The sequence below is a fragment of the Salmonella sp. SAL04202 genome, from assembly GCF_046550775.1.
In the GTDB taxonomy this organism is placed as follows: domain Bacteria; phylum Pseudomonadota; class Gammaproteobacteria; order Enterobacterales; family Enterobacteriaceae; genus Salmonella; species Salmonella enterica.
Map to the genome: position 1 here is coordinate 56,382 of NZ_JBGDXK010000003.1, position 55,627 is coordinate 112,008.

Genomic DNA, 55,627 nt, shown 5'->3' on the forward strand with positions numbered 1-55,627 from the left:
CGACCATTGGCGGCATCAAATATAACGCCTCTTTCCCTTGCCTGACGGACTTCGGCTAAGACAGCGCCTTCATCAGTAAGAATGGTGCTACCTTTGCCGTGAAACGCATGAGCGATAATATCGCCGCGGCGTAGCAAGGAGACAAGTTCTTTCATGGGAACGACGGGATGAGTCGAGTGTATTGCCACGGGGCACCTTAAATCGTTGGCAATACGAAGGGATTCAGTCAGCGGTTTTAAGCCATATTCAGCAATGTCCTCAGTCTGAACCTTGAGTTTTAATCCCTGAAGAACGTTGCGATACTGGCGAAACAGCGCGTGGATCTTATTTTCATCAATATTGTCAGGATCATAATTTTCTTGTGACCAGGTTTGGCCCGGCGGCGACACGGTCAGAAACGCTTTGATTCGAACTTTGCTGGCGCAAATCACCGTTCGGTAGAAGGCATCAAAGTTTGCCGTACCGGCAGAACCTGCATCCACGACGGTGGTGACGCCATTCGGCGGCATGTACATATCAGGCCTGACGCCGCCTTCCGTCGCGTCATAAAAAACATGCGCGTGATAATCGATAAGACCGGGAGTGACGATCATGCCGTCGGCATGGATAATCCGGGTCTCCGAAGTTACAGGATATTTATCGGCATCAACGATAATATCGTTAATGATGCGTAAATTGTTAATCTCATTAATATTACGAGCGGGATCGATGATATGTCCACCGGTAATTAATATATCATTTTTCATCATAATCTCTTAAAGTAGTAAATAATTATGGCAGCCCTTAAAAATATATTAAAAAGTGTGTTTTGAGCGGATGTTATGTTGGATTAAAAATACGGTTATTGGTAGGGAGAGCTTAGGATACCTTATTAAAAAGGTAATCGGGCCTATGCACTAAATAAGAATTTGGCGCTTGCTAATATTTAGGGCGTAAGTCCAGAGGAGTCTGCGGGCATTCACAAAACAATTATTATCTTAAGCTTTTTAGAGAAAATGTGAGCGTATTCAACCCTTTTTAATAAAAAATAAGGTAAAGTCTTATTCATTCCGTGAATGTTAAACTAATAATGATAAAAATTGTGTTCTATTCATTAGCCAATAAAAAGGCCCTCATTACTATGAGAGCCTTTATCTTGACGCTTATGTAAAAGCGAACTTATTTCTTCGCTGCGCGCTCGAAGGAGGCAACGATTTCCGCTTTAGCCGCTTCGGCGTTGTCCCAACCGTCAACTTTCACCCATTTGCCTTTTTCGAGATCTTTATAATGCTCGAAGAAATGAGTGATCTGCGCTTTCAGCAGTTCCGGCAGATCGTTCACATCTTTAATGTGATCGTACTCTTTGCTCAGTTTGGTGTGCGGTACGGCAACCAGTTTCGCATCTTCACCGGATTCGTCGGTCATTTTCAGTACGCCAACCGGACGGCAACGGATGACGGCGCCTGGCTGCAGCGGGTACGGCGTCGGGACCAGAACGTCTACCGGGTCGCCGTCCAGAGACAGGGTATGGTTGATGTAACCGTAGTTGCACGGATAGAACATCGCGGTGGACATGAAGCGGTCAACGAACAGCGCGCCGCTCTCTTTGTCAACTTCGTATTTGATCGGATCTGCGTTAGCCGGGATCTCGATAACGACGTAGATATCTTCCGGCAGTTCTTTACCCGCCGGGACGTTGAGTAAGCTCATGTCTGTTTCCTTTGAATTTATGACAAACAAGTGGCGAGTATTATAGCCAACTCACGCCGAAAGTCTTCGCTTGTTTTCGTTTCCGCCTCATCTGGCGCGTCGTTGCGGAGCATAAACGACAAAGGTTAAGAACCGGAAAAATCACGGGCCTGATAAGGCAACGCCGCCATCGGACATGTTATTGCCCAATGGCGGCTTCATGCGTTATTCCGCATGGTGGTAAAGATTACGCGTCCGGGTATTCGCGGATAAAGCGTTCCACATCGTCAACCATATGGCGGTTGCCAACGAAGAACGAGCGGCGCTGGTGCAGGCTTTCCGGAATGATATCCAGAATACGTTCTTTACCATCGCTTGCTTTGCCGCCGGCCTGTTCCGCGAGAAACGCCATCGGGTTGCACTCATACAGCAGACGCAGTTTTCCCTGCGGATGGCTGGCGGTGCTGGGGTAGAGATAGATGCCGCCTTTCAGCAGGTTGCGGTGGAAATCGGCCACCAGAGAGCCAATGTAACGTGAGGTATAAGGGCGACTTGTTGAACTATCCTCTTCCTGGCAGAATTTGATGTACTTCTTCACGCCATTCGGGAATTTAATGTAGTTGCCTTCGTTAATGGAGTAGGTTTTACCCTTTTCCGGGAAACGCATACGTTCCTGGCACAGACAGAACACGCCTAACGACGGATCGTAGGTGAAAGCGTGTACGCCGCAGCCGGTGGTGTAAACCAGCATGGTGGACGAGCCATACACGACATATCCCGCAGCGACCTGTTTGTTGCCGGGTTGCAGGAAATCTTCTTCGGTGACCGGCGTGCCGACGGGCGTCACGCGGCGATAAATCGAGAAAATCGTACCGACAGAGACGTTAACGTCGATGTTAGAAGAGCCATCCAGAGGGTCCATCAGCACCACATATTTCGCGTGTTCACAGCCTTCAAAGACGACGATTTCGTCCTCTTCTTCCGATGCGATGCCCGCTACAATATCGCGCGCTTTTAGTGCAGCTTTCAGTTTCTCGTTCGCGAACAGATCGAGTTTCTGCTGAACCTCGCCCTGTACGTTCTCAGCACCGCTGGCACCCAGGATATCGACCAGACCGGCCTTGTTGATATCGCGGTGGATGATCTTGGCGCCCAATTTTATTGCCGACAGCAAAGCAGTGAGCTCACCGGTAGCCTGAGAGAACTCGTGCTGCTTTTCGACAATAAATTCACCTAACGTTTTCATAACACTTTCCCTGCAATTGATTGGAGTAAAGCGACCGTAACAATCTTAACAAACATTTCAGATGATGCGCTCAGGTGAATCGCGCCAGCAAAGTACAGATTTACCTGAAATGCGTTTCTCACTTGCCAGACATGTGCGTAAAATGGCTCGCAGATAAAAAAAGGATAGTGACGTATGCGCATTCATATTTTGGGAATTTGTGGCACTTTCATGGGGGGGCTGGCGATGCTGGCTCGCTCGCTTGGTCATGAAGTAACGGGTTCGGACGCCAATGTGTATCCGCCGATGAGTACCTTACTTGAGAAGCAAGGCATTGATCTGATCCAGGGTTATGACGCCAGCCAGCTCGATCCGCAGCCGGATCTGGTGATTATCGGCAATGCGATGACGCGCGGGAATCCGTGCGTGGAAGCGGTGCTGGAAAAAAACATTCCCTTTATGTCTGGTCCACAGTGGCTGCATGACTTTGTGTTGCGCGATCGCTGGGTACTGGCGGTCGCCGGTACCCACGGCAAAACCACGACCGCAGGCATGGCGACCTGGATACTGGAAGCGTGCGGGTACAAACCGGGCTTCGTGATCGGCGGCGTACCGGGCAACTTTGAGGTTTCCGCGCGCCTGGGCGAGAGCCCGTTCTTTGTTATCGAAGCGGATGAGTACGACTGCGCGTTCTTTGATAAACGTTCTAAATTTGTGCATTACTGCCCGCGGACGCTGATCCTCAACAACCTTGAGTTTGATCATGCCGACATCTTCGACGATCTGAAAGCGATCCAGAAGCAGTTCCACCATCTGGTGCGCATCGTGCCGGGGCAGGGGCGCATCATCTGGCCGGAAAACGACATCAACCTGAAACAGACCATGGCGCTGGGCTGCTGGAGCGAGCAAGAGCTGGTGGGCGAGCAGGGACACTGGCAGGCGAAGAAGCTGACTACGGATGCTTCCGAGTGGGAAGTGTGGCTGGACGGCGAAAAAGTCGGCGATGTGAAATGGGGCCTGGTCGGCGAACATAACATGCACAACGGTCTGATGGCGATTGCCGCCGCGCGCCACGTGGGCGTCGCGCCCGCAGAAGCTGCCAGTGCGCTGGGGTCATTTATTAACGCCCGCCGCCGTCTGGAGCTACGCGGTGAAGCGAACGGCGTGACGGTGTATGACGATTTTGCTCACCATCCGACGGCAATTCTGGCCACGCTGGCGGCGCTGCGCGGTAAAGTGGGCGGCACCGCGCGCATTATCGCAGTGCTGGAGCCGCGCTCTAACACGATGAAGATGGGGTTATGCAAGGATGACCTGGCGCCGTCGTTAGGGCGTGCGGATGAAGTGTTCCTGCTGCAGCCGCCGCATATTCCGTGGCAAGTGGCGGAAGTCGCCGAAGCCTGCGTACAGCCTGCTCACTGGAGTGGCGATGTCGATACGCTGGCGGAAATGGTGGTGAAAACCGCACAGCCTGGCGATCACATCCTGGTGATGAGCAACGGCGGTTTCGGCGGCATCCATCAGAAATTGCTGGATGGGCTGACGAAAAAAGCACTGGTTGTGGAGTAAAAAATGCCCGGTGGCGCTGCGCTTACCGGGCCTACAATACGTACCTTCCTGTAGGCCGGATAAGGCGCCAGCGCCGCCATCCGGCAGACGCTACCAACGTGTAAAATTACCCTTCGTTTTCCGCCAGCTCGCGCAGATACTGGAAGATCTGACGCGCTGATTTCGGCGGTTTGTTGCCTTCTTTCTCTTTCTTCGCATTGCGGATCAATGAACGAAGCTGTTGACGATCGGCGTGCGGCCACAGGGTCAGTACTTCGGCTACCGCGTCATCGCCTTCGACGATCAGACGATCGCGCAGATGCTCAAGTTTGTGAAACAGCACCACCTGCTGATTATGGCGGTTCTTCAGCTTGTCCAGCGCCTGGCGAATAGGTTCAACGTCGCGTTGGCGCAGCATTTTTCCGATAAGCTGCAACTGGCGGCGGCGTCCTTCCATTTTGATACGCTGGGCCAGTTCAATGGCGTCGCGCAGATCGGCGTCCAGCGGGATCTTATCCAGCGCGTTTTTCCCCAGATCCACCAGTTCCGCGCCCAGGCGTTTTAATTCCTCGGCATCGCGTTTAATTTCACTTTTACTGACCCAGATAATTTCATCGTCTTCGTCTTCGATGTCATCACCGGGAACGTCGTCGAGCCAGTCTTCGGGCTGCTTTGTCATGTCAGGCTCCTTAAAAAAAGAGGCTAATGTTACCAGTTAAGATGCGCACTGAAAAACGGTTCTCTGTTAGACTTCAGAGAAACTCTCTCTACATTATGGCATTTGCAATGAAAGTAATCTCACAAGTTGAAGCGCAGCGTAAGATTCTGGAAGAAGCAGTTTCGACAGCGCTGGAGTTAGCCTCAGGCAAATCGGATGGGGCGGAAGTCGCCGTCAGCAAGACCACCGGCATTAGCGTCAGCACCCGTTATGGTGAAGTAGAGAATGTCGAATTTAATAGCGACGGCGCGCTGGGCATTACGGTGTATCACCAGAACCGCAAAGGCAGCGCCTCTTCGACGGATTTAAGCCCGCAGGCGATTGCCCGTACCGTGCAGGCCGCGCTGGATATCGCGCGTTACACGTCGCCGGACCCGTGCGCAGGCGTGGCGGACAAAGAACTGCTGGCGTTTGACGCGCCGGATCTGGACTTGTTCCACCCGGCAGAGGTTACGCCAGACGAAGCCATTGAACTGGCCGCGCGTGCGGAACAGGCTTCTCTAAAGGCGGATAAACGCATCACCAATACCGAAGGCGGTAGTTTTAACAGCCATTACGGCATTAAAGTGTTCGGCAACAGCCACGGCATGTTGCAGGGATATTGCTCCACGCGCCATTCGCTCTCAAGCTGCGTCATCGCCGAAGAGAATGGCGATATGGAGCGCGATTACGCTTACACCATCGGTCGGGCAATGGCGGATCTGCAAGCGCCGGAATGGGTCGGGGCCGAGTGCGCGCGCCGTACCTTATCCCGCCTGTCGCCGCGCAAGCTCTCCACCATGAAAGCGCCGGTCATTTTCGCCAATGAAGTGGCGACAGGGCTATTTGGTCATCTGGTCGGGGCGATTGCCGGCGGCGCGGTATACCGTAAATCCACTTTTCTGCTCGACTCGCTGGGCAAACAAATTCTGCCGGAATGGTTAACCATCGAAGAACACCCGCATCTGCTAAAAGGGCTGGCGTCTTCACCGTTCGACAGCGAAGGCGTGCGTACGGAGCGCCGGGATATTGTGAAGGATGGCGTACTGACGCAATGGTTGCTGACCAACTATTCCGCCCGCAAACTGGGGCTGAAAAGTACCGGTCATGCCGGCGGCATTCATAACTGGCGTATCGCCGGGCAGGGGCTGAACTTTGAGCAATTGCTAAAAGAGATGGGCACCGGCCTGGTGGTGACGGAATTGATGGGCCAGGGCGTCAGCGGTATTACCGGCGACTACTCCCGCGGCGCTGCGGGATTCTGGGTTGAAAATGGTGAAATCCAGTACCCGGTAAGTGAAATTACCATTGCCGGTAATTTAAAAGAGATGTGGCGTAATATTGTCACCGTGGGTGATGATATTGAAACGCGCAGTAATATACAGTGTGGTTCGGTATTGTTACCGGAGATGAAAATCGCTGGACAATAATACCCGTCATACTTCAGGCTGCAGGCGCGTTGGCTGCCTGCAACTCGAATTATTCAGGGTATTACACTTATCGTTAATAATAAAAAAGGAAGTGAGCAATGCGTAAAAGCCTGTTAGCTATTCTTGCTGTGTCATCGCTGGTATTCGGTTCGGCTGTTTTTGCTGCCGATCTTGAAGATAATATGGATATTCTCAATGATAACCTGAAAGTTGTTGAGAAAACGGATAGTGCCCCTGAACTGAAAGCGGCATTAACCAAAATGCGCGCGGCCGCGCTGGATGCTCAAAAAGCTACGCCGCCAAAGCTGGAAGATAAAGCGCCGGATAGCCCGGAAATGAAGGATTTTCGTCACGGTTTTGACATTCTGGTCGGCCAAATTGATGGCGCGCTGAAGCTGGCGAACGAAGGTAACGTTAAAGAAGCGAAAGCGGCGGCGGAAGCGCTAAAAACCACCCGCAATACGTATCATAAGAAGTATCGTTAATTTTTGTGGGATGGCGGCTTCGCTTTATCCGCAGGTCGCCATCCGGCAAAATGTAATACCCATCACACTTTCTCACTTTATACGACAACGTCATTGTTTGTTTCTGCCACGCTATTTCCTCTTTATGCCGCGATAGATCTCACACTTTCCCGGCGATAATTCATTAATGCCGCCTTTTCTGTGGCGCAGATCACCTATCCCACTCGCGTTTCCACTTCGAGGTGGAAAATAACTCGCTACAAACTTTTAACCCTTACCGCTAGTTTTATCTCATTGCCATTAACGGGGGGAGACGCGTGGATAACGGAGCAGTAAAACACGATGCCGGTGAGCGAATTAACGAACTGGCTGAACAGGTGTTAACGCAGGTGGATGGCCTGCTGGGGCGGCATCACATTGTCCCCAATGCGGTACAGACGCAAATGCTGACCTCGCACGTTCGCGCGATGGCGCACCGGTCAATTACCGGCGAGCCTTTACCGGAAGTCGATGCCAGCTTGTTTGATGAAATCTCAGCCGAATCAATGGCGCTCGCCCGCGAAATCGTGGCGGCGTTTGGCAACCTTCCTGACGAAGAAGCCTGGCTATTATCGGTACATTTTGAAGTCGCGAAAGACAACCTCTAAGGAGCAAAAAATGGAACAGATTACCGTCGTGATTGGCGATCGCCTGGGTAAAGGCCAGAAAGTGGCGGCAGGCGTGGAAAAAGCGGGCGGTCGCGCGGTCGTCGTACCGGGCGTCGCGGCAGACATGAAGCTGGGCGATGTGATGAAAGCGGAAAACGCCACCTTCGGCATTTCATTTTGCGGCAGCGGCGGCGCGGGCGCTATCACCGCGCAAAACAAGCATGGCTACAAAGCCAAATATGGAATGCGGTCAGTGGATGAAGGCGTCACCGCTATCAATGAAGGCTGCAACGTGTTGGGTTTCGGCTTTATGGATAAAGAAGAGCTCGGCGAGCGCCTGGTGCAGGCGTGGCAAAAGAAATACGGCGCCTGATGATGAAAGAGCAATTCACCACCACGGTGAGAGTAAAAGGCAAGGGCGACGCCAAAGCACGCGCCTTTGCCGATGCGCTGAACCATGTTCAGTCGGCGGTGATGAGAGAGTCGCCGTATATCTTACTGCGTATTGAGCCACAGGATGTGCGGATTGTTCAGGCGCATGAGTCGGTGCGTAAAGAGGCCTTTCTGTTTTTCTTTTTGCGCCGGGAACGACGCACTTACAGCGTGGAGCTGGATGTGACCGTCAACGTGACCGCCATCAATCTCGACAGGGTGGATTTCGTCGCGAAACGCTGATTTTTATTAAAAAGGCATAGTTATGTTCCTGATAATACTAATTAAATCGCTCATTATCGGCGCGCTGGTCGGCGTAGGGGTGGGCGCTGGGGCTGCACGCATGTTTCACGCGCCAACCACGCAGGGGATGGGCGCGTTCCGTACGTTGGGCGAACTCAACTCTTGTGAAGGCGACCCGGCATCTCACTTCTCCTTTGGGCTGGGTTTCTTCTTTAACGCCTGGGCGTCGTCTGTGGCGGCCGGATCGTTCACCCAGGATGTCGATCACCGCATCATCCCTAACTGGGGCGCGGCGGCGCTAATGATCAAAAACCGTAACGTCGGCGAGACGCTGCACGACCCGAAAAAAATGGCGATCGCCTGCGCCGTCATCGGCATGATCGTCGTGACGTTCCTTAACCTGACCGCCTCATCCGTGCCAGAAGCGCTACAGGTGACAGCGGTTAAGGTGCTGGTACCGGCGGCAAACCTGCTGGTCAACATCGTCATGCCTGTGATCTTCTGGTTAGCGGCGATCGACGCCGGTAAAAAATCGGGCTTCTGGGCCACCGTTTTCGGCGGCGCGGCGCAGCTCATCATGGGGAACGCCGTACCGGGGCTGGTACTGGGTATTTTGATCGGTAAAGGCGTAGAAGAGAGCGGCTGGAACCATGTCACCAAAGTGATGATGGTCGCCATCGTTTTGCTGTTTGTGTTGAGCGGCTTCTTCCGCGGCTTCGACATGAAAATGATCGAGTCTTTCAACATGACGGTACCGAACTGGCTTGAACTGATCCACAACTCGCTCAGCGGCAAATAACGGAGGCCACAATGGAAGAGAATAAAGGTTTTTGGTATGCCGACTGGTCGTTCCCGATCTTTGTTGGCCTGCTCTCCTCCGGCGTTTTCGCCGGGACGCATATGTACTATCTGTACGGTATCGGCGCATTTAACGAAGTCGCTTTTGTGGCGATGTTGAAAGCGGGGATGGATACCGGCGTCTACGGCGCGGTCGCCGCTTTCGGCGCCAGCTTTTTATTTGCCCGCATTATCGAAGGTTCGCTGGTCGGAATTCTGGATATCGGCGGGGCAATTCAGACTGGCGTGGGCTTAGGGGTTCCGGCGTTACTGCTGGGGGCTGGCTTTGTCTTCCCGGTGGCGAACTTTATCGCTTCGCTGATAACCGGTCTGGTGATTGGCCTGGCGATTGGCTACATCATTATTCTGGCGCGTAAGTTCACCATTAATCAGAGCGACTCCACGTACGGGGCGGACGTCATGATGGGGGCCGGTAACACTTCAGGCCGTTTTCTGGGGCCGTTGATTATCCTCAGCGCCATGACGGCATCGATTCCCATTGGTCTGGGCTCTCTGGTGGGCGCGCTGCTGTTTTATATCTGGCAGAAGCCGATTACCGGCGGCGCGATTTTAGGCGCGATGATCCTCGGTTCCATCTTCCCGGTTGCGATTAGCTAATTGTTGATTTGTAGGCCGGATAAGGCGGTTGCGCCGCCATCCGGCAAAGGAGAGAACGATGTTTGATTTACTCCTGCGCCATGCGCGTCTGGTCGATGACACGCTGACTAATATTGCCCTGCAAGATGGCAAAATCGCGGCGTTGGGTGACGTTGATGGTCCGGCGTTGAAAACCATTGACCTGCGCGGCGAGTGTTACGTTAGTGCGGGTTGGATTGATTCTCACGTTCACTGCTACCCGACATCACCGATTTATCACGACGAACCGGACAGCGTGGGTATTGCCACTGGCGTTACCACAGTGGTGGATGCAGGCAGCACTGGCGCAGATGATATTGATGATTTTTACACCCTGACCCGTGATGCGGCCACCGACGTTTATGCGCTATTAAATATTTCACGCGTTGGGCTTATTGCCCAAAACGAGCTGGCTAACATGGCCAATATTGACGCCGATGCGGTCCGGCAGGCGGTAAAACGCCATCCGGATTTTATCGTCGGCCTCAAGGCGCGGATGAGCAGCAGCGTGGTAGGCGTTAACGGCATCACGCCGCTGGAACGCGCTAAAGCCATGCAGCAAGAAAACGGCAACCTGCCGCTGATGGTACATATTGGCAATAACCCGCCGGATCTGGACGAAATAGCGGAGCGTCTGACGGCGGGCGATATCATTACCCACTGTTACAACGGTAAGCCGAACCGTATTCTGACGCCGGAAGGCGAGCTGCGCGCCTCGGTGACACGAGCGCTGGCGCGCGGCGTGCGTCTGGACGTCGGACATGGTACCGCCAGCCTGAGCTTTGCAGTGGCGAAACGCGCTATTAGCCTGGGGATTTTACCGCATACCATCAGTTCCGATATCTACTGCCGTAACCGCATCAATGGCCCGGTGCATTCGCTGGCTAATGTGATGTCGAAATTCCTCGCCATCGGCATGTCGCTGCCGCAGGTCATTGCGTGCGTGACGGCCAATGCCGCCGATAGCCTGAATCTGAAAACCAAAGGTCGTCTTCAGCCTGGTCTGGATGCCGACCTGACCCTCTTTACGCTTAAACGCCAGCCCACCGTGTTGGTAGACGCGGAAAACGACAGCTTACAGGCTGAAGAATTGCTGACGCCGCTTGCCGCGATACGCGCAGGCAAGGGCTATATGACCGAACAAGGGAGCGCGGAACATGCCTTCGATTTTTGAGAAGTATCAATTAAAACAGGTGATTAACGTCTCCGGACGTATGACGGCGCTCGGCGTCTCTACGCCGCGCCCGGAAGTGATAGACGCGGCGATGGCCGGAATGAATCAGTATTTCGAGATGAAAGATCTGGTGAATAAAACCGGTGAGTACATTGCGAAATTGCTGGAGGTGGAAGGGGCGACGGTAGTCTCCTGCGCCAGTGCGGGCCTTGCCCAGTCGGTTGCCGCGGTACTGGTTCAGGACAGCGACTGGCTGCTGGAAAACCTGCACGTTACACCGATTGAAAATAACGAAATCGTCCTGCCAAAGGGCCACAACGTCAACTTTGGCGCGCCGGTGGGAACGATGGTGGCGCTGGGCGGCGGCAAACTGGTGGAAGCCGGTTACGCCAACGAATGTTCCGCCGCGCAGTTGGCGGCGGCCATTACGCCGCGCACGGCGGCTATTCTCTATATCAAATCTCACCACTGCGTACAGAAAAGTATGCTCAGCGTGGAGCAGGCTGCGGTGGTGGCGCGCACGCATAATCTCCCGCTGATTGTGGACGCGGCGGCGGAGGAAGATTTGCAGTGCTACTACCGCGTGGGCGCAGATCTCGTTATCTATAGCGGCGCGAAAGCGATTGAAGGGCCGACCAGCGGGCTGGTGATTGGCAAAACGCAGTATGTTGAGTGGGTAAAACGTCAGTCAGCGGGCATTGGCCGGGCGATGAAGGTCGGCAAAGAGGGAATTGTTGGCCTGACCTGCGCCATTGAATTGTACCTGCGGGCGCAAAAAGAGAGCGGCGCGGAGATGGTAGAAAAAATGGCGCCCTTTATCGACACGTTGAACACGTTTAACGGCGTCAGCGCCCGCGTGGTGTGGGACAGCGCCGGACGCGACATCGCGCGCACGGAAATTAAGTTTGATGAAGCCGTTACCGGCATCGCCACGGGCGACCTGGTCGACGCGCTGAAGCAAGGGGAATACGCGATTTACTTTCGCGGATACAAAGCCAACGAAGGGATTATTGAAGCGGATGTCCGCAGCGTCGATCGCGCGCAGTTAGCGATTGTGGCGCGTCGTATTGGCGAGGTGATTAATCAGGAGAAACAAGCATGAAACTGACCCCTAACTTTTACCGCGATCGCGTTTGCCTGAACGTACTGGCCGGTTCGAAAGATAACGCCCGGGAAATCTACGCGGCGGCGGAAGGTCATGTGCTGGTTGGCGTGCTCTCCAAAAACTATCCGGATGTGGCAAGCGCAGTCGCGGATATGCGTGAATATGCGGCGCTTATCGACAATGCGCTCTCCGTCGGACTGGGGGCAGGCGATCCTAACCAGTCGGCGATGGTGAGCGAAATCTCGCGTCAGGTACAGCCGCAGCATGTCAACCAGGTGTTTACCGGCGTAGGGGCCAGCCGGGCGCTGCTGGGGCAAAACGAGACGGTGGTGAACGGTCTTGTCTCGCCGACCGGCACGCCGGGGCTGGTGAAAATTTCCACCGGCCCGCTAAGCAGCCGCACGCCGGACGGCATCGTACCCATAGAAACGGCGATTGCGCTACTCAAAGACATGGGCGGCAGCTCCGTTAAATACTTTCCGATGGGAGGACTCACCTGTCGCGACGAGTATAAAGCGGTGGCTGACGCCTGCGCCCGCCATGATTTCTGGCTGGAACCGACGGGCGGTATCGATCTGGAAAACTTCGCCGAGATTCTGCACATCGCCCTTGATGCAGGTGTAAGCAAAATCATTCCTCACATTTATAGTTCGATTATTGATAAGGTGAGCGGCAACACCCGTGCGGACGATGTGCGTCAGTTACTCGCTATCGTCCGGTCGCGTGTCGGCTAATCATGAGGAGAGAGACGTGCGATTCCCCAACCAACGTTTAGCGCAGCTATTTGCGATGCTGCAAAACGAGACGCTGCCGCAGGACGAGCTGGCGCAGCGGTTGTCGGTCTCCACGCGTACTGTTCGGGCGGATATCGCCGCGCTGAACATGTTGCTGACGCCGCATGGCGCGCAATTTACTCTCAGCCGCGGCAACGGGTATCAGCTCAAAATTGATGATCCGGCACGTTATCAATCTCTGCAAACGCAGCAATCTCCCGCCCTGGCGCGCGGTCCGCGCACCAGCCAGGAGCGGATACACTATTTGCTGGCGCGTTTTTTAACCTCCGCCTTCTCGCTGAAGCTGGAGGATTTGGCAGATGAATGGTTTGTCAGCCGTGCGACGTTGCAGAACGATATGGCGGACGTGCGCGAGCATTTGCTGCGTTATCATCTGACGCTGGAAACGCGTCCGCGTCATGGCATGAAATTGTTTGGCGGAGAGATGGCGATTCGCGCCTGTCTGACCGACCTTTTATGGACGCTGGCGCAGCAGGAGCCCTCCCATCCGTTAATCGTTAGTACCACGCTGAACACCGAGGTGTCTCAACGGCTGCAGTCTCTTTTGCCGGATATTTTCTCTCATTGTCAAATCCGCCTGACCGATGAGGGCGAGCTGTTTCTGCGTTTGTACTGCGCGGTGGCGGTACGGCGTATTCGCGAGGGGTATCCGTTATCGGAATGCGTGGCAGAGGAGGTCGATGAAAAAGTGCGCCATGCGGCGCATGAGATTGCGGAGCTACTACAACAGCTTGCCGACAAGCCGCTGTCGGAGCCGGAAGTAAGCTGGCTGAAGGTGCATATTGCCGCCCGCCAGGTACAGGAGATTGCCCCCAGCGCCATTAATGCCGATGATGAAGAGGCGCTGGTGCGCTATATCCTCAATTTTATTAATACCCAGTACAACTATAACCTGTTGAATGATAAACAGCTTCACGCGGACTTGCTGACCCACATCAAAACGATGATCACCCGCGTGCGCTACCAGATCATGATCCCCAACCCACTACTGGAAAATATTAAGCAGCACTATCCGATGGCGTGGGATATGACGTTGGCGGCGATATCGAGTTGGGGGAAATACACGCCGTATACCATTAGCGAAAACGAAATCGGTTTTCTGGTGCTGCATATTGGCGTTGGGCTGGAACGTAGTTACAACATTGGCTACCAGCGGCAGCCACAGGTACTGCTGGTGTGCGATGCTGGTAATGCGATGGTGCGGATGATTGAAGCGGTACTGGCGCGGAAATACCCGCAGATTGAGATTGCCCGCACTCTGACGCTACGCGACTATGAGGCGCGGGACAGCATTGTGGAGGATTTTGTGATTTCCACAGCGCGGATCGGCGAAAAAGATAAACCGGTCATTATGATCGCCCCCTTTCCTACCGACTATCAATTGGAGCAGATCGGTAAGCTGGTGCTGGTGGACAGAACCCGTCCGTGGATGCTGGATAAATATTTCGATGCCTCGCATTTTCGCATTGTGGAAGGGGAAATAGATCAACAGACGCTGTTTAAAACGCTGTGCGATCAGTTGCATGAGGAAGGCTTTGTTGATGCGGCGTTTCTCGATTCGGTTATTGAACGTGAAGCTATCGTCAGTACGTTATTAGGCGACGGGATTGCCTTGCCACACGCGCTGGGGCTGCTGGCGAAGAAAACGGTGGTTTATACGGTGCTCGCACCGCAGGGGATTGCCTGGGGTGACGAAACGGCGCACGTTATTTTTTTACTCGCCATCAGCAAAAGTGAATATGAAGAGGCGATGGCCATCTACGATATTTTCGTCACTTTCCTGCGCGAACGCGCCATGACGCGCCTCTGCGCGTGTCAGAATTTTACGCAATTTAAAACGGTCGCGATGGAGTGCGTGAGTCGTTTTTGAGAGGCGTTATCCAGAATTCGATGTAATGCGAATGTAATGCTAAACTGCATTACACATTCGATTTTACTGGAGGCATAATGGCCACGCTGAACGTCCGTCTGGATGACAAACTCAAAAATGAGGCTTATGCCGTGCTGGAAAAACTGAACATTACTCCAACGGAAGCCGTGCGATTACTGTTCCAGTACGTCGCGGAAACGGGGCGCATGCCAGTGAAAACCGTCACTCTTAGCGACAGTGAAGATGCACTGATTCAGACAGTTCGGGAGAGGCTGTCTAGTCCGCAAAAGGGAATCAAGGTTAGTCTGGATGACTTATGAACTGGAATTCGACCCGAGGGCCTTAAAAGAGTGGCATAAGCTGGGCGATACGGTGAAGGCTCAGCTTAAGAAAAAGTTGGCTGATGTGCTATTGAACCCCAGAATCGACTCTGCCCGTTTAAACGGTCTTCCTGACTGCTATAAAATTAAGCTTAAATCGGCCGGTTATCGTCTGGTGTACCAGGTTCGGGATGACGTTGTGATTGTGTTTGTTGTTGCGGTCGGCAAGCGAGAACATTCAGCCGTCTATCACGATGCAAACAAACGGCTTTAGCGATCAACGCAAATGATGCACTACCTGGTTGCTGCTACCGCGCCAGATAAGCGCCGGGTCTTTCAGATCCTGCACAAATTTGCCATCGACCAGCACGTTGATGAGATCGACTACCTGCATCTGTGCGGCGTTGAGTTCATCGAGCTTGTAGCCGGTCCACACCCAGATATCTTTCCCAGGACACTCTGTGTGGATACGTTGTACCAGTGCCAGGATATCCGGTACGTTTTGCGGATGCAGCGGATCGCCGCCCGACAGCGAGATCCCCTGACGGTGAATGCGCGTGTCGTTCAGATCGGCAATGATCTTATCTTCCATCTCTTTGGTAAACGGCTGGCCGGAATTGAGCCGCCAGGTGCTTTTGTTATAGCAGCCAGGGCATTCGTGCACGCACCCTGACACAAACAGGGTGCAGCGGGTGCCGGGGCCGTTAACGATGTCGACGGGGTAGTATTGATGAAAGTTCATGTTTCCTCGTTGCATTTGGCGCTGTAGCGGCGTTGGCCGCTCTCACTTACCCAGGTCACTTACTTATGTAAGCTCCCTGGGATTCGTTCGTTTGCCGCCTTGCTACAACACCAACTGCTTAGAGGAAACTCATGAAATTGGAACTATAGCCAGCGGTTGTAGGCCGGATAAGGTGTTTACACCGCCATCCGGCATTTACGCATTGCAAACGGAGGATTAACCTATCTGCCCGTTGCCTAAATGCTTCACGCGGCGCTTCACTTCTTCCTGCTTGCCGGCGTTAAACGGACGCGCGTCCGGGCTGCCTAAATAACCGCACACGCGACGGGTAACCGAGACGCGTGCGGCGTCGTGGTTGCCGCATTTCGGGCAGGTGAAACCTTTACTGGTACATTCGAACTCGCCGGTAAAGCCGCACTCGTAGCATTCATCGATCGGCGTGTTGGTGCCGTAATACGGTACATGCTGATAGCTGTAATCCCAGACATCTTCCAGCGCTTTCAGGTTGTGCTGAATGTTCGGGTATTCGCCGTAGCAAATGAAACCCCCGTTCGCCAGCGGCGGATACGGTGCTTCGAAATCGATTTTGTCGTACGGGTTGACCTTCTTCTCCACGTCGAGGTGGAAGCTGTTGGTGTAGTAACCTTTATCGGTTACGCCCGGCACCACGCCGAACTCGGCGGTATCCAGACGGCAGAAGCGGTCACAGAGGTTTTCGCTTGGCGTGCTGTACAGGCTAAAGCCGTAGCCGGTCTCTTCTTTCCACTGATCCACGGCCTGGCGCAGACGCTCCACAATCGCGATGCCTTTAGCGCGAAGCTGCTCGCTGTCGTACAGGTGCTCGCCGCCGAACAGCGCGTTAATGGTTTCATGGATACCAATGTAGCCCAGAGAGATGGACGCACGACCATTTTTAAAGATTTCAGACACGTCGTCGTCCGCTTTCAGCCGCACGCCGCAGGCGCCTTCCATATACAGGATAGGCGCGACGCGGGCTTTCACGCCTTCAAGGCGGGCGATACGGGTCATCAGCGCCTTCCGCGCCAGCGCCAGACGTTCATCCAGCAGTTTCCAGAATGCGGTTTCGTCGCCTTTTGCTTCCAGCGCGATGCGCGGCAGGTTAAGGCTAATCACGCCCAGGTTGTTACGCCCGTCGTGGATCTGCTCGCCGTTTTCGTTCTCCCACACGCCGAGGAAGCTGCGGCAGCCCATTGGCGTTTTGAACGAACCGGTGACTTTGACCACCTGATCGTAGTTGAGGATGTCCGGATACATGCGCTTGCTCGCGCACTCCAGCGCCAGTTGTTTAATGTCGTAGTTCGGATCGCCAAACTTGTGGTTCAAACCATCGCGGATAGCGAAGACCAGTTTCGGGAACACGGCGGTTTTGCGATTTTTACCCAGACCGGCGATACGGTTACGCAAAATAGACGCCTGGATCAGACGCGACTCCCAACTGGTGCCGAGGCCAAAACCAAAGGTCACGAAAGGCGTCTGGCCGTTAGCGGTGTGCAGCGTGTTAACTTCGTATTCCAGCGACTGGAAGGCGTCGTAGCACTCTTTTTCGGTGCGAGAACGCGCATACCCTTCGGCATCCGGGATCTGCCACTCATCGGCGGTTTTGCGGTGCTTGTTATAGCTTTCGGTGACAAACGGCGCCAGCACTTCGTCGATACGGTTAATGGTGGTGCCGCCATAAATATGGCTGGCGACCTGCGCGATAATCTGCGCGGTAACGGCAGTGGCGGTAGAGATAGATTTTGGCGGTTCGATCTCGGCGTTACCCATCTTAAAGCCCTGGGTCAACATGCCTTTCAGGTCGATCAGCATACAGTTGAACATCGGGAAGAACGGCGAATAGTCGAGATCGTGATAGTGGATATCGCCGCGCTCATGCGCTTGTACTACGTCACGCGGCAACAGGTGCTGGCGGGCATAGTGTTTGGCGACAATCCCGGCCAGCAAATCGCGCTGGGTGGGAATGACTTTACTGTCTTTGTTGGCGTTTTCATTGAGCAACGCGGAGTTAGTTTGCTCTACCAGGCCGCGAATTTCCTGGTTCAGACGACCACGCTTTTCACGCTGAATGTCGCGATCGTGACGGTATTCGATGTAGGCGCGGGCAAGCTGTTTGTACGGGCCGGACATCAGTTGGTTTTCAACCGCAGTTTGGATCTCGTTAATATCCACCTGACTGCGTGCGTTCATTTGGCTGCTAACGACTTCTGCGACGGTGGCACAGTAATCTGCGTCATCGACTCCCGCTGCTTTAGCTGCACGTAGAATGGCTTCCTTAATGCGCTCTGATTTGAATGGCACTTTACAGCCATCTCGTTTCATCACATGCGGTGTCATGATCACTCCATATTTGTAAGAACAGGTTATCCACAGAGGCCGGGGAAGCCATAACAGGTTTATTCATCTCTTTTCCAACGACTTCCCGCAATCCTGACCCAGGTTATCCACAATTCACCTTGTGTCGAGTGAACAGGTGTTGTAGCAATTGTAGTCAATTAATACAACATATTGGGTCGGCGTGCATTTTAAAGTCTATATGTAGTGATTTGCATCAAGGATGTTTGCAATTTTATTGATGTAGAACAAGGTAAAAATCAGAGCGTACAGATGGCGGGCGCTGTAGCGTTTGTAAAAGATAGCAAGAAAAATCTGATTAATTATTCAACAAAAACAGTCAGTAACCTGGAGCAACGCCACAGCCCGTGTCAATAGGTTTGTGGCGTTTATCCGTATAAGGACGTCGCGTTAGCGTTGTAACCACCAGATGGCTTCAAATGGGCGGAGCGTCATCGCGGCTGGCTGGCTGGCGACCTCGCCATAATTATGCAGTAGCGCCTGCCACTGTCCTTTGATATGCGGCGGATGCCACTCCTGGCACTGGTCGCTCAGATTGGCGACAACCAGCAGGGCTTGCCCCTGCCACTGGCGGCGATAACACCATACTGATGGGCTATCCGGGAGGAGATCCTGATAATCGCCCCAGATCAGTACAGGCTGGGTTTTACGTAGCGCAATCAGCTTTTGATAGGTGTAAAACACCGAGTTTTCATCGCGTAATGCCGCCTCGACGTTAACCTCCGTATAGTTATCGCACAGGCTTATCCACGGCTCGCCCTGGGTGAAACCGGCGTTTTTACCGTTGTCCCACTGCATCGGCGTGCGGCTGTTGTCGCGGGATTTACTGGCCAGAATAGCCAGCAGTTCGTCGGGGTCGCGCCCGACGGCGCGTAGCGCGGCAAACATATTATGACTTTCCACGTCGCGATAATCGGTGATGCGGGTAAAGTGTGGGTTGGTCATGCCGATTTCTTCGCCCTGATAGATATAAGGCGTCCCTTGCATACCGTGCAGCGCCATCGCCAACATTTTCGCGGCTGGAATACGGTATTCACCCTCGTCGCCAAAGCGGGAAACGATGCGCGGCTGATCGTGATTACACCAGAATAACGCGTTCCAGGCGACGTTATGCATCCCCTGTTGCCAGTGGCGGAACAACGCTTTCAGCGCCACATAATCAGGTTTTGCCAGCGTCCACTTTTCGCCATTGGGGTAATCCACCTTCAGATGATGAAAATTGAAGGTCATTGAGAGTTCGTCGCCGCTAAGCGCGGCATATTGCTGGCAGTTTTCCAGCGTGGTAGAGGACATTTCGCCTACCGTCATCAGATTACGCGGCGTAAAAACGTCACGGTTCATTTCGCGTAAAAACGTATGCGCGCGCGGTCCGTCGGTATAAAAGCGGCGTCCGTCGCCCGTCGGATCGTCAGGAAAATCCTGATCTTTGGCGATCAGATTCACCACGTCCAGACGCAGGCCATCCACGCCGCGATCGGCCCAGAATTCGCAGACCTTTTTCAGCTCGGCGCGCACGGCGGGGTTTTCCCAGTTCAGGTCGGCCTGTTCAGGCGCGAAAAGGTGTAAATAGTATTGTTCGCTTTGGCTATGCCAGCGCCAGGCGCTGCCGCCAAATTTGGATTGCCAGTTATTCGGGCAGACATCCGGCGTGCCATCGCGCCAGATATAAAACTGACGGTATGGACTCTCTTTGTTCAGCGCTTCGCGAAACCAGGCGTGCTGGGTAGAAGTATGGTTAAACACCATATCCAGGATGATGCGAATACCGCGTATTTTCGCCTGCGCGACCAGCTCGTCAAAATCATCCAGCGTGCCGTAGGTCGGGTCGATAGCCGTATAATTTGCGACGTCATAACCGTTATCCACCTGCGGCGAGATATAAAACGGCGTGAGCCAGATGGCATCTACGCCGAGTCGCTGTAGATAGTCAAGGCGCTGCGTGACGCCGCGTAAATCGCCGGTGCCGCTGCCGGTCGTGTCCTGAAAACTTTTCGGGTAGATCTGATAAATAACGCCGTTTTGCCACCAGAGGGGAATAGTCATTGTTGTTTCCTGCAAGTGCGTTGGGACGCAACTGCGCCCCGAAGAAGAATTAGACAATTTGTAATGTGCCCTGACGATGCTTACGCTGATAGATAAAGGTGGTCAGAATCACCGGGATAACGATCGCGATAACCATCGCCATGCCGTACACCTGCCAGTAGCGCGGCGGTATAGACAGGATGCCCGGCAGGCCGCCCACGCCGATACCGTTGGCGATGACGCCGTTCAGACCGCAGAGCAGTCCCGCCAGACCAGAGCCGATCATCGCGCATAGCATCGGAAAACGATACTTCAGGTTGATACCGTACATCGCCGGTTCGGTTACCCCAAGGTAAGCGGAAATGGCGGCAGGAACGGAGATCTCGCGTTCATTGTGTTTACGGCTGGAGATGATGATGCCCACCACGGCGGAGGCCTGCGCGATATTCGACAGCGCAATCAGCGGCCAGACTGGCGTACCGCCCATGCTCTGGATCATCTGCATATCGATAGCGAGCGTTGTCTGGTGGACGCCGGTAATGACCAACGGGGCATACAGGAAGCCGAACAGCGCCGCGCCTATCGGGGCGAAACTGCCGGTCATCAGATAACGTACCGCAAAGGCCACGCCGTCGCCGATCATACGACCAAAGGGGCCGATAAAGGTGTGGGCGAGAAAGACGGCCAGTATCAACGAACACACCGGGACGACGACCAGGTAGAGATAATCCGGCACGATGCGTTTCAACCGCGTTTCAATAAACCCAAGCGCCAGCCCTGCCAGTAGCGCCGGGATAACCTGCGCCTGGTAGCCCACTTTCTCAATGCTAAATAAGCCGAAGTTCCAGACGTCTGGCGTTTGCTGGCCCAGCAGATACGCATTCATCAACTGCGGCGACACCAGCGTCACGCCGAGCACGATACCAAGAATCGGCGTGCCGCCCATTTTTTTCACCGCCGACCAGCAGATCCCCACCGGCAGATAGAAAAAGATCGCTTCGCCGATCAACCATAAAAAATCATAAAGCGTTTTTAGCGCTGGATGCATCTGCGCCAGCGTTTGGCCGTTGCTCATCGGCACATCGCCGATCACGTTACGAAAGCCTAAGATCAAACCGCCGCTGATCAACGCCGGTAGTAGCGGAAAGAAGATCTCCGCAAAGTGGGAAATTAACTGCTCATGCCACTTCATGTTCTGGCGAGCGGCTTTTTTGGCCTGCTCTTTATCGGCATACGCTTTGCCGGTGGTCTCCAGCAGCGCGTTATAGTAATCGCCGACTTCGGTGCCGATCACCACCTGAAACTGCCCGGCGTTGGTGAAACAGCCTTTAACCATCGGTAATTGTTCGATCTCTTTTGGCCTGGCGTTCGCGGGCTGGTGGAGCACAAAGCGCAGGCGAGTAATGCAGTGGCTCACCGTGGCGATGTTGTCGCGCCCGCCGACCAGGTCAACCAGCCGGTCGATATCGGCTTGTTTTACTTTGCTCATCGTAAAGCCTCATGGCAGAGGAGGTATGTTATGGGTTGGCGCAAGAGTATCTCTTCAACGTTGATTTAAAAATGGGAACGTTCCCGAAACGCAGCGACGATCACAAATTACTCGTGGTATTCCGTTTAATCAGTCACTCAGGCGAGGGTAGAAGGAATGACGATCCGGCGCGGATCGCAGCGGCCATTGATCTGTTCGATCAGCTGCGAAGCCGCCTGCCGTCCGGCTTCAGCATAGCCAGGATCGACAGTGACGATCTCCGGGTGCAGGAATTTTATCAGCGGCGTGTTCCCGACGCTTGCCAGTTGCAGCGTCTCAATACGTTGCTCCTGTAAATACTTGCTGGCGCCCAACGCCAGCGTATCGGTGGCGCAGACTAACGCGGTGGTATCCGGCATGATAACGCTTGCCGTATGCTCATAACCCTGCTTCATGGCAAGGCCGGGCAGGGCGGCGACGGGATGAAGTTTATGTTTTTTGCAAAACGCCAGGTATGCGTCATGCCGACGTTTGCCGGTAGTAATATCGCTATGGGGAACGCCCAGAAAGCTAATGTTGCGGTGTCCCTGCTCATACAGCCGCTGCATAAGGATATGAATCGCGCCCTCGTCGTCGTAACAGACGGAGGCAAAACCTTGCGCATCTCTTGCCAGCAGCACCAGCGAGGCTTTCCAGGGGGCGATCAACTCTTCTGTGATGCCGGTAAAGCCAAACAGCACCACGCCATCAATGTTACGTCGTCTGAGCATGCCCAGATGTTCCATTACCAGCGTCGGCGAGAACTGACTTTCCATCATAATAGGGTCGTAGCCTTGTTCATAAAACGCAGGCAGCATGGTTTGAACCGCGAGGTTTTCAGACAACGAATCAAGGCGAGTGACGATAATAGCGACCACTTTATCGCTTTGTCCCCGCATCGCGCGGGCGGAGCGGGACGGAGAGAAACCGTGTTGATTCATCACCGCTTCGACACGCTCGCGGGTACGTTCGCTTACGCCGCTTTCATTGTTAAGCACGCGGGAAACGGTTGATTTCCCTACGCCGCTCAGGCGGGCGATGTCTTTGATAGTGAGCCGGTTTTGCATCCTGTTTTCCCGTGGCGTGACGCTGATGGTGATAAAAAGAGTAACTTTACTCAAGCGAAGGGCAATGGGCAAAGTCTGGTTTATCGTTGGTTTAATTACGTAACGGTATGATACCGCCATAATTGCCACAAAACTTATGGATTTATGCGTATAATCCGCGGCGCAAATTATTTACTTACCGGAGGCGACATGGACCCTGAACCCACCCCTCTCCCGCGATGGAGAATTTTCCTTTTCCGGTAAGCCTGCCTCTGCTGTCTTACCGGTGTGTAAGACAGTGACACGATAACGTCCCTGTTTTTATTTAAACATTGCTCATCGGGCAAGGCTTTGCCGCGCCTGAAGAATTTTCTGCGCCTGACTTCGGCGCGGAGGGATTACCTATGCTAAAAACCATTACCCGCCAGCTTTTTGCCCGGCTTAATCGTCATTTGCCTTATCGTCTGGTTCACCGCGATCCGCTGCCCGGCGCGCAGACCGCGGTAAATGCGACTATCCCGCCTTCGCTGAGCGAGCGCTGTCTGAAAGTCGCGGCAATGGAGCAGGAGACGCTCTGGCGCGTTTTTGATACGCACCCGGAGGGATTAAACGCCGCCGAGGTGACGCGCGCGCGTGAAAAGCATGGCGAAAACCGCCTTCCGGCACAGAAACCCTCGCCGTGGTGGGTGCATCTGTGGGTATGTTATCGCAATCCTTTCAACATCTTACTCACGATTCTTGGCGGCATTTCTTATGCCACGGAGGATCTGTTTGCCGCAGGCGTTATCGCCCTGATGGTCGGTATCTCAACACTGCTGAATTTTGTGCAGGAAGCACGCTCGACGAAAGCGGCGGACGCGCTAAAAGCGATGGTGAGCAATACCGCTACCGTACTGCGGGTTATTAATGAAAATGGCGAAAACGCCTGGCTGGAGTTACCCATCGATCAACTGGTGCCCGGCGATATTATTAAGCTGGCGGCGGGGGATATGATCCCGGCGGATTTACGGATTATCCAGGCGCGCGATCTGTTTGTCGCCCAGGCGTCGCTGACCGGCGAATCTCTGCCGGTCGAGAAAGTCGCCGCGACGCGTGAGCCCCGGCAAAATAACCCGCTTGAGTGCGACACGCTGTGCTTTATGGGGACGAACGTCGTGAGCGGAACGGCGCAGGCCGTGGTGATGGCGACCGGAGCCGACACCTGGTTTGGTCAATTGGCGGGGCGCGTGTCGGAACAAGATAACGAGCAGAACGCTTTCCAGAAAGGAATTAGCCGCGTCAGTATGTTGCTGATCCGCTTTATGCTGGTCATGGCGCCGGTAGTACTGATTATTAATGGTTACACGAAAGGTGACTGGTGGGAAGCGGCGCTATTTGCGCTTTCGGTCGCGGTAGGGCTCACCCCGGAAATGTTGCCGATGATCGTCACCTCCACCCTCGCGCGCGGGGCGGTGAAGCTCTCGAAACAGAAAGTTATCGTGAAGCACCTTGATGCGATTCAGAACTTCGGCGCGATGGATATTTTGTGCACCGATAAAACCGGCACTCTGACGCAGGATAAAATTGTGCTGGAGAATCATACGGATATCTCTGGTAAGCCCAGTGAGCATGTACTGCATTGCGCCTGGCTGAACAGCCATTATCAGACCGGTCTAAAAAATTTACTGGATACGGCAGTCCTGGAGGGAGTAGACGAAACCGCCGCGCGTCAGCTCTCCGGACGCTGGCAGAAAATCGATGAGATTCCGTTTGATTTTGAGCGTCGCCGGATGTCGGTGGTGGTGGCCGAAGATTCGAGCGTGCATCAACTGGTCTGCAAAGGCGCGTTACAGGAGATCCTGAACGTGTGTACTCAGGTGCGCCACAACGGCGATATTGTGCCGCTGGACGACAATATGCTGCGCCGGGTGAAACGCGTTACCGACACGCTGAACCGTCAGGGGCTACGCGTGGTCGCCGTCGCGACCAAATACCTGCCTGCGCGTGAGGGCGATTACCAGCGTATCGATGAATCTGACCTGATCCTGGAAGGGTATATCGCTTTTCTCGATCCGCCGAAAGAGACCACCGCGCCGGCGCTGAAAGCGCTGAAGGCGAGCGGAATTACGGTGAAAATTCTCACCGGCGACAGCGAGCTGGTAGCGGCGAAAGTTTGCCATGAGGTTGGGCTGGATGCGGGCGATGTCGTTATTGGCAGTGATATTGAAGGGTTAAGCGACGACGCGCTGGCGGCGCTGGCCGCCCGTACGACGTTGTTTGCGCGTCTGACGCCGATGCATAAAGAGCGCATCGTCACTTTGCTCAAACGCGAGGGGCATGTGGTCGGTTTTATGGGCGACGGGATTAACGATGCTCCGGCGTTGCGGGCGGCGGATATTGGTATCTCGGTAGATGGCGCGGTGGACATCGCCCGTGAGGCGGCCGATATTATCCTGCTGGAAAAGAGCCTGATGGTGCTGGAAGAAGGCGTCATTGAAGGTCGTCGTACTTTTTCTAATATGTTGAAATATATCAAGATGACGGCCAGCTCAAATTTCGGTAACGTGTTTAGCGTACTGGTGGCGAGCGCCTTTTTGCCGTTCCTGCCAATGCTGCCGCTGCACTTGCTGATTCAAAACCTGCTGTACGATGTATCCCAGGTGGCGATTCCGTTTGATAATGTCGATGAAGAACAAATTCAAAAGCCGCAGCGCTGGAATCCGGCGGATTTGGGGCGCTTTATGGTCTTTTTCGGTCCGATCAGCTCGATTTTCGACATTTTGACCTTTTGTCTGATGTGGTGGGTATTCCATGCGAATACGCCAGAAACGCAAACCTTGTTCCAGTCCGGCTGGTTTGTGGTGGGATTACTGTCGCAAACGCTGATTGTGCATATGATCCGTACCCGTCGTCTGCCGTTTATTCAAAGTCGCGCCGCCTGGCCGCTGATGGCGATGACATTGTTGGTGATGGTGGTGGGAGTCTCGTTGCCGTTTTCGCCGCTGGCGTCTTACCTGCAGTTGCAGGCGCTGCCGTTAAGCTATTTCCCGTGGCTGATTGCCATTCTGGCGGGCTATATGACGTTAACCCAGTTAGTGAAAGGGTTTTACAGCCGACGTTATGGCTGGCAGTAAACACTTTCGTCGGGGATTCGCCAGCGTGCTTAATCCCCGATATCGCTAACCAGGTCAGATGCCCGTAAAGCTCGACAAGTTTAACGCGATCGGCTTTATCTTTAAATTTCAGGGCTTATTCAAGCAACTGTAGAATGCTATATGCAGGCATAAAAAAGAGGAATGTCCAGCTAAGTTTGTAAAATGTGTTCTCTGCCCCCAATCCGGAACGAGAGGAGGAGATGTCCCACCGCCGGAGATGTTTTGCGGATATGCGACGAAAGCGGCGAATATAGCTAACGCAATAAACTAAGTAAGGAGGAATCGCTAAGGCGCCAGTGGGTTTAGGAAACATAAGGGTAAGCAATATGGCTGCGACAATGAAGCATAAAAAGACTATCTTCGCGGTAGATTCTATCTGTTTTAATTCCTGGCGTATGCTTTCAGCATGTTTCTCCTGCCAGCGACGGAGCGTGCTGTTGCTAAATCCATATTCTTCGCATAACGCCTTATTCGGTACGCCGTTTTTAGACTGTTGCAGAAAATCGGCGATTTGCTCCTCGGTAAAACGCGATCTTACCATTGCCGCCTCTCCATGGCTGTTGGTGCCCCGAACCGGGCAAACTTGCGCCGCCCGGCGGGGATAACGTCCGGCGCTTAGCGACGAACAGCGATCGCTTCAATCTCAATTTTCACGTCTTTCGGCAGACGGGCAACTTCCACGCAGGAACGCGCCGGGAAGGTGGCGTTGTGCTCGGTGAAGAAAGCTTCGTAGGTGGCGTTGACGGTCGCGAAATCGTTCAGGTCTTTCACGAATACGGTCGTTTTCACAATGTCGCCTACTTTCAGGCCAGCGGCTTCCACGATAGCTTTAACGTTTTCCAGCGACTGACGTGCCTGAGCGGATACGTCTTCCGCTACGGCACCGGTTTTCGGATCGACCGGGATCTGACCGGAAGTGATTACCATGCTACCCAGGTCAACGCCCTGTACGTATGGGCCGATTGCTGCTGGTGCATTTTCCGTCGCAATAGTTTTGCTCATGATTTCTCCTGAATTACAGCGGTAATAGAATGTCCCCGCTCATTATAGGGAGCCGGGATCTCATAACCAACCCAAATTAGTTGGCCAGCACCACATAATGCGAAAACTCTTTTTCACAGTATTTGCATTTGAGGGCGATATCATTGGCGCGTTTTTTCACTGCAAAGCTGGAGGATACCGGTTCCGCGTGGCTGATGCAGTTGCTGTTCGGGCAAACCAGCACATTATTAATACGCTCTGGCAGGCTGGGGCGTGATTTCCCGACTACGTCGTAGTTGTCGATGCGGTTAACGGTGGCCTGCGGCGCGTACAGAGCAAGTTGGTTAACCTGCTCATCGGTGAGGAAGGTGTTTTCTATTTTGATTAAGTCTTTACGCCCCATCTCACCAGACGGGAGATTCAGACCGATAGTGATTCGCTGATCGGTCTCGGTCAATTTAAACAGACTCAGCAGTTTAAAGCCTACCTGCGCAGGGATATGGTCAATCACGGTGCCGCATTTAATGGCTTCAACCTGCAGTTTGTTATCGTGTGTCATCGTTTTTCTCCCTTACAGACTCAGTTCGCTATTCAGTACTAACGCCAGTAACGCCTGGCGAGCGAAAATACCGTTGCCCGCCTGTTGGAAGTACCAGGCGTGTGGCGTTTTATCCACATCCGTGGTGATTTCATCAATCCGCGGCAGCGGGTGCAGCACTTTCATATTTTCACGCGCGCCGTTCAGGTCGCTGGCGCGCAGAACAAACTGCGCCTTCACATTGGCGTACTCCGACGGGTCGAGACGCTCTTTCTGTACGCGAGTCATATAGAGGATGTCGACGTCGGCCATGACCTCTTCAATAGAACCATGCAGGCTCCAGGCCATCCCTTTTTCATCCAGCATATCCAGAATGTACTGCGGCATCGCCAGCGCGTCCGGCGCGATAAAATAAAAACGGTTGCCGCTAAATTTCGCCAGCGCCTGGGTTAGCGAATGCACGGTGCGGCCATATTTCAGATCGCCGACCATCGCGATATGCAGGTTATCCAGACGGCCCTGCGTTTCCTGGATGGTGAACAGATCCAACAGGGTCTGCGTCGGATGCTGGTTCGAACCGTCGCCCGCATTGAGCACCGGCACCTGACCGGAAAACTCCGTCGCCAGACGTGCCGCGCCTTCTTGCGGATGGCGCATCACAATCGCGTCCACGTAAGTGCTAATCACTGAGATCGTGTCGGCTAACGTTTCTCCTTTTTTCCCCAGCGACGTGTTGGCGCTGTCGGAGAAGCCCACTACGCTGGCGCCCAGGCGATGCATTGAAGTTTCAAACGACAGGCGGGTACGCGTGGAGGCTTCGAAAAAGCAGCTGGCGATCACTTTATGTTTCAATAGCTCCGGCTGCGGGTTGGCTTTTAATTTCGCCGCCGTGGCCAGTACCAGATTAAGATCGTCGCGGCTGAGGTCGTTTATGGAAATGATATGTTTTTGATATAGCGGGTTAGCCATGTTTATCTCCTGACGCCTGGGCAAAAAAAAGCCCCTCAATTGAGGGGCTTGGTATTGGTTTTCAACGGAAAGAAAAACGGCAGGCCTGCGTCCTTTTTCAGACGCGGTAAGACAGAATGTCGTACACACTGAACCATGCTTCCTCCCGGCAAATTGTCCGCGATTATACTCAGCTCTGTTTTGGGATCAAGCGAATTAATGCATGATTTACTCATCGCAAACGGTTCTTATGAATTTAAATTCATTTTAAGCAAATAATTAATTTGTTTGTGTACCAGCGCCGTACGCTGAACGACCCGTGGTGCGACCCAGACAATACTGCTACCGGCAACGACGCCGAGAATTTCCGGCAATGCGTGGTAATCCAGAATTCTCGCGACGGCGCGACCATAACCTGCCGCCGTATGGATAAGGATAAATTCGCTATTATGTTCAACGCTGACGACCATTTCAGCTATTGAACGTCCGGCATCCGGCGAAGGACGCCGCTGGGGATTTACGGAATAAATCTTTTGTCCCTTCGTATTTCTGATTTTTATTGCGCCCAGCAGCTTGAGCAGGCGCGAAACCGTAGACTGGCTGATACCTTCAAATCCCTCATTTTGTAAATCGCGGCGAATCTCCTCCTGGGACAGGTAACTTTTTTCACTAATCAGGCGCTGACAAACCGCCAGTTGCTGTTGTTCTTTGGCGGAGTAATCATCGTATTCCTTCATAAATGCACCTTATCTTTATTATTAATATCAACGGACTGGCGAAATTCATCACATTTGTCACATCGATTGCGGATCAATCGGGCGGTTTTGCAGGAAAATGAGAAGCCGATCAAAAAAGGTGACGGCGTGCCTGATGGCGCTGTGCTTATCAGTCCTGTCGGATAAGACGCGTCGCCATCTGGCTCGTTACATCATCGCTCCGATGCTCAGTACCGCCATATTCAGCAATGTCAGGATCAGCAACAGCGGCGCGACCCATTTCAGATAGCGGACATAGGGAACCCGCGCGATTGCCAGACCGCCCATGACCACGGCGGAGGTGGGAGTAACCAGGTTCACAATCCCGGAGGCCGACTGGTAGGCGGTTACGACCAAATCCCGCTGTACGTGGGCAAAATCCGCTAACGGCGCCATAATGGGCATTGTCAATACGGCAAGACCGGAAGAGGAGGGCACCAGGAAGGAGAGCAATACTTCCAGCCAGTAGGTTACGTTTATGAAAATGGTGGTAGATAGACCGGAAACCAGACTTTCCGCGCTGTGCAAAATGGTGTGGGTAATCATACCGTTATCCATGACCACCACAATGCCGCGCGCGATACCAATAATTAGCGCCACGCCGAGCAAATCCCGCGCGCCGTCGATAAAGGTACTGGTGAACGCTTCCTCACCCATCCGCGTTATCACGCCAACGATAATCGCCGCCGCCAGAAAAACGCCGGAGATTTCCGCCATCCACCAGCCGAGAACCGCCACGCCGTAAATCATCACCGCGAAAGAGGCGGCGAAGATCAGCAGTACCCATTTCCGGGTAGCCGTAAACTCCAGCAGAGTATTGGCGCGATTGCCGAGAAAATGGGCGCGATTTTCCGCCATTTTATCCGCCACGATAGAAAGCTCAGGATGGGCGCGGACTTTGCGCGCATAGCGCATTACCCAAAACACGCACAGTACGTAGCCGACAATTAACAGCAGTACGCGCATCAGCATTCCCTGAGTAAAAGGGATGCCGGCGGCGTTGGCGGCAATGACCGTGGCGAAAGGGTTAATGGTCGAACCGAGCGTGCCTATCCCCGCGCCGAGCAGTACGGTTGCCGCGGCCACTAACGGATCGAAGCGGGCCGCCATCATAACCGGCACCAGCAGCGTGTAGAAGGGCAACGACTCCTCCGCCATGCCATAGATAGTGCCGCCTGCGGCGAACAGCGCCATCAGAATGGGGATCATCCACTCATCTTTGCCGTTGAGTTTGATAGTTACCCGTTCAATACCGGCATCAATCGCCCCCGTTTTATTCACCACCCCCAGAAAGCCGCCGATAATCAAGACAAACAGCGCGACGTCAATGGCGCCGGCGGTGTAGGTTTCGTGGTTATAGAGGCCGTCAATCGGCGCCAGTAAAACAGCGGTAATCCCTTGCGGATGCGCGTCCACAGGGGCATACGTTCCCGCCACCGGCACCTCTTTTCCCAGCGTGGCGTTCATCGCCATTTGGTATTTTCCCGCCGGCACAATCCAGGTCATCACCGCGACCAGGGCAATAAGAATAAACAGGATGGTATAAGCGGTGGGAAATTTAAATTTACCCATGATGTTCTCTCCTGATATCACGGATATGCGCCGCAAGGGCGCATATCCTGTGGGATTAGTCGCCGAGCGTCGCCACCATGACCGCTTTGATGGTGTGCATCCGGTTTTCCGCTTCATCGAAGACTATCGAGCCTGCGGACTCGAACACCTCTTCCGTGACCTCCAGTCCTTTCAGGCCGTAAGCCATTTCGATTTCGCGTCCCACTTTGGTGTGCTCGTTATGGAAGGCGGGCAGGCAGTGCATAAACTTCACATCAGGATTACCGGTAGCGTTTACCACCTGCTGGTTGACCTGATATGGCGTCATCAGACTGACGCGCTCCGCCCAGGCTTCTTTGGGCTCTCCCATCGAGACCCAGACGTCGGTATAGAGGAAATCCACACCGTGAACGCCATCTTCAACACTCTCCGTTAAGGTGATACGAGCGCCGGTAACGCTGGCGATTTCCCGGCACTGCGCGACCAGCGCGGCATCAGGCCAGAAGGACTTTGGCGCTATCAGGCGGATATCCATGCCCATCTTCGCCGCGCCCACCATCAGCGAGTTGCCCATGTTGTTGCGCGCGTCGCCCAGGTAGGCGAAGCTCAGTTCCGGCAGCGTTTTACCCGGCGCGTGTTCCAGCATGGTCATCAGATCGGCCAGGATCTGTGTGGGGTGAAATCCATCGGTCAGGCCGTTCCAGACGGGAACGCCCGCGTATTCCCCCAGCTCTTCCACAATGTGTTGACCAAAACCGCGATATTCGATGCCGTCATACATCCGCCCCAGGACGCGAGCAGTATCTTTCATGGACTCTTTATGGCCGATCTGCGAGCCGCTTGGGCCGAGATAAGTCACCTGCGCGCCCTGGTCGAACGCGGCGACTTCAAACGCGCATCGGGTGCGGGTAGAGGTTTTTTCAAAAATCAGCGCGATGTTTTTGCCGATCAGCGTTTGCTTTTCGCATCCGGCTTTTTTTGCGGCTTTCAACTCAATAGCCAGATCGATGAGGTGTTGGATTTCCGCCGGGGTGTAGTCAAGCAGCTTCAAAAAGTTACGATTTTTCAGTGAAATAACCATTACAATATCCTTGTTAAAATGAATTGCCTGATGGCGCTGCGCTTATCCGGCCCACGGTTATGCGCGCTCTGTAGGCCGAATAAGGCGGAAGCCGCCATCCGGTAAAAAGCCTTATGCGTCAACGTCGGCGGTTTCACACCGAATCAAAGTGCCTTTCTCGCCCGCGAGAATGGCTTGCCCATCCGCCAGCGAGCCGATTCCGGCAATGCCGCGGCAATGGCTGACAAACTCAGCGCAGGCGGTCACTTTCGGGCCCATCGAACCGGCGTCGAACTGCATTTCACGAAGCAGCTCCGGCGTAACCTGCGCCAGCGGGCGTTGGGTGGGCTTGCCCCAGTCGAGATACACCGCGTCGGCATCGGTCAGAATGAGCAGCGCGTCGGCGTGAATTTGGCTGGCAAGCAGGGCGGCGGACAGATCTTTGTCGATCACCGCCTCGATACCATGGTAGCCATCGGCTTTTTCCACGACCGGCACGCCGCCGCCGCCGTTACAGATAACCAGGTGATCGCGGCTAATCAGCGCGCGGATGGCATCGTTTTCCACAATGCGTTTCGGCTGCGGGGAGGGCACAACGCGGCGGAAGGCGTTACCGTCGGCTTTGAATACCCAGCCCTTTTCTGCCTGTAACGCACGGGCCTGCGCTTCGTCGTAAATCGGTCCGATATATTTGGTTGGATTGAGGAATGCCGGGTCGTTGGCATCGACTTCGACCTGGGTGAGCAGGACGCTGATTTCACGCTCCGGCAGATGATTCTTCAGCGCCTGTTGCAGCATGTAGCCAATCATGCCCTGGCTTTCCGCACCGAGAATATCGAGCGGGTAGGGCGTAACGTTAGCGTAGGCGCTATTTTGTAGCGCCAGCAGTCCTACCTGTGGGCCATTGCCGTGCACTAACACTACGCGCCATTGCCGCGTAAGCTGGGCGATGGTTCTGGCCGCCAGTTCGATATTTTTACGCTGAATATCAGCCTCCAGCGGTTCGCCGCGTTTGAGCAGCGCATTGCCGCCCAGCGCGACGATCAGTGTGCGTTTGTTTTCCATAACGTCTCCTTTAAATACCATCGCGTTCCAGTGGACAGCTCATGCAGCGTGCGCCCCCGCGCCCGCGACCCAGCTCATCGCCGGGAATGGGAAGGACGGTAATGCCGGCTTTGTCGTATTTTTCGTTGGTCCAGATGTTGCGCTCATAGCCCACCACCACGCCGGGACGCAGGGTGAGCACGTTATTGGCGTCATTCCACTGTTCGCGCTCAGCTTCAAATGCGTCGCCGCCAGTGGTGATTAAGCGCACCTGATCGATGCCAAGCGCTGTTTCAAGAGCATGAACCAGCGTGCTCTCCTGGGTTCGTTTCAGACCGCCGCGTCCGTCTGGCGTCAGCGTCCAGCACTGCACGTCCGGGCGAACGACTTCCGGATAGACGGAGAAGGTGTCGATATCAATGTGGGTCATGACGGTGTCAAGGTGCATACAGGAGCGATGTTTTGGCAGTTCAACGGCAATGACGCGTTCCGCCTGACGATGTTTAAACAATGCCTGCGCCAGGAACTCGACGCCCTGCGGCGTAGTACGTTCAGACATACCGATCAACACCGCGCCGCGGCCAATCACCAGCACATCGCCGCCCTCTAAAGTGGCGTGGTCGTAATTAATGTCCTCGTCGCCGAAATATTTAATGAAATCACCGCCTGCGAATTGAGGATGCCAGCGATAAATAGCACGTAAATTATTCGTTTCACGTTGGCGTGCAGGTTTCGCCATGGGGTTAATTGAGACGCCGTTATATATCCAGCAGGACGTGTCACGGGTAAATAGGTGATTCGGTAATGGCTTCATAATAAAGTCATTAATATCGTGAGTATCGACCACCATATTTTTTATGGAGGCGGGGATTTCGCCGTAAGTTAAACCGCCGCTTAAATGGCGAGCCAGTTCACGGTGCGGCATATCCGCCAGCCAGGCGCGAATATCTGCGGCAAAGGTGGGCCCAAGGCGATAATCGGAAATTTGCGTGTCCAGTAGCCAGGCTTTAGCGTCAGCCACATCCAGCGTTTGGGTGAGCAGGTCGGTTAACAGCAACACTTCTATCCCTTGCTGGCGCAGCGTGTTGGCAAAAATGTCATGCTCTTCGCCAGCGCGCTCTACGGATAATACATCGTCAAAAAGTAATTCCTGACAATTTGAAGGGGTAAGTCTTTTTAGGCTGAGATTGGGCCGATGCAACATTACGCTGCGTAATTGACCGATTTCAGAACCGACAAAATGCTTTTCCATCATTATACCTTTTACATAATTTCAAGAATAAAGAAGGAGTGGCTGCAAATATTTAGCGTGCTTGCAGTCGCGGCGTTTCAGTTAAATTCGGGAGCAATGATTGAATTTTATTTGGGTTGTTAATGTGATGAGATTCACATCAATCAAGGAGTGCTATTTTTCTTACTTAATATATGAGCCGGGTCAGAGAAATTCAAAAAACAATAAGGCATTAAATGAATTACTACGCAGCTATATGGTTTGTTATTTTTTTATTGTTAATTATTTGTTTGTTGTATTGAATGATATTTAAAAATTAACTTATTGAAAATAAAGTGATTATTTTTAAGGGTTGCATAACTATGCGTGAGGGGGATTTTATTATCGGGGATATTTAAATAATTTAAAAATAACTATGGATAGAGAAGTCATTTATGCAGGGAGAGCGAATTGTGATCGCTAAAACGTTTTTATGTTAACGCCTTTAATATCAAAGCGTTGTTAGTGATGGCAATTTGGCGCCGCTGGGGTTTATGCATAGGTACTGCATAAAGTTGGGCGAACTATTAACAATATATAAACACCGCTGGCGATAAACATGCGCTGGCGCAAAATCGATGAGAGTAAGGGTAGTATGGCAGCCATTTTTCTCGTATAAAGAGAAATATAAAACGCTGTTTTAACTAAGGGGATGCGATGATTATTGGCAATATTGAACATCTGGAGGCCTGGCTGCCGACGGCGTTACGGCAGGCGATTGAGCACGTCAATGCGCATGTCACGGCAACGACCGCGCCAGGTAAGTATGACATTGACGGCGACAGGTTGTTTTATATGATTTCTGAAAATATGACGGAGCCGGGCGAATCGCGCAGCGCAGAGTATCACGCCCGTTATCTTGATATTCAGATTGTGCTACAAGGTCAGGAAGGGATGGCATTCAGTACCCGGCCTGCGGGAACGCCGCACACGGACTGGCTGGCGGATAAAGACATTGCATTTTTACCGACGAGCGTCGACGAGAAAACCGTCGTCCTGAACGAAGGCGACTTTGTGGTGTTTTATCCCGGCGAAGTGCATAAGCCCCTGTGCGCGGTGGGAGAACCGGCGCGGGTACGTAAAGCGGTTGTGAAAATGCTGATGGCGTAATATTTTGTGCCGGATGGCGGCGCCTGCACGTTGCGATCTTGTAGGCCAACCGCCATCCGGCATCATCACGACATTATTTAGACAGCGTCGCTACCATTACTGCTTTGATGGTATGCATGCGGTTTTCCGCTTCATCAAAGACAATGCTGGCCGCAGACTCAAAAACCTCGTCGGTCACCTCCATCCCGCCATGTAAACCGTACTCTTCGGCCATTTTTTTGCCGAGTGTGGTTTCGTCATCATGGAACGCAGGCAGACAATGCAGGAACTTAACCTGCGGATTGCCGGTTAAGGCCATCATCTGGCTGTTGACCTGATAATCACGCAGCAGGGCAATACGCTCCGCCCATTTCTCTTTGGGTTCGCCCATAGAGACCCAAACATCGGTATAGATAAAATCCGCACCTTTTACGCCCGAGGCGATATCTTCGGTCAGGGTGATGGCGCCGCCGTTCTTTTTCGCCATGGCGCTGCACTCCGCCACTAACGCGGCTTGCGGCCAGCAGGCTTTTGGCGCGACCAGACGGAGATCCAATCCTGTTAACGCGGCGGCTTCCAGCATGGAGTTACCCATGTTATTACGCGCGTCTCCGGCATAGACCAACGTCATCTCGTTAAAGGCTTTACCCGGCAGATGTTCCTGCATGGTGAGCAGATCCGCCAGTAATTGCGTTGGGTGATACTCATCGGTTAAACCGTTCCATACCGGCACACCGGAATATTCAGCCAGCGTTTCGACGATCTCCTGGCCATATCCTCGATACTGAATACCGTCAAACATCCGGCCCAGGACGCGGGCAGTATCTTTGATGGACTCTTTATGGCCGATCTGGCTCCCGCTGGAACCCAGGTACGTCACGCGCGCCCCCTGATCGTATGCGGCAACTTCGAAAGAGCATCGTGTCCGGGTCGAGTCTTTTTCGAAGATGAGCGCAATATTCTTACCCACCAGCTTTTGTTCTTCTTTACCGTTTTTCTTATCGGCTTTCAGTTTGGCGGCAAGCTGCAACAGAGCAATGAGCTCGCTGGCGGTGAAATCAAGTAACTTTAAAAAAGGTTTTTGGTAAAACGTAGACATACTTCCCTCACATGGCTTAGGCCTGTCATTGAATTAAAATTCACTTTATATGGATGATTATTCATTTGCAACCCTGTTTGATAAAACTTTTCTCGATAAGGTGGAGGCAACGTCGGCGGTATGTGACAATAAGAGTATCGGCAGGACATCTATGAGGAACGAGCTATGGCAAACCCGGAATTACTGGAAGAGCAGCGTGAAGAAACGCGGTTAATTATTGAAGAGTTACTTGAGGACGGCAGCGATCCGGATGCGCTGTACACTATCGAGCATCACCTTTCCGCTGACGATTTCGAAACGTTGGAAAAAGCCGCGGTAGAAGCCTTTAAACTCGGCTATGAAGTGACGGAGCCGGAAGAGCTGGAAGTGGAAGAGGGCGATACGGTTATTTGTTGCGACATCCTCAGCGAGTGCGCGTTGAACGCCGAACTCATCGACGCTCAGGTTGAGCAACTGATGAACCTGGCGGAAAAATATGATGTCGAATACGACGGCTGGGGAACCTATTTTGAAGACCCTAATGGCGAAGAGGGTGATGACGACGATTATGTCGATGAAGATGACGACGGCGTGCGTCACTAAAGCTGCATAGTATGACGGTACGGCAGCGTTTGCTGTCGTATTTTTTTAACAGGTTACGTATGAATTACCCGCAAATACTCTCTCCGGTGCTTAATTTCCTGCATTGCCCGACGCCGCAGGCGTGGATTGTCCAGGCCCGCGATCCGCAAAATCTTCCTCTTCTGCTTACCGATCACTTGATCTGCGAACTGAAGGCTGCGCAAACCGCGTTGCTGTTGGTGCGTAAATATGTCGCCGATAAATCGGGCGCCGACGCGCTGCTCTCCTGGTTGCAACCTTACGAGGCGTTCGCGTTTCGTCAGGGGCCGGAGCCGGATTTTGTTGCCCTGCATAAACAGATTAGCAAAAGCGCCATGCCGCAAACTGATGACCCCTGGGGACGTCAGCTTATCGACCGTATGGTGTTATTGATTAAAGAGGAGTTGCACCATTTTTGGCAGGTACGCGAGGTCATGCAGGCCAGAAACATTCCTTATGTGAAAATCACCGCCAGCCGCTACGCGAAAGGAATGTTGAAAGCGGTACGCACGCACGAACCGCTCACCTTAATTGATAAGCTGATTTGCGGGGCGTATATCGAAGCCCGCTCCTGCGAACGTTTTGCCGCTCTGGCGCCCTGGCTGGATGAGGATTTACAGACGTTTTATCTCTCGCTTCTGCGCTCCGAAGCGCGGCATTATCAGGATTACCTGGCGCTGGCGCAGCAGATTTCCGCCGAGGACATTTCTGCGCGCGTGCGCTATTTTGGCGAGGTGGAAGCTGACCTTATCTTGTCGCCAGACCGCGAGTTTCGTTTTCATAGCGGCGTGCCAGCCGCCGGATAAAGGGTAAAATTAAAGATTAGCGTTTTTATCTTTTACGCTGTCGCCACCTGCGTGGTCATCCGCCCGACATCAAACTGCTGGCGAGCAGAAATAGTCATTTTCATGATATTCTGTCCTGAGTAAAGCCTGCCCTGCGGCAGGCAAAAAGAACTCACTCAGTGTTATATTCCCGAAAGGTGACCGTGAACAATGCCATTTTTGCATCATCACTACGGGTTCTTGTGTTGAAATACTTACTGTTTCACGCCTTTTGACGCTTCAGAGCAGGTCTTGCCAACAAAGGTTTGTTTAATTTTGTTGATGGAGGTTGTTTTATTACCTCCTGCATCGACATCCGATTTCATGGTCATCGCAAATTCTGTATCGCTTATTTTCGTCGTTTCTACAATAGAGTGCGATTTGACATCAGGATTATTACAGACAGTCTCATTGATCAGTTTGGTATCCGTACTTTCTACAAATGTTGTCGTGCAACCGCCTGCACTGGTAGAAAACCCCTTCACCATTTTTTTAGAATCTTCAGACATTTTAGGGGTATAACACATAAGCGTCGCTATGCCCGAATTTTTTTCATCCATTAATACTTCTTTTGTATCTGGATTGATGGTGCGCATTTCTATATTTTCCATTTTCCATTCGCCGGGCTGTATATCTAATGCATATACATTAGAGATACTAATAAACATAGCGGGGAAAACAATTGCTGATAATAAGCGTTTCATTTATAACTTCCTTGAATAATAAGTGATTCCCGGATAACAGGATGTTTCCGGGATTACTTATATCAGCAAAAATAATACCTGGCGAGGATAAATAAACGCCTGGTTTTCAGAGATCCTTTAACATCCTCACTTCGCAATCGACATGTCCGGTGCAGCCGAGCGGTTCGCTAATATGTTCAAATCCTAAACGTTCGTATAGCGCAATCGCCTCGCGTAAAAAAGCCGTTGTTTCCAGATAGCAGCGTTTAAAACCCTGTTCACGGGCATGATCCAGCGCCATCAGCGCCAGCTTTTTCGCCAGCCCCTGACCACGAATCACCGGTAAAAAATACATTTTTTGCAGTTCACAAATGTCTGGTTCGCTACAGGATAACGGCGCCACGCCGCCGCCGCCCACCACACAACCGTTTTGCTCTACCACCCAGTAGGCCGCGCCCGGTTGGCTATAAACCTGATACAGTTCATCCAGATTGGGGTCGGCAACGGTATAACCTTTATCGGCGGTAAGTCCGTATTCCGCTGAAACCTGACGGATGACACGGGCAATAGCGGCATTGTCGGCGGTAGTGATTCGGCGCACCGTGAGCGTTGGCGAGGCGACATTATTCATAATATGGCTCAATTTTTAAAATTTATTTATAGATTACTTTAATACCACTGTCTTGAGTTACGCGCAAGGAGATCCTGAATCAGACAAAATAAAAGGCGGAAAAATTAAACAAAAATAGTATCGTAGTCAAATCAGTAACAATTTACTGGTTTTTATTATTAATTCTAATAGATTGTAATTCAGGGATATGATTCATGAATAACGTTATCAGTAGTAAAGATAACCATAATCACACGTTGGTGTTTACAGGCAAGGGCGGAAAGTATTTTGTTATTTGCCTTGTGAATTTCTTGTTGACGTGTATCACGTTGGGAATCTATGCGCCGTGGGCGATGGTGAAATGTCGACGTTATATTTATACTAATATGACGCTAAACAATCAGCCTTTTGCTTATAAAGCCACGGGCGGCGCATTATTTATTAGTGTGTTGTTAGTTTTTATTATTTATATTGTTAGCCTCTCTCTTATTGAGCACGGTCATCCCGGTCTCGGTTTTACGCTATTCGGCTTATTAATTGCGATTATTCCTTTTATGGCGGTGAAAGGATTACAGTATCAGGCGATGATGACTTCGCTTAATGGCGTACATTTTGGATTCCAGTGTTCCATGCGGCGCGCCTGGTGGTACATGTTCGCTCTCCCGGTACTCCTGATGGTGGCGCTTTATATTGTTCTTTATATTATCTCACTGGTAACCATCGCCGTCGGCGGTTTAGTGTTCAATATCGTTTTTCTCGGTTTGCTGGCTATTATTGGGATAGGGGTCATTAACGGTATTACCTACAGCAAATGGATGACCTTGTTTGGCAATGGCGCAAACTTTGGCATTCATCGTTTCTCGATTCAGGTTAATGTTAAAACGTGCATCAGAGGGTGCGTGTTGGCAATGTTGACCCTTTTCCCTTTTGCTGTCGTGATTGGTTATCTAATCGCGCCGGTGTTCACCGACATGATTCTTTTGAGTATGATGGGGAATGCGCAGGCAGGAGGGGCGCTTATTCTGCAATATTATGGCCAGATAATGGCATGTTATTTCCTCTATTTTCTCGCGATTATTGTGGTAACCAGTTACTTATATGTGGCGTTACGCAACCTGTTTTTAAACAATTTGTCACTGGCGAACGATTCGATTCGTTTTCATTCCTCTGTCACTGCACACGGTATGCTGTGGCGGTTACTGGTGGTGTTTGTGATTTCCGGCGTGACCTTAGGGCTGGCTTATCCGTGGTTGAAAATTTGGCTGGTGAGCTGGCTGGCGCAGAATACACAGGTCCAGGGCGATCTGGATTCGCTTGAGTTAACCAATGATGAGAAGCCGCTGGAAAACAGCCTGCTAATGTGGATTTCTCGTGGCATCATGCCTTACTTCCCGTTTATCTGATGTAAAAAGGCCGACGTTTACGTCGGCCCATAATTCATGTTGTCGGATGGCGGCGTGAATGCCTTATCCGGCCTACCGATCGCGCCATGTCAATAAGCGAACGTGTAGGCCTGGTAAGCGAAGCGCCATCAGGCTTTCAGATTACAGCGCGCTAATAACCGCCTGCTGCTCAATCAGCTTCGCTTTGGCTTCTGCGTAACCGTCCAGCTTCTCACGCTCTTTGGCAATCACCGCTTCCGGCGCACGGGCGACGAAACCTTCGTTGGAGAGTTTGCCTTCGATACGGGCAATCTCGCCTTCGATTTTCGCTACTTCTTTCGCCAGACGCGCCAGCTCATCTTCTTTGTTGATGAGGCCAGCCATCGGGATCAGCAGTTCAGCGCCGTCGATAATTTTGGTCACGGAAACCGGGCCTTTGTCATCGGCTGGCAGCACGGTGATGCTTTCCAGACGCGCCAGGGTTTGCAGGAAGCTACGGTTGTCGTTAACACGACGAACGGCTTCTTCACTACAGCCGCGCAGCAGCAGTTCCAGCGGTTTGCCCGGGGCGATGTTCATTTCCGCACGAATGTTACGTACCGCGACGATCGCCTGCTTCAGCCACTCGGTATCGGCCAACGCGGCTTCATCCACCTGTGCGGCGTTATATTCCGGGAACGGCTGCAGCATAATGGTATCGGCGGTAATGCCACAGATAACCTTCACGCGCTGCCAGATGGTTTCGGTGATGAACGGAATGATCGGGTGCGCCAGACGCAGCAAACCTTCCAGCACGGTGACCAGCGTATGGCGGGTGCCGCGCAGTTCGGCTTCGGTGCCACCGTTCATTACCGGCTTGGTCAGCTCCAGATACCAGTCGCAGAACTGGTTCCAGGTGAACTCGTACAGGATGCCTGCGGCGATATCGAAGCGGAAGCTATCCAGTGCTTCGCGGTAGGCTTTAACGGTCTGGTTGAATTCCGCCAGGATCCAGCGGTCCGCCAGCGACAGAGTCATTTCGCCGCCGTTGAAGCCGCAATCCTGCTCTTCGGTGTTCATCAGCACAAAGCGGCTGGCGTTCCACAGCTTGTTACAGAAGTTACGGTAACCTTCCAGACGCTTCATATCCCAGTTGATGTCGCGGCCGGTCGAGGCCAGCGCCGCCAGGGTAAAGCGCAGGGCGTCGGTGCCGTGCGGCTCAATGCCGTTCGGGAACTGCTTCTCGGTACGCTTGCGGATTTTCTCCGCCATCTGCGGCTGCATCATGTTGCCGGTGCGTTTTTCCAGCAGTTCCGGCAGGGAGATGCCGTCCACCATATCCAGCGGGTCGATAACGTTACCCTTGGATTTGGACATCTTCTGGCCTTCGTCGTCGCGAATCAGACCGGTCATGTAAACGGTATGGAACGGCACCTGCGGCTTGCCGTTTTCATCTTTGATGAAGTGCATGGTCATCATGATCATGCGGGCAATCCAGAAGAAGATGATATCGAAGCCGGAAACCATCACGCTGGTCGGGTGGAACTGACGCAGCGCGTCGGTGTTTTCCGGCCAGCCGAGGGTAGAGAAAGTCCACAGTGCGGAGGAGAACCAGGTATCAAGAACGTCTTCGTCCTGACGAAGCGCAACGTCGGCGCCGAGGTTATTTTCCTGACGCACTTCGTCTTCGGTACGGCCAACGTAGACGTTGCCGTCGTTGTCGTACCATGCCGGGATACGGTGACCCCACCACAGCTGACGAGAGATACACCAGTCCTGGATATCACGCATCCAGGAGAAGTACATGTTTTCGTACTGCTTCGGCACGAACTGGATGTCGCCGTTCTCAACCGCTTCCACCGCCGGTTTCGCCAGCACGTCTGCACGGACGTACCACTGGTCGGTCAGCATCGGTTCGATAACTACGCCGCCACGGTCGCCGTAAGGAACGGTCAGATCGTGCGGTTTAATTTCTTCCAGCAGGCCCAGCGCGTCAACGGCAGCAACGATGGCCTTACGGGCAGCAAAGCGTTCCAGCTTCTGGAACTCAGCCGGAATCTCGCTGGAATAAACGTCAGACTCTTCACCTTTGGTATCGAACACTTCCGCGCTTTCGCGAATGTCGCCGTCAAAGGTCAGGATGTTGATCATCGGCAGGGCGTGACGTTTCCCGACTTCATAGTCGTTAAAGTCGTGCGCCGGGGTGATCTTCACGCAGCCGGTGCCTTTTTCCATATCGGCATGTTCGTCGCCAACGATTGGAATGCGGCGGTTAACCAGCGGCAGAATAACGAATTTGCCAATCAGATCTTTATAACGTGGATCTTCCGGGTTCACGGCCACGCCGGTATCGCCCAGTACGGTTTCCGGACGGGTGGTGGCGACGACCAGGTAATCTTTACCGTCTGCGGTTTTCGCGCCGTCGGCCAGCGGATAGCGGATGTGCCACATGGAGCCTTTGGACTCGCGGTTTTCCACTTCCAGGTCAGAGATGGCGGTGCGCAGCTTCGGGTCCCAGTTCACCAGGCGTTTGCCACGGTAAATCAGGTCTTCTTTGTACAGGCGGACAAAGACTTCTTTCACGGCATTGGAAAGACCTTCGTCCATGGTGAAGCGCTCGCGCTCCCAGTCAACGGAGTTGCCGAGACGGCGCATCTGACGGGTAATGGTGCCGCCGGATTCCGCTTTCCACTGCCAGATTTTGTCGATAAACGCATCGCGGCCGTAGTCGTGACGGGTTTTACCTTCTTCAGCGGCAATCTTGCGCTCAACCACCATCTGGGTCGCGATCCCAGCGTGGTCGGTGCCGACCTGCCACAGGGTGTTTTTACCCTGCATACGCTGGTAACGGATCATGGTATCCATGATGGTTTGCTGGAAAGCATGTCCCATATGCAAACTGCCGGTGACGTTCGGCGGCGGGATCATGATGCAGAAGGACTCTTTGCTTTCGTCGCCGTTAGGCTTGAAATAGCCCTGCTTTTCCCAGTGCTCGTAAAGCGGCTGTTCGATATCTTGGGGGTTATATGTCTTTTCCATTATTTCCAGGTTGCCGTATTCAGGTTAAAACCAGCCACGCGGTAGGCTTTGTAGCGTTCGCGCGCCAGTTGTTTCAAAGTTTCTTCGTAAGGGACGAAGTCTACCACTTCTGTGAAAGCGGTGGCAAAATCTGCAAAGCTTGTACGCAGGCTGATTAAAATATCGCGTGGGCTGCTGTTGCGTTTTTGCGGCCAGGCGATTTCAACCGGCGCGCCGCCGCGTGGGCCTTCGCCTGCCAGATTGTGCGGGACAAAACTTTCCGCCGGTCTCGCCCACAGCGCTTCATCCAGGCGAATGGCCTGCTTCTCATCTTCGCAGGCGATCAGCACGCGCTTGCCGGCGCGCCAACGTTCTGCGGCAATTTCACACACCAGTTGTTCAACGGCGCTTAAACCGTTGACGGTAGTGTCATTATCCAGAAGATAGAACGTCGCATTTTTCATATATGGGGCTTCTTGTGGTGGATTTAAATCGCCCCCTGACTCCCTTCCCGAACGCGGGGAAGGTTGGTTCCCTCTCCCCTGTGGGGAGAGGGTTAGGGTGAGGGGGTTGTGCCTTACTCTTCGCCGTTAAACCCGGCGCGGTTCAGCAGGAACTGCGACAGCAGCGCCACCGGACGGCCGGTTGCGCCCTTGGCCTTACCGGAGCGCCATGCGGTGCCCGCGATGTCCAGGTGCGCCCAGTTGTACTTACGGGTAAAGCGCGCCAGGAAGCAGCCTGCGGTGATCGCCCCGCCAGGACGGCCGCCGATGTTGGCCATATCCGCGAAGTTAGACTCCAGTTGTTCCTGATACTCATCACCCAGCGGCAGACGCCACGCGCGGTCACCCGACTGCTCGGACGCGCCAATCAGTTCGTGCGCCAGCGGGTTGTGGTTCGACATCAGACCGGTAATGTGATGGCCCAGCGCAATCACGCAGGCGCCGGTTAGCGTCGCGACGTCGATAACCGCTTCCGGCTCGAAGCGTTCAACGTAGGTCAGCACGTCGCACAAAACCAGACGGCCTTCAGCATCGGTATTCAGCACTTCAACCGTTTGACCAGACATGGTGGTCAGCACGTCGCCCGGACGATACGCGCGTCCGCCCGGCATGTTTTCACAGCCCGCCAGCACGCCGATAACGTTAATCGGTAGCTGAAGCTCGGCAACCATACGCATCACGCCGTAAACCGCCGCCGCGCCGCACATGTCGTACTTCATCTCGTCCATCCCTTCAGATGGCTTGATGGAGATGCCGCCGGAGTCGAAGGTCAGGCCTTTACCCACCAGCACGATCGGGCGCGCGTCTTCGGATGGATTGCCCTTGTACTCAATCACCGACATCAGCGATTCATTCTGCGAACCGTGGCCGACCGCCAGATAAGCGTTCATACCCAGTTCGCGCATTTGCTGTTCGCCGATGACGCGGGTAATGACATTTTTGCTGTAGCTGTCAGCCAACTGGCGCGCCTGTGACGCCAGGTAGGCGGCGTTACAGATATTGGGCGGCATGTTGCCGAGATCTTTCGCGGCCTTAATCCCGGCGGCGATGGCCAGACCGTGCTGAATGGCGCGTTCGCCGCTGGTGAGCTCACGGCGGGTCGGCACATTAAAGACCATCTTACGTAGCGGGCGGCGCGGCTCGCTCTTGTTGGTCTTGAGTTGATCAAAGCTATAAAGCGTCTCTTTGGCCGTTTCGACGGCCTGACGCACTTTCCAGTAGTTGTTGCGGCCTTTGACGTGCAGTTCGGTCAGGAAACAGACGGCTTCCATCGAACCGGTATCATTCAGAGTATTTATCGTTTTCTGAATAACCTGCTTATACTGACGTTCATCAAGCTCGCGCTCTTTGCCGCAACCAATGAGGAGGATTCGCTCGGAAAGAACGTTAGGAACATGGTGCAGCAACAGAGTCTGCCCCGGTTTTCCTTCCAGTTCGCCGCGACGCAGCAATGCGCTGATGTATCCGTCGCTAATTTTGTCGAGCTGTTCTGCAATCGGAGAAAGGCGACGCGGTTCAAAGACGCCCACGACAATGCAGGCACTCCGCTGTTTCTCCGGGCTACCGCTTTTTACACTGAACTCCATGCACTATGCTCCTGAATCTTAAAGACAACAGTGGTGGCTACAGCTATACTCGTCGTCTTTCAAGTTGCAGATGCGTTGGCTGCGCCTGCTCACCCCTGTCGCTTACCTGATGTAAGCTCCGGGGCTTCACAGTCTTGCCGCCTGCCTGCAACTCGAAATCCATTAGAGTATAGAAATTGAAAGCTTTCGTAACTCATGTCCGCTGTTGCGGTGACTTCGTGTTAATCTTAACGTTATTACGGCATTGGCACGTCAGAACAAGTTCTGAGAGGTGAATCCGCTGAGTATAATGATCTTAGCGATGATTTCGACGACTCAAGAGAATAAATGACGTTTAAGCCATGAAACAAGCTAAATTCCAGCAAAAAAATGGGTTTTTACGGGCGTATTTAAAGTGATAATCATAAGATATCTGGTGCGGGAGACGCTCAAAAGCCAGCTGGCGATACTCTTCATCTTACTTTTGATCTTCTTTTGTCAAAAGTTAGTGAGGATTCTCGGCGCGGCGGTTGACGGCGATATTCCCGCAAATCTGGTGCTCTCGCTTCTGGGGCTGGGCGTACCGGAAATGGCGCAGCTCATCCTGCCTTTAAGCCTGTTCCTGGGGCTGCTGATGACGCTGGGCAAACTGTATACCGAAAGTGAAATTACGGTCATGCACGCCTGTGGGTTGAGCAAAGCCGTACTGGTAAAGGCTGCTATGGTACTGGCGTTATTTACCGGTATCCTTGCGGCGGTTAACGTGATGTGGGCCGGCCCCTGGTCGTCAAAACACCAGGATGAAGTGCTGGCGGAGGCGAAAGCGAACCCCGGTATGGCGGCGTTGGCGCAGGGGCAATTCCAGCAGGCGACTAACGGCAGCTCGGTGCTGTTTATCGAAAGCGTTGACGGCAGCGACTTCCACGATGTTTTCCTGGCGCAAATTCGCCCTAAGGGCAATGCTCGTCCTTCTGTGGTAGTGGCCGATTCCGGACACCTTACTCAGTTGCGCGATGGTTCCCAGGTTGTCACCTTAAACAAAGGGACGCGTTTTGAAGGAACGGCGTTGCTACGCGATTTTCGCATCACCGACTTCCAGAACTATCAGGCGATTATTGGCCATCAGGCCGTGGCGCTGGACCCGAACGATACCGACCAGATGGACATGCGCACGCTGTGGAATACCGACAACGATCGCGCTCGCGCCGAGCTGCACTGGCGTATCACGTTAGTCTTTACCGTATTTATGATGGCGCTGATGGTCGTGCCGCTCAGCGTGGTGAATCCACGTCAGGGGCGTGTCTTGTCTATGTTGCCCGCCATGCTGCTTTATCTGCTGTTCTTCCTGATCCAGACCTCCATTAAATCGAATGGCGGTAAAGGCAAACTGGACCCGGTTATCTGGATGTGGGCGGTCAACCTGATCTATCTGGCGTTGGCGATTGGTTTAAACCTGTGGGATACGGTGCCGGTCCGCCGCCTGCGTGCCCGTTTTCTGCGTAAAGGAGCGGTATAATGCAGCCATTTGGTGTACTTGACCGCTATATCGGTAAAACCATTTTTACCACCATCATGATGACGTTGTTCATGCTGGTGTCGCTCTCCGGGATCATCAAGTTTGTCGATCAGCTGAAAAAAGCGGGGCAGGGTAACTACGACGCGCTGGGCGCGGGTATGTACACCCTGCTCAGCGTACCTAAGGATATCCAGATCTTCTTTCCTATGGCGGCGCTGCTTGGCGCGCTGCTGGGACTGGGGATGCTGGCGCAGCGTAGCGAACTGGTGGTGATGCAGGCATCGGGTTTCACCCGTATGCAGGTGGCGCTGTCGGTGATGAAAACGGCTATCCCCCTGGTGCTGTTAACCATGGCGATCGGCGAATGGGTCGCCCCGCAGGGCGAGCAGATGGCGCGTAACTATCGTGCGCAGGCGATGTATGGCGGTTCGCTGCTTTCCACCCAGCAAGGTCTGTGGGCGAAAGACGGGAATAACTTTGTCTATATTGAACGAGTGAAGGGCGACGAGGAGCTGGCCGGCATTAGTATTTACGCTTTCAACGATCAGCGTCGTTTGCAGTCGGTGCGTTACGCCGCTTCGGCAAAATTCGACCCGGAGCATAAGGTCTGGCGTTTGTCGCAGGTGGATGAGTCCGATCTGCAAAACCCGAAACAGATCACCGGTTCGCAGACGGTGAGCGGCACCTGGAAAACGAATCTGACGCCGGATAAGTTAGGCGTGGTGGCGCTGGACCCGGATGCGCTTTCCATCAGCGGTCTGCATAACTACGTTAAATATCTGAAGTCGAGCGGACAGGACGCCGGACGTTATCAGCTCAATATGTGGAGTAAAATCTTCCAGCCGCTCTCCGTGGCGGTGATGATGCTGATGGCGCTGTCGTTTATCTTTGGACCGCTGCGTAGTGTGCCGATGGGCGTGCGCGTGGTAACGGGGATTAGCTTCGGCTTCGTCTTTTACGTTCTCGACCAGATTTTTGGCCCGCTGACGCTGGTATACGGCATTCCGCCGATTGTCGGCGCGCTGCTGCCGAGCGCGTCTTTCTTCCTGATTAGCCTCTGGCTAATGCTGCGTAAGTCGTAATCACAGTAATCGTAGGCCTGATGGCGCTGTGCTTTTCAGGCCTACTCCGGACCCGTAGGCCGGATAAGGCGTTAGCGCCGCCATCCGGCAGACCGCCAGGTATTCCTCAAATGATGTAGTGCGTAACCTGACGCGTGGCGCTTTTGGCTACCCGTTAAGCTCAGGCAAGCTGCGGGAAAAAGTAGAACAAAAAATTTATAACGTGCTGCCGTGATAAATCTGATAACCCAAATCAATCGTATTATGGTTGAGATCGTTATTTTTAATTTTGTTGAGCAACATCTGCGCGGCTCTGCGCCCGATCTCAAAACGAGGGGTAATTACGCTGGCGAGGCTCGGTATCATTTGCCTGCCCATCTCCAGACCGTGGAAGCCAGCGATGGAGATCTGCTCCGGTACGGCCAGTTGACGCTCGCGGCACCACAGTAGAGCGCCCATTGCGATATCGTCGTTAGTACAAAAGACGCCATCCACGTCCGGGTGCGCAGTAAGCGCATCACGCATTAGCTGTATCCCCAGATGGATAGAGGAGATAGCGCGGGGATTGATGCGCAACGGCGCCAGCCCCCGGCGCGTCATCGCATCGCAGTAGCCGTGATAACGCTGCTCATCACGGATATCGTCTTTTGAACCCAGATAGAGGATTTTTCGCCGCTGGCGTTTATCCAGCATGGTGCTGACCATATCAAAGGCGGCCTGACGGTTATCAAACCCCACCTCCATATCTAAGCGATCGCCCTGGATATCCATGAGTTCTACAATCGGGAGGGTAGCTGAGCGCAGGAATTTGACGGTTCTGAGGGTATGATATTTTTCTGAAAGAATAATGCCGTCGATATTGTAAGACAGTAAATTGATAACGGACTCTTCTTCCGAATCGCGATTGTAATTGTAATTCGCAATGAGAGTTTGGTAGTTATGACCCGACGTTACGGATTCAATCCCGGCAAGAATGTCGGCAAACAACTGGTTCTGAAAAGAGGGGATCAGCACGCCCAGAGTGTAACTTTGCGCGTTTAACAGCATAGCTGGCGCGCGATTTGGTATGTAGTTAATTTCCTCCATGATCTGCGCAATACGCTCGCCGGTTTCCCTGGCGACTTTTTTCGGCGAGCGGATGTAACGGCTCACCGTCATTTTTGTCACGCCTGCAAGCGTAGCGATATCCTGCAAAGAAATTCTGTGATTCCTCATGTTTTCTCCAGTACCGGGGGCGGGAACGTCGCCCCCATGGTTAATTGGGCTGCGGATGATGAATTAATGCAGAACCGCATTCAGCGCCAGTACGCCCAGCAACCCCATGACAGAAATCAATGTTTCCATAACGGTCCAGGTGCGTAGGGTTTCCCCGACGCTAAGATTAAAATACCCTTTAAACAGCCAAAAACCGGGATCGTTAACATGTGATGCAATAACGCTTCCCGCGCCTGTCGCCAGTACCATTAACGCCGGATCGGCGTGGGTTACGTTAATAATCGGCAATACGACGCCCGCTGTGGTTATCGCGGCCACGGTCGCGGAACCTAACGCAATACGCAGCACGGCGGCTACCGTCCAGCACATTAATAACGGAGATAGCGATGTGCCGGTCATTAATTGCGAGATATATTGACCCACGCCGCTATCCACCAGCACTTGCTTAAACGCGCCGCCGCCCGCGATGATAAAAACAATCATCGCAATAGCGCCAATGGACTCGCCGACGATATCCATCACCTGCTCAACCGTACGTCCATTGCGTCGGCCCAGCGTAAAAATGGCGATGATAATGGCAATAAACAACGCCACTGCTGGATTACCGATAAATTCGAAGAAAACCCGCACGGCATTCGTTTTTGGCAGCGTGATTTCACATACCGCTGCGATGGCCATCAGAATGACCGGGATCACGGCGGCAAAAATACTGTTCCAGAATGACGGCATCTCTTCTTCACTGAATAGATGAGGATTAAATAATCCTTCAGGCGGCGCTTTCTCAAAGCGCGCCAGCAATTTTGAAAACAGAGGGCCGGCAACAATCACGGTCGGTATGGTAATGATTAACCCATACAGCAGGGTCGTACCGAGATTTGCCTCAAAAATTGTCGCAATAGCGGTAGGGCCGGGATGCGGCGGCAGGAAGCAGTGCGTAACGGATAAGGCGGCGACCATTGGAACCCCGACATACAGCAATGGCAGTCCCGATGAGGCCACAATCGTAAAAACGAGCGGCAACAGCAGTACGAATCCGACTTCAAAAAACATTGCCAGGCCGACGATAAGCCCGGTGATCACCAGCGCCCATTGCACGCGTTTTTTGCCGAACGTATTAATGAGCGTCGTCGCAATGCGCTGCGCTGCGCCGGTGTCGGAAATTAATCTTCCCAGCATCGCGCCAAAACCGAGGATCATGGCGAGTCCGCCCAGAGTACCGCCAATTCCGTTTTGTATGGAGTGCAGGACGTCTTGCGCGCCCATTCCTTCGGCAAATCCCACCACGGCGGCAACCAGAACAAGGGCGATAAAGCCGTTAACTTTAAAGCCAATCATTAAAACCAACAGCAGCGCAACGCCTGCCGCAATAATTATTAATGGCATATTCGTCTCTCTTATTAGCGCCAAAATAGCAGCGCTTACGCGCTGCGTCGTATTTCCCTGGTCAGACGGCAACCAGCATACCGCCATCGACAAACAGCAGATGTCCGTTAACAAAGTCGGAGGCTTTTGACGAGAGAAACACCGCTGCGCCAATTAGCTCCTGGGGATCGCCCCAGCGTGCGGCAGGCGTACGTTTGCATAGCCAGGAGGTGAAGGCTTCATCTTCAACCAGCGCTTTGGTCATCTCCGTTTTGAAGTATCCCGGCGCAATACCGTTGACCTGGATATTATGACGCGCCAGCTCCACGCACATGCCGCGAGTCAGCATCTTCACGGCACCCTTCGACGCGGCGTATGGCGTAATCGTGTCGCGGCCCAGCTCGCTTTGCATCGAACAGATGTTGATCACTTTTCCTGCCTGCCGCGCCACCATACGGCGCGTAACGGCCTGAGAGACGAGAAAAACCGCGGTCTGATTTACGGCGATGACGTCATTCCACTCCTGTTCGGGAAACTCAGTAAACGGATGACGGCGCTGGATACCGGCGTTATTTATCAGGACGTCAATGACGCCGATATCTTTTTCGATATGTTCAACCGCAGCTTCAATATCCTGTTTATGGGTGACATTAAAGGGAGCGGCAATAGCCTTTATCCCTTCCTGCTGGAGTTTCGTCACGGCTGTTTCGGCGCGCTCCGGGGTAATATCGTTAACAATAATGCGCGCGCCATAGCGACCAAGACCGGTCGCCAGCAAATAACCAATTCCCTGAGCGGCTCCGGTGATAAGGATATTTTTACCTGCCAGTGAAAAAAGATCGTTCATGATAGTGTCCCTTATTTTACTTTCTCAGAAAACGAGCTGAACTTTTGCCGCCTGTGTTTTGTCTCCGGCAAAGATCAGCGCCGCTTCCAGGTCGGTAAATGGATATTCCGCGCTCAGTAACGGCAGCGGATTGATAACGCGGTTGGCAAGCCAGGAAACCGCAGTATTAAATTCGGTAGTAAAGCGGAAAGAGCCTTTCAGCGAGATCTCTTTGCTTATTAGCATCATCATCGGGAAGTTGGGGACTGCGCCGCCCATGCCAACCTGCACCATCACGCCTTTTGCCCGTGTGACTTCCAGACACGTTGAGATTGAGGAAGGATGCCCAGAGACTTCAAAACTGATATCGAAATACCCTTTTTCTGCTTTCCAGCCATCAAGAGAATCATGCTGTGGGTTCACCAGCGTATCCGCGCCCATCTGCCGGGCCAGCGAGAGAGAACGGGTACTGATATCGGCACATACCACTTCCGCCGCGCCCAGCGTTTTTACCGCGCTAACAATCAGGCAGCCGATAGGGCCAACGCCGGAGATAAAGACGCGTTTGCCCTGCAGATCGCCCGCCTCATGAGCCGCATGAATGGCAACCGCCAGCGGCTCGGCAAAGGCCATGGCTTTTTCGTCCGCCTGTTCCGGCCAGGGAATGCACTGAGCGGTATCGACAGCTTTAAATCGGGTAAAACCGCCATCGACATGCGGAAAATACATGGCGCTGCCAAAGAAACGCATTTCAGTACAGTGGTTTTCTTCATGCTGCAGACAGTATTTGCAATGACCGCAAGGCTTCGATGGATTAATCGCTACCGGTTGTCCTTCACGTAATAAATCTGAGTCGCTATGAACGATTTTGCCAATCACTTCATGACCTAAAATCATTGGCGCTTTTACTGTAAAATTGCCGACTTTGCCTTCCTGATAATAATGTAAGTCAGACCCACAAATGCCGCCACGGGTAATTTGTACGAGTGTTCCTTTATTATTCCATTCAATATTTTGTTCCGTAACGGCAACAGCACGCTTACCCGCAACAACGCAGGATTGAGTTTTTACTTCCATAAATTCCTCACTGGTCAGGTAGTTACCCTGAACGCATTTAAGCGGTTTTATTTGTCACTATTTGTGACTTATGTCACGCTGGAAAATTGTTACACTACAATGTTACGCATAACGTGATGTGCCTTAGAGTTCTTCTCTATGGAAATTAAAAAACGTGAAATTGTCGAACGTAGAGGCGTAATATTGTTGTGTGGAATATGACTCAGAGGTATTTAAATGGCCGGGGAAAGCTATATTTTAATGGGTGTTTCAGGTAGTGGTAAGTCTTTAATAGGTAGCAAAATTGCAACATTATTTTCTGCGAAGTTTATTGACGGCGATGATCTCCATCCGGCGAAAAACATTGATAAAATGTCTCAGGGAATACCGTTAACTGATGAAGACCGCTTACCCTGGCTGGAACGATTAAATGACGCTTCATACAGTCTTTATAAAAAAAATGAGACGGGATTTATTGTCTGCTCGTCATTAAAAAAACAGTACCGCGATATTTTACGTAAGAGTAGCCCTAACGTACATTTCCTGTGGCTGGATGGCGATTACGCTACTATTCTGCAGCGAATGCAGCGTCGTGCCGGGCATTTTATGCCGCCAGACCTGCTGCAAAGTCAGTTTGATGCGCTGGAGCGACCCTGTGCCGATGAACATGATATTGCGCGTATCGATGTTAATCATGACATCGAGCACGTGACGGAGCAGTGCCGACTGGCTGTACAGGCTTTTCGTCAGGCACTCAGCGCTTCCTGATCATTGTCAAAGCGCTGAGTCAGGCGGTCAGAAGTCAGCTTTTAGCACTACACGATAGCGGGCTTTGCCGTCGCGAACGTGCTGAATAGCTTCGTTGATTTGTGACATTGCGAACAGTTCCGTGGTGGGTGCGACTTTGCTGCGTCCGGCGAATTTCATCAGTTTGCGAAGTTCATATGGCGTTCCGGTTGCCGAGCCTGAGATACTGCGATCGCCGGCAATTAATGTAAACGCCGGTACGGGCAGCGGCTTCAATACCGCCCCAACGGTATGGAAGTTGCCGCCATAGGTCAGCGCTTCGAAGTAGGGCTGCCAGTCGAGATCGACGTTGACCGTGTTGATAATGAGATCGAACTGACCCGCCAGTGCTTTTAACGCTTCCGGATCGCGGCTGTTCACCACGTTATTGGCCCCCATCGCCAGCACTTCCTGCTCTTTCGATGGATTTGAGCTGAACGCGGTGACTTCGCAGCCCATTGCGTGTAACAGCTTTATGGCGATATGCCCCAGCCCGCCAATACCGATGACGCCAACGCGGCTGGTAGCAGTAATATGGTGCATCAATAGCGGTTTAAAGACCGTAATGCCGCCACATAACAGCGGGCCTGCGGACGCCATATCTATATTCTCCGGAAGAGGAATTACCCACTGCCAGCCCGCGCGAAGCTTCTCGGCAAAACCGCCACGATTGAGGATAGTGGGCACTGCGCCTTCCTGGCAGTTAATTTGATTGCCGCTGATACAGGCATCGCAGTGTCCGCAGCTGCGCGCCGTCCAGCCGATTCCAACGCGCTGGCCGACTTTTAGCCCCTTATCCTGTGCCGCGCTGCCGAGTGCGGCCACCCGACCGATGACCTCATGTCCGGCAACCAGAGGGTATTGAGAGAACCCCCATTCATTGTCGATCATCGACAGATCGGAATGGCAGATCCCGCAGTAGTCGACCCGTACCTCGACATCTTCCGGTTGGAGTTCTCCCGCATCATATTCATAGAGTTCGAGCTCGCCGCCCGCCTCTTTGGCGGCGTAGCTTTTTATTATCGTCATTGTGCTTCCCTTAATGTGGTGTTGAACTGAAAAGTGTAGAGCATGGAGGCAAGGGACGCCCGGCGTTAATCTGCTGAAGAAGGCGGGAAGTAGCCTGATTATTCTATTTAATACTCAACGCTGCTGAAATTTTCAGCACTTAGCGATACAGGTGTATGCTCGTGCTTGCATGGCGGCGTATGACAGGTATAATCCACAACGTTTTCCGCATACCTCTTCAGTGCCGAAGTGGCGAAATCGGTAGACGCAGTTGATTCAAAATCAACCGTAGAAATACGTGCCGGTTCGAGTCCGGCCTTCGGCACCAAAAGCATGTAAATGGACCTCAACTGAGGTCTTTTTTTATGCCTGAAATCCGCGCCACACAAGGCTTTTCACGATTTTTCCCTTAATTGAAGTCAACTCGGGTCAACCCACATCAAGTCGCTTGTGAGTATATAACTGAGTATATATGCTGATTCGATAATGTTTGTATACTCACGGCGGTACATGGAAGGAGAACCATCATGGCTCTGACTGATACTAAAGTCCGTTCGGCAAAACCTGAAGATAATGCAAACCCGCTATCTGATGGTGACGGCCTGTTTTTACTGGTACATGCTAATGGCTCCAAATATTGGCGATTTCGTTTTCGCTTTGGTGGCAAGCAGCATGTGATGGCGTTTGGCGTTTATCCCGAAGTTTCACTGGCGGATGCCAGGAAGAAAAGGGAGGAGGCCAGGAAGCTGGTTGCTGCTGGTATCGATCCTCGAGCACATAAACGTGCTGTGAAAGAAGAACAGGCGAAAGAGATTATTACTTTCGAGAAGGTCGCCCGAGATTGGCTCGCGACCAACCAGAAATGGTCGGAAGATCACGCTGAGCGAGTGAAAAAGAGTCTGGAGGATAATGTTTTTCCGGCGATTGGGACGCGCAATATTGCTGAATTGAGCACCCGCGATTTGTTATTTCCCATTAAGGCCGTAGAGACGTCTGGACGTCTTGAAGTGGCTTCCCGTCTCCAACAACGTACTACGGCCATCATGCGTTATGCAGTACAAAGCGGTTTAATTGATTACAATCCGGCTCAGGAGATGGCAGGAGCGGTTGCTTCTGGCAATCGAAAGCATCGTCCTGCGCTGGCCTTAAAGCGTATTCCAGAACTGCTTCAGAAAATAGATGGCTATACCGGAAGACCATTAACCCGCTGGGCAACCGAACTTACCCTACTGATTTTTATTCGATCCAGTGAACTACGCTTTGCTCGTTGGTCGGAGATTGATTTTGAAACGTCGATGTGGACGATCCCACCAGAGAGAGAACCTATCCCTGACGTTAAGCATTCTCACCGAGGCTCAAAGATGCACACACCGCATTTGGTGCC

The 55,627-nt window shown here is 53.0% G+C and carries 57 protein-coding genes, 1 tRNA gene and 1 pseudogene (2 of these 59 only partly in view); 27 read left to right on the forward strand and 32 right to left on the reverse strand.

From position 1 onward, the window contains the following. The 3 genes from ACLJQJ_RS14040 to fbp form a co-directional block, all read right to left on the reverse strand. Positions 1–749: the 5' portion of a metallo-dependent hydrolase gene (locus ACLJQJ_RS14040; RefSeq protein WP_000977207.1), read on the reverse strand. 415 nt of this gene lie to the left of the window's left edge; the window shows 749 of its 1,164 coding nt (coding positions 1–749); its start codon is at positions 747–749; its stop codon lies off the left edge, out of view. Between the two features lie 409 nt (positions 750–1,158). Beyond that, a complete protein-coding gene (gene ppa, locus ACLJQJ_RS14045; RefSeq protein ID WP_000055079.1) occupies positions 1,159–1,689 on the reverse strand; it encodes an inorganic diphosphatase in 531 nt (176 codons plus the stop codon). A gap of 226 nt (positions 1,690–1,915) precedes the next feature. Further along, the gene (gene fbp, locus ACLJQJ_RS14050) at positions 1,916–2,914 is read right to left on the reverse strand and encodes a class 1 fructose-bisphosphatase (protein WP_000853764.1); all 999 of its coding nucleotides are present in this window, start codon (positions 2,912–2,914) and stop codon (positions 1,916–1,918) included. 174 nt (positions 2,915–3,088) lie between these two features. Here fbp and mpl point away from each other — a divergent pair, with 174 nt between their 5' ends. After that, positions 3,089–4,462: a UDP-N-acetylmuramate:L-alanyl-gamma-D-glutamyl-meso-diaminopimelate ligase gene (gene mpl, locus ACLJQJ_RS14055; protein WP_063808994.1), complete on the forward strand. Its 1,374-nt coding sequence runs from the start codon at positions 3,089–3,091 to the stop codon at positions 4,460–4,462. A gap of 106 nt (positions 4,463–4,568) precedes the next feature. Here the strand turns inward: mpl and yjgA are convergent, their stop codons facing one another. Next, on the reverse strand, positions 4,569–5,120 hold the full coding sequence (yjgA, locus tag ACLJQJ_RS14060) for a ribosome biogenesis factor YjgA (RefSeq protein ID WP_000166287.1): 552 nt from the start codon (positions 5,118–5,120) through the stop codon (positions 4,569–4,571). 95 nt (positions 5,121–5,215) lie between these two features. Here yjgA and pmbA point away from each other — a divergent pair, with 95 nt between their 5' ends. From pmbA to ACLJQJ_RS14125, 13 genes are all read left to right on the forward strand, one after another. Further along, positions 5,216–6,568: a metalloprotease PmbA gene (pmbA, locus tag ACLJQJ_RS14065; RefSeq protein WP_000852994.1), complete on the forward strand. Its 1,353-nt coding sequence runs from the start codon at positions 5,216–5,218 to the stop codon at positions 6,566–6,568. A 98-nt stretch (positions 6,569–6,666) separates the two neighbouring features. Further along, entirely contained in the window at positions 6,667–7,053 is a 387-nt protein-coding gene (cybC, locus tag ACLJQJ_RS14070) for a cytochrome b562 (RefSeq protein ID WP_001232231.1), read from the forward strand. Positions 7,054–7,331: 278 nt separating this feature from the next. After that, on the forward strand, positions 7,332–7,679 hold the full coding sequence (locus tag ACLJQJ_RS14075) for a glycine dehydrogenase (RefSeq protein ID WP_074182104.1): 348 nt from the start codon (positions 7,332–7,334) through the stop codon (positions 7,677–7,679). A 10-nt stretch (positions 7,680–7,689) separates the two neighbouring features. Then, positions 7,690–8,052, forward strand: coding sequence for an SFCGS family glycine-rich protein (locus ACLJQJ_RS14080; RefSeq protein ID WP_000435389.1), 363 nt, complete (start codon positions 7,690–7,692; stop codon positions 8,050–8,052). Beyond that, on the forward strand, positions 8,052–8,354 hold the full coding sequence (locus tag ACLJQJ_RS14085) for a DUF4312 family protein (protein WP_000975187.1): 303 nt from the start codon (positions 8,052–8,054) through the stop codon (positions 8,352–8,354). Before ACLJQJ_RS14080 ends, ACLJQJ_RS14085 begins: the two co-directional genes overlap by 1 nt. A gap of 22 nt (positions 8,355–8,376) precedes the next feature. After that, on the forward strand, positions 8,377–9,153 hold the full coding sequence (locus ACLJQJ_RS14090) for a DUF4311 domain-containing protein (RefSeq protein ID WP_000478578.1): 777 nt from the start codon (positions 8,377–8,379) through the stop codon (positions 9,151–9,153). 11 nt (positions 9,154–9,164) lie between these two features. Then, a complete protein-coding gene (locus tag ACLJQJ_RS14095) occupies positions 9,165–9,809 on the forward strand; it encodes a DUF4310 family protein (protein ID WP_000392128.1) in 645 nt (214 codons plus the stop codon). A gap of 58 nt (positions 9,810–9,867) precedes the next feature. Then, positions 9,868–11,001: an amidohydrolase/deacetylase family metallohydrolase gene (locus tag ACLJQJ_RS14100; protein WP_063808993.1), complete on the forward strand. Its 1,134-nt coding sequence runs from the start codon at positions 9,868–9,870 to the stop codon at positions 10,999–11,001. Continuing rightward, positions 10,985–12,103 carry a DgaE family pyridoxal phosphate-dependent ammonia lyase gene (locus ACLJQJ_RS14105; protein WP_063808992.1) on the forward strand — a complete coding sequence of 373 codons (1,119 nt, stop codon included), beginning with the start codon at positions 10,985–10,987 and terminating at the stop codon, positions 12,101–12,103. Before ACLJQJ_RS14100 ends, ACLJQJ_RS14105 begins: the two co-directional genes overlap by 17 nt. Next, entirely contained in the window at positions 12,100–12,840 is a 741-nt protein-coding gene (gene dagF / locus ACLJQJ_RS14110) for a 2-dehydro-3-deoxy-phosphogluconate aldolase (RefSeq protein WP_023252965.1), read from the forward strand. Before ACLJQJ_RS14105 ends, dagF begins: the two co-directional genes overlap by 4 nt. Before the next feature lie 16 nt (positions 12,841–12,856). Then, positions 12,857–14,770 carry a BglG family transcription antiterminator gene (locus ACLJQJ_RS14115; protein WP_001212131.1) on the forward strand — a complete coding sequence of 638 codons (1,914 nt, stop codon included), beginning with the start codon at positions 12,857–12,859 and terminating at the stop codon, positions 14,768–14,770. 77 nt (positions 14,771–14,847) lie between these two features. Then, a complete protein-coding gene (locus ACLJQJ_RS14120; RefSeq protein ID WP_000212724.1) occupies positions 14,848–15,090 on the forward strand; it encodes a type II toxin-antitoxin system RelB/DinJ family antitoxin in 243 nt (80 codons plus the stop codon). Then, positions 15,080–15,364 carry a type II toxin-antitoxin system RelE family toxin gene (locus ACLJQJ_RS14125; protein ID WP_063808991.1) on the forward strand — a complete coding sequence of 95 codons (285 nt, stop codon included), beginning with the start codon at positions 15,080–15,082 and terminating at the stop codon, positions 15,362–15,364. The genes ACLJQJ_RS14120 and ACLJQJ_RS14125 overlap by 11 nt, the downstream gene beginning before the upstream one ends. Positions 15,365–15,367: 3 nt before the next feature. On the opposite strand, the gene nrdG is transcribed toward ACLJQJ_RS14125, so the two are convergent. The 5 genes from nrdG to treR form a co-directional block, all read right to left on the reverse strand. Next, complete coding sequence (nrdG, locus tag ACLJQJ_RS14130) at positions 15,368–15,832, reverse strand: anaerobic ribonucleoside-triphosphate reductase-activating protein (RefSeq protein WP_023993573.1); 465 nt, start codon at positions 15,830–15,832, stop codon at positions 15,368–15,370. A gap of 216 nt (positions 15,833–16,048) precedes the next feature. Further along, positions 16,049–18,187, reverse strand: a complete 2,139-nt coding sequence (gene nrdD / locus ACLJQJ_RS14135) for an anaerobic ribonucleoside-triphosphate reductase (protein WP_000187821.1) — start codon at positions 18,185–18,187, stop codon at positions 16,049–16,051. 408 nt (positions 18,188–18,595) lie between these two features. Continuing rightward, positions 18,596–20,248, reverse strand: a complete 1,653-nt coding sequence (gene treC, locus ACLJQJ_RS14140) for an alpha,alpha-phosphotrehalase (protein WP_063808990.1) — start codon at positions 20,246–20,248, stop codon at positions 18,596–18,598. Between the two features lie 49 nt (positions 20,249–20,297). After that, the gene (treB, locus tag ACLJQJ_RS14145; protein WP_000048846.1) at positions 20,298–21,716 is read right to left on the reverse strand and encodes a PTS trehalose transporter subunit IIBC; all 1,419 of its coding nucleotides are present in this window, start codon (positions 21,714–21,716) and stop codon (positions 20,298–20,300) included. 137 nt (positions 21,717–21,853) lie between these two features. Next, the gene (treR, locus tag ACLJQJ_RS14150) at positions 21,854–22,801 is read right to left on the reverse strand and encodes a trehalose operon repressor TreR (protein ID WP_001181297.1); all 948 of its coding nucleotides are present in this window, start codon (positions 22,799–22,801) and stop codon (positions 21,854–21,856) included. Between the two features lie 189 nt (positions 22,802–22,990). Here treR and mgtL point away from each other — a divergent pair, with 189 nt between their 5' ends. Beyond that, positions 22,991–23,044 carry a mgtA regulatory leader peptide MgtL gene (gene mgtL, locus ACLJQJ_RS14155; protein ID WP_099374030.1) on the forward strand — a complete coding sequence of 18 codons (54 nt, stop codon included), beginning with the start codon at positions 22,991–22,993 and terminating at the stop codon, positions 23,042–23,044. A gap of 140 nt (positions 23,045–23,184) precedes the next feature. Continuing rightward, the gene (mgtA, locus tag ACLJQJ_RS14160) at positions 23,185–25,893 is read left to right on the forward strand and encodes a magnesium-translocating P-type ATPase (RefSeq protein WP_000920862.1); all 2,709 of its coding nucleotides are present in this window, start codon (positions 23,185–23,187) and stop codon (positions 25,891–25,893) included. A gap of 115 nt (positions 25,894–26,008) precedes the next feature. Here mgtA and ACLJQJ_RS14165 read toward each other — a convergent pair whose 3' ends face one another. The 5 genes from ACLJQJ_RS14165 to pyrL form a co-directional block, all read right to left on the reverse strand. Continuing rightward, a complete protein-coding gene (locus ACLJQJ_RS14165; protein WP_063808989.1) occupies positions 26,009–26,455 on the reverse strand; it encodes a transposase in 447 nt (148 codons plus the stop codon). A gap of 74 nt (positions 26,456–26,529) precedes the next feature. Beyond that, positions 26,530–26,916 (reverse strand): 2-iminobutanoate/2-iminopropanoate deaminase, encoded by a 387-nt coding sequence (gene ridA / locus ACLJQJ_RS14170; RefSeq protein WP_000047544.1) that lies wholly within the window; start codon positions 26,914–26,916, stop codon positions 26,530–26,532. Positions 26,917–26,992: 76 nt separating this feature from the next. After that, the gene (gene pyrI / locus ACLJQJ_RS14175) at positions 26,993–27,454 is read right to left on the reverse strand and encodes an aspartate carbamoyltransferase regulatory subunit (RefSeq protein WP_000148567.1); all 462 of its coding nucleotides are present in this window, start codon (positions 27,452–27,454) and stop codon (positions 26,993–26,995) included. A gap of 12 nt (positions 27,455–27,466) precedes the next feature. Further along, the gene (gene pyrB / locus ACLJQJ_RS14180; protein WP_000013055.1) at positions 27,467–28,402 is read right to left on the reverse strand and encodes an aspartate carbamoyltransferase; all 936 of its coding nucleotides are present in this window, start codon (positions 28,400–28,402) and stop codon (positions 27,467–27,469) included. 35 nt (positions 28,403–28,437) lie between these two features. Next, positions 28,438–28,539, reverse strand: coding sequence for a pyr operon leader peptide (pyrL, locus tag ACLJQJ_RS14185; RefSeq protein WP_000249504.1), 102 nt, complete (start codon positions 28,537–28,539; stop codon positions 28,438–28,440). Between pyrL and ACLJQJ_RS14190 the strand changes: the two are divergent. Then, positions 28,519–28,660 (forward strand): annotated as a pseudogene (locus tag ACLJQJ_RS14190) (hypothetical protein). The gene pyrL and the pseudogene ACLJQJ_RS14190 overlap by 21 nt on opposite strands. Here ACLJQJ_RS14190 and ACLJQJ_RS14195 read toward each other — a convergent pair. The 5 genes from ACLJQJ_RS14195 to arcA all read right to left on the reverse strand — a co-directional run bounded on the left by ACLJQJ_RS14195 (position 28,630) and on the right by arcA (position 34,043). Beyond that, positions 28,630–29,118, reverse strand: a complete 489-nt coding sequence (locus ACLJQJ_RS14195; RefSeq protein ID WP_000666051.1) for an arginine repressor — start codon at positions 29,116–29,118, stop codon at positions 28,630–28,632. The pseudogene ACLJQJ_RS14190 and the gene ACLJQJ_RS14195 overlap by 31 nt on opposite strands. Before the next feature lie 186 nt (positions 29,119–29,304). Further along, positions 29,305–30,708, reverse strand: coding sequence for a YfcC family protein (locus ACLJQJ_RS14200; protein WP_000514423.1), 1,404 nt, complete (start codon positions 30,706–30,708; stop codon positions 29,305–29,307). A gap of 55 nt (positions 30,709–30,763) precedes the next feature. Continuing rightward, the gene (gene argF, locus ACLJQJ_RS14205; protein WP_063808988.1) at positions 30,764–31,768 is read right to left on the reverse strand and encodes an ornithine carbamoyltransferase; all 1,005 of its coding nucleotides are present in this window, start codon (positions 31,766–31,768) and stop codon (positions 30,764–30,766) included. A gap of 111 nt (positions 31,769–31,879) precedes the next feature. After that, positions 31,880–32,812: a carbamate kinase gene (gene arcC / locus ACLJQJ_RS14210; RefSeq protein WP_063808987.1), complete on the reverse strand. Its 933-nt coding sequence runs from the start codon at positions 32,810–32,812 to the stop codon at positions 31,880–31,882. Positions 32,813–32,822: 10 nt separating this feature from the next. Continuing rightward, complete coding sequence (gene arcA, locus ACLJQJ_RS14215) at positions 32,823–34,043, reverse strand: arginine deiminase (protein ID WP_000410846.1); 1,221 nt, start codon at positions 34,041–34,043, stop codon at positions 32,823–32,825. A gap of 675 nt (positions 34,044–34,718) precedes the next feature. On the opposite strand from arcA, the gene ACLJQJ_RS14220 reads away from it, so the two are divergent. Continuing rightward, positions 34,719–35,171, forward strand: a complete 453-nt coding sequence (locus tag ACLJQJ_RS14220) for a YhcH/YjgK/YiaL family protein (protein ID WP_000583455.1) — start codon at positions 34,719–34,721, stop codon at positions 35,169–35,171. Positions 35,172–35,244: 73 nt separating this feature from the next. Here ACLJQJ_RS14220 and argF (ACLJQJ_RS14225) read toward each other — a convergent pair whose 3' ends face one another. Together argF (ACLJQJ_RS14225) and argL are read right to left on the reverse strand one after the other, a co-directional pair. After that, positions 35,245–36,249 (reverse strand): ornithine carbamoyltransferase, encoded by a 1,005-nt coding sequence (argF, locus tag ACLJQJ_RS14225; RefSeq protein ID WP_063808986.1) that lies wholly within the window; start codon positions 36,247–36,249, stop codon positions 35,245–35,247. Beyond that, entirely contained in the window at positions 36,219–36,398 is a 180-nt protein-coding gene (argL, locus tag ACLJQJ_RS14230; protein WP_394355172.1) for a putative translational regulatory protein ArgL, read from the reverse strand. Before argL ends, argF (ACLJQJ_RS14225) begins: the two co-directional genes overlap by 31 nt. Positions 36,399–36,414: 16 nt before the next feature. Here argL and rraB point away from each other — a divergent pair, with 16 nt between their 5' ends. Next, complete coding sequence (gene rraB / locus ACLJQJ_RS14235; RefSeq protein ID WP_000002940.1) at positions 36,415–36,831, forward strand: ribonuclease E inhibitor RraB; 417 nt, start codon at positions 36,415–36,417, stop codon at positions 36,829–36,831. An 11-nt stretch (positions 36,832–36,842) separates the two neighbouring features. Further along, on the forward strand, positions 36,843–37,655 hold the full coding sequence (miaE, locus tag ACLJQJ_RS14240) for a tRNA isopentenyl-2-thiomethyl-A-37 hydroxylase MiaE (protein WP_000218459.1): 813 nt from the start codon (positions 36,843–36,845) through the stop codon (positions 37,653–37,655). Positions 37,656–37,687: 32 nt separating this feature from the next. Here miaE and ACLJQJ_RS14245 read toward each other — a convergent pair whose 3' ends face one another. The 3 genes from ACLJQJ_RS14245 to ACLJQJ_RS14255 form a co-directional block, all read right to left on the reverse strand. Further along, on the reverse strand, positions 37,688–37,810 hold the full coding sequence (locus ACLJQJ_RS14245) for a hypothetical protein (RefSeq protein WP_254892993.1): 123 nt from the start codon (positions 37,808–37,810) through the stop codon (positions 37,688–37,690). A 78-nt stretch (positions 37,811–37,888) separates the two neighbouring features. Then, the gene (locus tag ACLJQJ_RS14250) at positions 37,889–38,377 is read right to left on the reverse strand and encodes a DUF3617 domain-containing protein (protein WP_000826193.1); all 489 of its coding nucleotides are present in this window, start codon (positions 38,375–38,377) and stop codon (positions 37,889–37,891) included. A 106-nt stretch (positions 38,378–38,483) separates the two neighbouring features. Beyond that, positions 38,484–38,987, reverse strand: coding sequence for a GNAT family N-acetyltransferase (locus tag ACLJQJ_RS14255; RefSeq protein ID WP_001519079.1), 504 nt, complete (start codon positions 38,985–38,987; stop codon positions 38,484–38,486). Between the two features lie 194 nt (positions 38,988–39,181). On the opposite strand from ACLJQJ_RS14255, the gene ACLJQJ_RS14260 reads away from it, so the two are divergent. Continuing rightward, the gene (locus ACLJQJ_RS14260) at positions 39,182–40,369 is read left to right on the forward strand and encodes a YjgN family protein (protein WP_001066974.1); all 1,188 of its coding nucleotides are present in this window, start codon (positions 39,182–39,184) and stop codon (positions 40,367–40,369) included. 141 nt (positions 40,370–40,510) lie between these two features. Here the strand turns inward: ACLJQJ_RS14260 and ACLJQJ_RS14265 are convergent, their stop codons facing one another. From ACLJQJ_RS14265 to pepA, 3 genes are all read right to left on the reverse strand, one after another. Beyond that, on the reverse strand, positions 40,511–43,366 hold the full coding sequence (locus tag ACLJQJ_RS14265; RefSeq protein WP_063808985.1) for a valine--tRNA ligase: 2,856 nt from the start codon (positions 43,364–43,366) through the stop codon (positions 40,511–40,513). Next, a complete protein-coding gene (holC, locus tag ACLJQJ_RS14270) occupies positions 43,366–43,809 on the reverse strand; it encodes a DNA polymerase III subunit chi (RefSeq protein WP_001523689.1) in 444 nt (147 codons plus the stop codon). Before holC ends, ACLJQJ_RS14265 begins: the two co-directional genes overlap by 1 nt. Positions 43,810–43,922: 113 nt before the next feature. Then, complete coding sequence (gene pepA, locus ACLJQJ_RS14275; RefSeq protein WP_063808984.1) at positions 43,923–45,434, reverse strand: leucyl aminopeptidase; 1,512 nt, start codon at positions 45,432–45,434, stop codon at positions 43,923–43,925. 280 nt (positions 45,435–45,714) lie between these two features. On the opposite strand from pepA, the gene ACLJQJ_RS14280 reads away from it, so the two are divergent. The 3 genes from ACLJQJ_RS14280 to lptG all read left to right on the forward strand — a co-directional run bounded on the left by ACLJQJ_RS14280 (position 45,715) and on the right by lptG (position 48,011). After that, positions 45,715–45,765, forward strand: a complete 51-nt coding sequence (locus ACLJQJ_RS14280) for a hypothetical protein (RefSeq protein ID WP_212724070.1) — start codon at positions 45,715–45,717, stop codon at positions 45,763–45,765. 63 nt (positions 45,766–45,828) lie between these two features. Beyond that, a complete protein-coding gene (lptF, locus tag ACLJQJ_RS14285; protein ID WP_000584132.1) occupies positions 45,829–46,929 on the forward strand; it encodes an LPS export ABC transporter permease LptF in 1,101 nt (366 codons plus the stop codon). Then, the gene (gene lptG / locus ACLJQJ_RS14290; protein ID WP_001182242.1) at positions 46,929–48,011 is read left to right on the forward strand and encodes an LPS export ABC transporter permease LptG; all 1,083 of its coding nucleotides are present in this window, start codon (positions 46,929–46,931) and stop codon (positions 48,009–48,011) included. The genes lptF and lptG overlap by 1 nt, the downstream gene beginning before the upstream one ends. Positions 48,012–48,206: 195 nt before the next feature. Here lptG and ACLJQJ_RS14295 read toward each other — a convergent pair whose 3' ends face one another. The 4 genes from ACLJQJ_RS14295 to idnD all read right to left on the reverse strand — a co-directional run bounded on the left by ACLJQJ_RS14295 (position 48,207) and on the right by idnD (position 52,470). Then, the gene (locus tag ACLJQJ_RS14295; protein ID WP_001244065.1) at positions 48,207–49,205 is read right to left on the reverse strand and encodes a LacI family DNA-binding transcriptional regulator; all 999 of its coding nucleotides are present in this window, start codon (positions 49,203–49,205) and stop codon (positions 48,207–48,209) included. Between the two features lie 63 nt (positions 49,206–49,268). After that, positions 49,269–50,588: a gnt-II system L-idonate transporter gene (gene idnT / locus ACLJQJ_RS14300; protein WP_001128356.1), complete on the reverse strand. Its 1,320-nt coding sequence runs from the start codon at positions 50,586–50,588 to the stop codon at positions 49,269–49,271. Positions 50,589–50,649: 61 nt separating this feature from the next. Further along, entirely contained in the window at positions 50,650–51,414 is a 765-nt protein-coding gene (gene idnO / locus ACLJQJ_RS14305) for a gluconate 5-dehydrogenase (protein WP_000998688.1), read from the reverse strand. A gap of 24 nt (positions 51,415–51,438) precedes the next feature. Further along, positions 51,439–52,470, reverse strand: coding sequence for an L-idonate 5-dehydrogenase (gene idnD, locus ACLJQJ_RS14310; RefSeq protein ID WP_000453353.1), 1,032 nt, complete (start codon positions 52,468–52,470; stop codon positions 51,439–51,441). Between the two features lie 216 nt (positions 52,471–52,686). Between idnD and idnK the strand changes: the two genes are divergently transcribed. After that, positions 52,687–53,217, forward strand: a complete 531-nt coding sequence (gene idnK, locus ACLJQJ_RS14315) for a gluconokinase (protein WP_000896756.1) — start codon at positions 52,687–52,689, stop codon at positions 53,215–53,217. A 27-nt stretch (positions 53,218–53,244) separates the two neighbouring features. Here idnK and ACLJQJ_RS14320 read toward each other — a convergent pair whose 3' ends face one another. After that, positions 53,245–54,264 (reverse strand): NAD(P)-dependent alcohol dehydrogenase, encoded by a 1,020-nt coding sequence (locus ACLJQJ_RS14320; protein ID WP_000152563.1) that lies wholly within the window; start codon positions 54,262–54,264, stop codon positions 53,245–53,247. Between the two features lie 222 nt (positions 54,265–54,486). Here ACLJQJ_RS14320 and ACLJQJ_RS14325 point away from each other — a divergent pair. Next, a tRNA-Leu gene (locus ACLJQJ_RS14325) sits at positions 54,487–54,571 on the forward strand. A 199-nt stretch (positions 54,572–54,770) separates the two neighbouring features. Further along, a protein-coding gene (locus ACLJQJ_RS14330; protein ID WP_063808983.1) for a tyrosine-type recombinase/integrase crosses the window boundary here: on the forward strand, positions 54,771–55,627 show its 5' portion. 412 nt of this gene lie beyond the right edge of the window; the window shows 857 of its 1,269 coding nt (coding positions 1–857); its start codon is at positions 54,771–54,773; the stop codon falls past the right edge of the window.

What these genes read in the sequence shown, in the direction of transcription:
- ACLJQJ_RS14165 (WP_063808989.1), bottom strand. Translation starts at nt 26,455, where the DNA reads ATGGTAAGATCGCGTTTTACCGAGGAGCAAATCGCCGATTTTCTGCAA.
- miaE (WP_000218459.1), top strand. Translation starts at nt 36,843, where the DNA reads ATGACGGTACGGCAGCGTTTGCTGTCGTATTTTTTTAACAGGTTACGT.
- idnO (WP_000998688.1), bottom strand. Translation starts at nt 51,414, where the DNA reads ATGAACGATCTTTTTTCACTGGCAGGTAAAAATATCCTTATCACCGGA.
- argF (WP_063808988.1), bottom strand. Translation starts at nt 31,768, where the DNA reads ATGGTTATTTCACTGAAAAATCGTAACTTTTTGAAGCTGCTTGACTAC.
- pmbA (WP_000852994.1), top strand. Translation starts at nt 5,216, where the DNA reads ATGGCATTTGCAATGAAAGTAATCTCACAAGTTGAAGCGCAGCGTAAG.
- ACLJQJ_RS14200 (WP_000514423.1), bottom strand. Translation starts at nt 30,708, where the DNA reads ATGGGTAAATTTAAATTTCCCACCGCTTATACCATCCTGTTTATTCTT.
- ACLJQJ_RS14100 (WP_063808993.1), top strand. Translation starts at nt 9,868, where the DNA reads ATGTTTGATTTACTCCTGCGCCATGCGCGTCTGGTCGATGACACGCTG.
- ACLJQJ_RS14105 (WP_063808992.1), top strand. Translation starts at nt 10,985, where the DNA reads ATGCCTTCGATTTTTGAGAAGTATCAATTAAAACAGGTGATTAACGTC.
- cybC (WP_001232231.1), top strand. Translation starts at nt 6,667, where the DNA reads ATGCGTAAAAGCCTGTTAGCTATTCTTGCTGTGTCATCGCTGGTATTC.
- treB (WP_000048846.1), bottom strand. Translation starts at nt 21,716, where the DNA reads ATGAGCAAAGTAAAACAAGCCGATATCGACCGGCTGGTTGACCTGGTC.
- ACLJQJ_RS14265 (WP_063808985.1), bottom strand. Translation starts at nt 43,366, where the DNA reads ATGGAAAAGACATATAACCCCCAAGATATCGAACAGCCGCTTTACGAG.
- nrdD (WP_000187821.1), bottom strand. Translation starts at nt 18,187, where the DNA reads ATGACACCGCATGTGATGAAACGAGATGGCTGTAAAGTGCCATTCAAA.
- mgtA (WP_000920862.1), top strand. Translation starts at nt 23,185, where the DNA reads ATGCTAAAAACCATTACCCGCCAGCTTTTTGCCCGGCTTAATCGTCAT.
- nrdG (WP_023993573.1), bottom strand. Translation starts at nt 15,832, where the DNA reads ATGAACTTTCATCAATACTACCCCGTCGACATCGTTAACGGCCCCGGC.
- ACLJQJ_RS14120 (WP_000212724.1), top strand. Translation starts at nt 14,848, where the DNA reads ATGGCCACGCTGAACGTCCGTCTGGATGACAAACTCAAAAATGAGGCT.
- ACLJQJ_RS14085 (WP_000975187.1), top strand. Translation starts at nt 8,052, where the DNA reads ATGATGAAAGAGCAATTCACCACCACGGTGAGAGTAAAAGGCAAGGGC.
- rraB (WP_000002940.1), top strand. Translation starts at nt 36,415, where the DNA reads ATGGCAAACCCGGAATTACTGGAAGAGCAGCGTGAAGAAACGCGGTTA.
- idnK (WP_000896756.1), top strand. Translation starts at nt 52,687, where the DNA reads ATGGCCGGGGAAAGCTATATTTTAATGGGTGTTTCAGGTAGTGGTAAG.
- ACLJQJ_RS14320 (WP_000152563.1), bottom strand. Translation starts at nt 54,264, where the DNA reads ATGACGATAATAAAAAGCTACGCCGCCAAAGAGGCGGGCGGCGAGCTC.
- ACLJQJ_RS14255 (WP_001519079.1), bottom strand. Translation starts at nt 38,987, where the DNA reads ATGAATAATGTCGCCTCGCCAACGCTCACGGTGCGCCGAATCACTACC.
- idnT (WP_001128356.1), bottom strand. Translation starts at nt 50,588, where the DNA reads ATGCCATTAATAATTATTGCGGCAGGCGTTGCGCTGCTGTTGGTTTTA.
- mpl (WP_063808994.1), top strand. Translation starts at nt 3,089, where the DNA reads ATGCGCATTCATATTTTGGGAATTTGTGGCACTTTCATGGGGGGGCTG.
- lptG (WP_001182242.1), top strand. Translation starts at nt 46,929, where the DNA reads ATGCAGCCATTTGGTGTACTTGACCGCTATATCGGTAAAACCATTTTT.
- ACLJQJ_RS14080 (WP_000435389.1), top strand. Translation starts at nt 7,690, where the DNA reads ATGGAACAGATTACCGTCGTGATTGGCGATCGCCTGGGTAAAGGCCAG.
- ACLJQJ_RS14220 (WP_000583455.1), top strand. Translation starts at nt 34,719, where the DNA reads ATGATTATTGGCAATATTGAACATCTGGAGGCCTGGCTGCCGACGGCG.
- treR (WP_001181297.1), bottom strand. Translation starts at nt 22,801, where the DNA reads ATGCAAAACCGGCTCACTATCAAAGACATCGCCCGCCTGAGCGGCGTA.
- pyrB (WP_000013055.1), bottom strand. Translation starts at nt 28,402, where the DNA reads ATGGCTAACCCGCTATATCAAAAACATATCATTTCCATAAACGACCTC.
- idnD (WP_000453353.1), bottom strand. Translation starts at nt 52,470, where the DNA reads ATGGAAGTAAAAACTCAATCCTGCGTTGTTGCGGGTAAGCGTGCTGTT.
- pepA (WP_063808984.1), bottom strand. Translation starts at nt 45,434, where the DNA reads ATGGAGTTCAGTGTAAAAAGCGGTAGCCCGGAGAAACAGCGGAGTGCC.
- yjgA (WP_000166287.1), bottom strand. Translation starts at nt 5,120, where the DNA reads ATGACAAAGCAGCCCGAAGACTGGCTCGACGACGTTCCCGGTGATGAC.
- treC (WP_063808990.1), bottom strand. Translation starts at nt 20,248, where the DNA reads ATGACTATTCCCCTCTGGTGGCAAAACGGCGTTATTTATCAGATCTAC.
- ACLJQJ_RS14195 (WP_000666051.1), bottom strand. Translation starts at nt 29,118, where the DNA reads ATGAAGGAATACGATGATTACTCCGCCAAAGAACAACAGCAACTGGCG.
- ACLJQJ_RS14260 (WP_001066974.1), top strand. Translation starts at nt 39,182, where the DNA reads ATGAATAACGTTATCAGTAGTAAAGATAACCATAATCACACGTTGGTG.
- ACLJQJ_RS14095 (WP_000392128.1), top strand. Translation starts at nt 9,165, where the DNA reads ATGGAAGAGAATAAAGGTTTTTGGTATGCCGACTGGTCGTTCCCGATC.
- pyrL (WP_000249504.1), bottom strand. Translation starts at nt 28,539, where the DNA reads ATGGTTCAGTGTGTACGACATTCTGTCTTACCGCGTCTGAAAAAGGAC.
- ridA (WP_000047544.1), bottom strand. Translation starts at nt 26,916, where the DNA reads ATGAGCAAAACTATTGCGACGGAAAATGCACCAGCAGCAATCGGCCCA.
- ACLJQJ_RS14125 (WP_063808991.1), top strand. Translation starts at nt 15,080, where the DNA reads ATGACTTATGAACTGGAATTCGACCCGAGGGCCTTAAAAGAGTGGCAT.
- arcA (WP_000410846.1), bottom strand. Translation starts at nt 34,043, where the DNA reads ATGGAAAAGCATTTTGTCGGTTCTGAAATCGGTCAATTACGCAGCGTA.
- fbp (WP_000853764.1), bottom strand. Translation starts at nt 2,914, where the DNA reads ATGAAAACGTTAGGTGAATTTATTGTCGAAAAGCAGCACGAGTTCTCT.
- argF (WP_063808986.1), bottom strand. Translation starts at nt 36,249, where the DNA reads ATGTCTACGTTTTACCAAAAACCTTTTTTAAAGTTACTTGATTTCACC.
- ACLJQJ_RS14295 (WP_001244065.1), bottom strand. Translation starts at nt 49,205, where the DNA reads ATGAGGAATCACAGAATTTCTTTGCAGGATATCGCTACGCTTGCAGGC.
- ACLJQJ_RS14250 (WP_000826193.1), bottom strand. Translation starts at nt 38,377, where the DNA reads ATGAAACGCTTATTATCAGCAATTGTTTTCCCCGCTATGTTTATTAGT.
- ppa (WP_000055079.1), bottom strand. Translation starts at nt 1,689, where the DNA reads ATGAGCTTACTCAACGTCCCGGCGGGTAAAGAACTGCCGGAAGATATC.
- holC (WP_001523689.1), bottom strand. Translation starts at nt 43,809, where the DNA reads ATGAAAAATGCGACGTTCTATCTTCTGGATAATGACACTACCGTCAAC.
- argL (WP_394355172.1), bottom strand. Translation starts at nt 36,398, where the DNA reads ATGTCCTGCCGATACTCTTATTGTCACATACCGCCGACGTTGCCTCCA.
- pyrI (WP_000148567.1), bottom strand. Translation starts at nt 27,454, where the DNA reads ATGACACACGATAACAAACTGCAGGTTGAAGCCATTAAATGCGGCACC.
- ACLJQJ_RS14090 (WP_000478578.1), top strand. Translation starts at nt 8,377, where the DNA reads ATGTTCCTGATAATACTAATTAAATCGCTCATTATCGGCGCGCTGGTC.
- arcC (WP_063808987.1), bottom strand. Translation starts at nt 32,812, where the DNA reads ATGGAAAACAAACGCACACTGATCGTCGCGCTGGGCGGCAATGCGCTG.
- dagF (WP_023252965.1), top strand. Translation starts at nt 12,100, where the DNA reads ATGAAACTGACCCCTAACTTTTACCGCGATCGCGTTTGCCTGAACGTA.